Here is a 57671-nt window from a genome sequence, read left to right on the forward strand (position 1 = left end):
AGGTCGTCCCACATGAACCAGAAACGGTCCTGACCCGGCGTACCGAAGAGGTACAGGATCAGGTCCTGGTCCAGGGTGATACGACCGAAGTCCATGGCGACGGTCGTCGTCGTCTTGCCCCCGGTGTGCGTGAGGTCGTCGATGCCCGCGGACGCGGACGTCATCACGGCCTCCGTACGCAACGGGTTGATCTCCGAGACGGCACCGACGAACGTGGTCTTGCCCACGCCGAAGCCCCCGGCCACCACGATCTTCGCCGAGGTGGTGGCCCGGGCAGCACCGCCACTAGAGCTTGCGAAGTCCACTGAGCACCCTTTCGAGCAGTGTCACATCCGGCGCGCCGCCGGCCTCTCCATTGCCCGGCTGGTGGATGGCCACCATGCCGGCTTCCGCCAGGTCCGCGACGAGAATCCGGGCCACACCGAGCGGCATCGACAGCAGCGCCGAGACCTCGGCCACCGACTTGACCTCACGGCAGAGGTGGCAGATCCGCTGGTGCTCGGGGAGCAGTGTCCCCAGATGCGCGGGATCGGCCGTGGTGGAGACCAGGGCCTCTATGGCGAGCTGGTAGCGAGGCCGGGTCCGGCCACCGGTCATGGCGTACGGGCGGACCAGTGGCTGGTCGCCTTCACCGTCGTACGACGCGTGGTGCAGTGCGCCGTACGGATCGGGTGAGGCGGGTGGCGGGGTCATGAATCCTCCGGGCGTGACAGCAGTACGTCGGCTTGCCGTCTGAAGGGGCCGGTGGGGGGCTCTAAGCGGCCGGACGGGCGAGGGATGAGGGCATTACCTGGGGCAATCGAGTCTGTCATCGATCCAGGGCCGCCTAGTGGAGCAGGCTGCCCTGGAGCTCGGCGCGGAGGTCGGGGGTGAGGACACTGCCCGCACGGTCGACCAGCAGGGCCATCTCGTACCCGACCAGACCGATGTCGGCGTCCGGATGGGCGAGAACGGCCAGTGAGGAGCCGTCCGAGATGGACATCAGGAAGAGGAACCCGCGTTCCATCTCCACCACGGTCTGGCTGACGGCGCCGCCCTCGAAGATCCGGGAGGCACCCGCGGTCAGCGAGGTCAGCCCGGAGGCGACGGCCGCCAACTGGTCGGCGCGGTCACGGGGGAATCCTTCGGACATGGCCAGCAGGAGTCCGTCGGCGGAGACCACCACCGTGTGCGACACCCCGGGGGTGTTGTCCACGAAGTTGGTGATCAACCAGTTCAGATTCTGTGCGGCCTGACTCATCGGGCTCAACTAACGCTCCTGCTGGTGAGTGGGGCCGAGTGGGAAACTGCCGGTCGACTGGCCGTTGTTGGCCTGTCGCCCTTGCTGGATGCCCCGGCGGAGATTGGTCAACCGCCCGCGTACATCATCGGGGGCACGTGACACCTGCGGACCGGACTGATGGTTCTGCTGCTGAGCGGTGCCCGGCACCAGGTTGGCGCGAGGCACTCGGCGCGGCAGTCCGGAAGTGGTGACTCCGCCTGCCGCGGGCTTCTTGACCCGCTCCGCCTGCCGTCCGAGTTCGTCGTTCGGCGAGGGGCGCCAGGAATTCGTGGTGCTGCCCGGGGCGTCCCCGGTGCGGCGCGGCGCCGCGGGAGCGGAGGGCTCCTGGGCCGGCTGCTGCTGGTTGACGGGCGTGGGTGCCTGCGGCTCGGCGGGCGGCTGCTGGCCGCCCGGCTGCGGGCCGTGGAACCAGTTCGTCTCCAGGGTGTCGTACAGCGGCGTACGACCGTCCCCGGGGCCGGCCGCCGGAGGCAGTGCCTCGGGCTGCGGCTGCGAGGGCAGGACCGGACGGTACTGCGCGTCGCCGCCGGGCACGGCGGGCGGACGCGGGGCGCCGAACTCCTCGTCGTCCCGGCCGCGCCGGCGCGGCGCCGGCAGACCCTGGTCCTGGGACCGGGCGGGCTGCTGCTGACCGAAGTCGGGGCGGGCGAACTGCCCGGTGCTCGCCGGGTCCTGGCCCGACCGGTCCTGCGAGCCGTACGGCTGCGGGGCCGGCGCGGAGAAGTCCGGGCGGGCGAACTCGGCGGTGGAGCCGGGGCCCTGCCGGTCGTCCATCGGCATCCGCGGCGTGAGCGGCGGGTTCATCGGCCGCTGGAACTGACCGGTGGACTCGGGGTCCTCGTGACCGCGCGGGGCGTCCAGCGGAGTCTGCCGCGGCGCGGACGGCTCCTCGGTGCCCCAGCTGGTGGTCTGCGGACGCTGCGGCTGCGGATTGCCGCCGGGCAGCTCGGCCCGCGGGCCGCCGACCGGGGGCAGCTGACGGCCGGGCCCGTCCTGGCCGGCGGGCTGCTGGAAGCCGCCCTGGCCGACCGGGTTCTGCCGGGCCTGCTGCGGCTGCTGCTGGGAGGGCTGCTGCCACGGGGCGGGGCCGTTGCCCTGCGAGCCGTTCTGGTCCTGGCGGTCGGGGAACTGACGGTTCTGGTCCTGGCGGTTCTGGCCGAACAGGTCGGGGCGGCCCGAATCCGTACGGCCCGGTCCGTCGCCCTGGCCGCGGGCACCGAGACGGGCGCCGTTGCCGAAGGCACCGGCGAGGCCGCCGCCGTGACGCTGCGGCTCCGGACGGGAGGCGTCCTGCGGACCGGTGCCGGACAGCCCGGCGGACTGGAACCCGGCGTTCTGCTGACCCTGCTGGTTCTGCTGGCCCTGCTGGGCCGCCTGGTGGCGGGGGCCGCCGTCGCGGGAGGGCAGCGCGGCACGCGGCGCGGACCCCGCACCGACCTGGCCGCGCGAGGCGCCCGGACCCGAGGCGAGCCGGCCGGCCGGGCCCGAGGGCGGACCGCCGAGGCCGGGACGGGAGCCGTTGCCCGCGCCCGTGGCGCCGCCGGCGAGCAGACCGCCGGGGGCACCGGACTGCTGCCCGGGTGCCTGCTTGGGAACCGGCTGCTTGCCGCCGTGCGCGACATCGACGGGCAGCATGACCAGCGCGGTCGTGCCACCGGAGTCGGAGGGCCGCAGCTGGATCCGGATGCCGTGACGCAGCGACAGCCGGCCGACCACGAACAGACCCATGCGGCGGGAGACCGAGACGTCCACGGTGGGCGGCGAGGCGAGCCGCTCGTTGATCGCGGCGAGGTCCTCGGGGGAGAGGCCGATGCCGGTGTCGTGGATCTCGACCAGCACCCGCCCGTCGGGCAGCGCGTGACCGGTGACCCGGACCTTCGTCTGGGGCGAGGAGAACGACGTGGCGTTCTCCAGCAGCTCCGCGAGCAGGTGGACGAGGTCGTTGACCACGCGGCCGGCGACCTCGGTGGCGGGCACCGCCGCCAGTTCGATGCGCTCGTACTGCTCCACCTCGGAGGCGGCGGCCCGGAGCACGTCGACCAGCGGGACGGGGCGGGTCCACCGGCGGCCCGGCTCCTCGCCCGCGAGGACGAGGAGGTTCTCGCCGTTACGGCGCATACGGGTCGCGAGGTGATCGAGCTTGAAGAGCGAGGAGAGCTGGTCCGGGTCGGCCTCGCGCGACTCCAGTTCGGAGATGAGCGAGAGCTGACGCTGGATGAGGCCCTGGCTGCGGCGCGAGAGGTTGGTGAACATCGCGTTGACGTTGCCCCGCAGAAGGGCCTGCTCGGCGGCGAGACGGACGGCCTCGCGGTGCACGTCGTCGAAGGCCGCGGCCACCTTGCCGATCTCGTCCCGGGAGTGCACGCCGACCGACTCGACCGAGGTGTCCACGTCCTGCGGGTCGGCCTCGGAGAGCTGCTTGACGAGCTCGGGCAGACGGTCCTGGGCGACGCGCGTAGCGGTGTCCTGGAGGCGGCGCAGCGAGCGGATCATCGACCGGGCGACGACGAAGGCGCCGACCAGCGAGACACCGAGCACCAGCAGGATGAGCGCACCGCTGATGATCGCTTCGCGCTTCGACTCGTCGCGGAGCTCGCGGGCCTTGCCCTCCATGTCGCTGAGGAGGGTCTCCTCGATGGTCTTCATGGCCTGGATCTTGGTGGAGCTCTGGTCGTACCAGTCCAGGTAGGAGCGGCGCGCGGTGCCGGTCATGCCCGAGGGGCTGTCCAGCACCTTCTTCGCGTAGGTGTTGGCGGCCTTGATCTCCGGGTTGCCCTCGTCGAGCGTGGCGGTCAGCTCGTCGGCGTTGTTGCCGGTCGCCTGGTACACGGCCTTGAAGGAACGGAGGGCCGAGCCCTCCTTGCGCAGCGCGGCGCGGCCGAACTGCTTGTCGTTCTCGTCGAGGTGCGGCTGCTTGTCGTTGCCGCCGGGCAGGGCCGCCGCGATGATCGCCCGCTGGACCGAGGCGTACTCCTTGGCGGAGGAGAAGGCCGCCAGTGCCCGGGTCCGCTTGATCATCTCGGAGTTGCTGGTCGCCTGCGCCATGTCCTGCGAGAGGCTCAGCAGCGAGGTGATCAGCTGGCTGTACTGGTCGACGGTCTGGAGACTCGGGGTGCCCTTGCCGTACGCCGCCTTGCGGATGTCGCGGATCTCGGACAGCTGGCTCGCGATCTGGGTGACGCTGGCGACGATGCCCTCAAGGGCCTCGTCGCCGGAGGGGTCGCCGATCGAGGTCGTCGCGTCGAGGAAGGCCGTCTTCGCCCGGTCGGTCTTCTTGCGCGGCTCGGTGACCTTGAAGTCGTCGGCCTTCACCCCGTTGGCCAGCGGACCGGCCGAACGGTCGCGCTCCTCCTGGAGCGCCTGGGCCAGCGACGTCGCCTGCTTGGTCATCCGGGTCAGCAGCTGCATGTGGTCCAGCTGCTGGATGTCGTTCATGGACTCGTTGATCCGCAGACCACCCAGCGTGGTCGCGGCGACCACGGGAAGGGCGAGCAGGGAGACCAGGCGGGTGCTGATGCGCCAGTTGCGAAGAGCGACTCGGGAGCCGGTGCTGACGGGCCCCCGGGACTTGGCCGACGTGCTCGGATCCGTGTCGCCGCTCGCCGCGGCACCGGGGCGCTGGGCGCGGTCGCCACTGTCACCGGCCGCGGCAGGCCCGGGGTTCTGGGCGTGCTGGGCCGAGGAGCCGCGGTCGGTCCCGCCGTGCGGCTCCTGCTCCGCCGCAGCGCTGCCATCCCTCTTGAAACGTCCCTGCACTAGCGTCGCAACCTCTGGACCAGGCGTCCCCCCGCTGGGCGGTGGGACGGTGTCGGCGTCGTGGGGCGTTGTACCCGCCCCATGGTGGTCGTGAGTGACCGGCGTCCTTCCCCTTCCCGCCGCCACTCGGCGCTCCGTTGCGCCCCTGCGCGCCGGCTTGAAACCCGCGGCGGTGCGTGGAATTCCAGCACAGTGCCGGATCTCCAACAAGGGCCCAACGCCCGGCCGTGACAGGGGTGACGCGTTGTGATGACTGAGTAACAAGCCGTGGAGCGTGATCATGGATGAAACGGATGATTACGGGCGAATCAGTGAAGCGTAAAGGGTGTCCCAGTCGACATGATCAGGAGCGGAATGGCTGATTCAGTTACGTAATGTCCGTTTCTGTCGACATCATTGACCGACCGGAATGGGTGAATTGTCTGCCCGGTCGTGAGGAAACTCACATGATGATCGCCGTCTCTTCCGGGCTTCCGGAGGGAATTGGATGTTTAGCCTGACGCTTTACAGGGATGGCAAATCCGACAACCGGCGCCCCTCCGGGCGGCGCCCGAACCGACAGGGTCCGATCGGCAGATGAAGACGACGATGATGTTCCGCAACATTGCCAACCCCCGGCGCACCACGCTGGCGCACCTCGAGGACATCGACGGACCGCGGACGCCGGAGCAGCCGGAGCACGCCGTGGACCTGCCCACCCAGACGGCCAACCCCCGGCGCACCATCCTCATGGTCGCCCCGGTCACCGCCGCCGTCCCGGAGTAGCCCGGACGCCGTCCCCCTCGGAGCCCGTCGACCGGCCTCCGACCGAAGGCCGCCGGACAGGCTCTCGCTCGCGCCGCCCGGTGATCGGGGCAGGTCCCGACGGGCGACGCGTTAGCCTGGAGCGTCAGTCTTCAGCCAGCAAGTGAGGGGCGACAGCATCCCGTGCGCATCGCCAGGTTCTCCATCGACGGCAATGTCGCCTTCGGCGCCGTCGAGGGCGAGGGGCCCGATGGTCTCGTCCTCGACATCATCAAGGGCATCCCGTACGCCGAGTTCGAGCTCTCCGGTACCAAGGTCCCGCTGAGCAAGGTCCGCCTCCTGCCCCCCGTGCTCCCCAACAAGGTCGTGGCCATCGGCCGCAACTACGCGGAGCACGCCAAGGAGCTGGGCAACGAGGTACCGGACGTACCCGTCGCCTTCTTCAAGCCCACCACCTCGGTGATCGGCTCCGGCGACGCCATCGAGTACCCCTCCTTCTCCAACGAACTCCACCACGAGGCCGAACTGGCCGTGGTCATCGGCCGCATGTGCCGGGAAGTTCCGCGCGAGCGCGTGAAGGACGTCATCTTCGGCTACACCTGCGCCAATGACGTCACCGCCCGCGACGCCCAGAAGCGCGAGAAGCAGTGGGCCCGGGCCAAGGGCTTCGACACGTCCTGCCCGCTCGGCCCCTGGGTGGAGACCGACCTCGACCCCCACGACCTCACCATTCAGGCGACGGTCAACGGAGAGCAACGGCAACTCGGCCGTACGAGCGACATGATCCGCTCGATCGAGGATCTCGTCGTCCACATCACGGAAGCCATGACGCTGCTCCCGGGCGATGTGATCCTCACCGGCACTCCCGCAGGGGTCGGACCCCTCCATGTCGGCGACGAGGTCGCCGTCACCATCGAAGGCATCGGCACTCTCACCAACAAGGTGATCAAGCGTGGTTAACGCACCAGTCCGCGTACGTTTCTGTCCCTCCCCGACCGGCAACCCCCATGTGGGTCTGGTCCGCACCGCCCTGTTCAACTGGGCCTTCGCCCGGCACCATGGCGGCACCCTGGTCTTCCGCATCGAGGACACCGACGCGGCCCGCGACTCCGAGGACTCCTACAACCAGCTCCTGGATTCGATGCGCTGGCTCGGCTTCGACTGGGACGAGGGCCCCGAGGTCGGCGGCCCGCACGCCCCGTACCGCCAGTCGCAGCGCATGGACATCTACAAGGATGTCGCCGAGAAGCTCCTGGCGGGCGGGTACGCCTACCACTGCTACTGCACCACCGAGGAGCTCGACAGCCGCCGCGACGCCGCCCGCGCCGCCGGCAGGCCGTCCGGCTACGACGGCCACTGTCGCGAGCTCACGGCGGAGCAGATCGCCGCGTACGAGGCCGAGGGCCGGACCTCCATCGTCCGCTTCCGGATGCCCGACGAGGCGCTCACCTTCGACGACCTGGTCCGCGGCGAGCTGACCTTCCAGCCGGAGAACGTGCCGGACTACGGCATCGTCCGCGCCAACGGCGCCCCGCTCTACACGCTGGTCAACCCGGTCGACGACGCGCTGATGGAGATCACCCACGTCCTGCGCGGCGAGGACCTGCTCTCCTCCACCCCGCGCCAGCTCGCCCTGTACAAGGCGCTCATCGAGCTGGGCATCGCCAAGGAGACCCCGGCCTTCGGCCACCTGCCGTACGTCATGGGCGAGGGCAACAAGAAGCTCTCCAAGCGCGACCCGCAGGCCTCGCTCAACCTCTACCGCGAGCGCGGCTTCCTGCCCGAGGGACTGCTCAACTACCTCTCCCTGCTGGGCTGGTCCATCGCCGAGGACCGCGACATCTTCTCCATCGACGAGATGGTGGCCGCGTTCGACATCGCGGACGTCAACGCCAACCCGGCGCGCTTCGACCTGAAGAAGTGCGAGCACGTCAACGCCGAGCACATCCGCAAGATGGACGTGAAGGCGTTCACCGAGGCGTGCGGCCCCTGGCTCACGGCCCCGTTCGCCCCCTGGGCCCCGGAGTCCTTCGACGCGGAGCAGTTCGCCGAGATCGCCCCGCACGCCCAGACCCGTGTGACGGTCCTCTCGGACATCACGGCCAACGTCGACTTCCTCTTCCTGGACGAGCCGGCGACGGACGAGGCGTCCTGGAACAAGGCGATGAAGGAGGGCTCCGACGCCCTCCTCACCACGGCCCGCGCCAAGCTGGCCGAGGCCGAGTGGAACGCGGACGCCCTGAAGAACGCCGTTCTCGCCGCGGGCGAGGAGCACGGCCTGAAGCTCGGCAAGGCCCAGGCCCCGGTCCGCGTGGCGGTCACCGGCCGCACCATCGGCCTGCCGCTCTTCGAGTCCCTGGAGATCCTGGGCCGCGAGAAGACCCTGGCCCGCGTGGACGCCGCCCTGGCCCGGCTGGCCGCGTAACACACCGCACCGCACCCGAAGGGGGTGGCCACCGGTTCGTCCGGAGGCCGCCCCCTTCGCGCCGTTCACGGCCACCGTGCCGGACCCTACGCTGGGCCGTATGACGATCCGCGCGGTTCTCTGGGACATCGACGACACGATCTTCGACTACACCACCGCCGACCGCCTCGGCATGCACAAGCACCTCGAACACGAGGGCCTGCCCGACGGATACGAGGACGTCGAGCAGGCCCTCGTCGTATGGCGGGAGCTCACCGACGTGCACTGGGCGCGGTTCGCCGCCGGGGAGACCGACTTCCAGGGGCAGCGCCGGGAACGGGTCAGGGAGTTCCTCTCACGGCCGCTGGGCGACGCCGAGGCCGACGACTGGTTCGCCCGGCACATCACCCATTACGAGGCCGCCTGGGAGCTCTTCCCCGATGTGCTGCCGGTGCTGGACCTGCTGGCGGACGGGTTCCGGCACGCGGTGCTGTCGAACGCCAGTATCCAGAACCAGGACCAGAAGCTGCGCAGACTCGGAGTGCGGGACCGGTTCGAGGCCATGGTGTGCGCCGTGGAACTGGGCATCTCCAAGCCCGAGGCCGGCGCCTTCCACGCCGGCTGCGAGGCGCTGGCGCTGGAGCCGGGGGAGGTCGCGTACGTGGGGAACGAGCCGGACATAGACGCCGGCGGGGCGGCTGCCGCAGGGCTCATGGGGATCTGGCTGGACCGGGGCGGGCGCGGCGGACGGCCCGAGCTGATCCGCATCAGCGGGCTCGATCAGCTGCCCGGACTGCTGGCGGGCAATACCCGTTTTGGAGCGCCGGACACCTTCGGGTAATGTTCTTCCTGCGCCGCCCGAGCGGAACGAAAGATCCGAACGGGAAGCGTGAGCCGAACAAGACCCCCCACAGGGGTTGAGTTTTGGTGGGCTATGGTGTAATTGGCAACACTACGGTTTCTGGTACCGTCATTCTAGGTTCGAGTCCTGGTAGCCCAGCGCAAGACAAGCAAGTTGTAACAACAAGCCCCCGTTGTGTAGCGGCCTAGCACGCTGCCCTCTCACGGCAGTAGCGCCGGTTCGAATCCGGTCGGGGGTACAGATCCTTCCCGCGAGATCATCTGGGTCGCACCCACGCTCTCGATGCAGGATCGCTAGGGCCCCCGTTGTGTAGCGGCCTAGCACGCTGCCCTCTCACGGCAGTAGCGCCGGTTCGAATCCGGTCGGGGGTACTTGAAACACCATGGGCTATGGTGTAATTGGCAACACTACGGTTTCTGGTACCGTCATTCTAGGTTCGAGTCCTGGTAGCCCAGCGCAGAAATGCAACAGCAGTAATCAGCAGTATCAAGCCCCCGTTGTGTAGCGGCCTAGCACGCTGCCCTCTCACGGCAGTAGCGCCGGTTCGAATCCGGTCGGGGGTACAACAGCAGGACAGGCAGAGGCCCTTCACTTCGGTGGAGGGCCTCTGCCGTTGCCGGCAAGGCCCGTTCAGATTCCGTAGCGCCGGGCCGACTCCTCCTCCTGGGCCATCCGCCGCAGGGACATCAGCAGCGGCTCGTAGAGCACGGCCGACGCGACCGCGATCTCCACCTGCTCCGACTCCGTGGGGTGCGTCTCCATCATGTCCAGGTCCTGGACGGCGACTTGGTGCATCAGCCGGGCCTGTTCGGCCAGGTAATCGACGTCACAGGGGTAGCCGAGGCGGATGAGTGCCGCCACCGACGACACCAGTGAGCGATGCGCGGGGGAGAGGGAGCCGATCTCCTGCGACGTCGCCCAGCCGATCCGGTCCAGGAGTCGCTCGACGGCCTCGCGGGCGGCCGCCGTCTCCGGTGCCTCCTCGTCGGGGTCCGGGCCGTGCGGGAGCGCCCACAGCGCCGCGCCCAGTCGGATCGTCCGGCCCAGGGAGTCGTCGTCGATGTGGGAGAGGACCTCGCGTGCCGTCGCCACGGGAAGGCGGCCCACCTGGATCAGGGCCCGCACCAGCCGCAGCCGGCGCAGATGGCTCTCGTCGTACTCGGCCTGTGTGGCGGTGACCCGGTGGCCGGGGTGCAGCAGCCCCTCGCGCAGGTAGTACTTGATCGTCGCGGTCTTCACACCGCTCTGCTCGCTCAGTTCCGAGAGTCGCATGTCCGTGCCTTCCCTTGCGCCACCTCTTGGGCAGTGCCACTATCCAATCATTGGATAGTGGCACTCTCCAACGATGAAGGGGCAGACATGTTCGCGAAGCCGATACCGGGACGGATCACCGCCGCGGCCGAGGGGGAGGTGGTCGTGCTGCTGATCGGGATGCGCATCAACCACTTCCGGGGCGTGCACCACTGGCTGCCGGTCCTCGCCGCGATGCCGCGCATGCTGCGGGAGTTGGGCAGGGACAAGGAGCGCGGCCTGCTGGGTTACACGCTGCTGACCGGTTCGCCGCGGACGTACTACGTCGTCCAGTACTGGGAGTCGAAGGAGAAGCTCTACGCGTACGCGAGCGCTCCCGACATGTTCCACCGCAAGGCCTGGGCGATCATGAACCGGAAGGAGAAGAAGTCCCGGCAGCACGTGGGGCTGTGGCACGAGACATACATCGTGCCCGAGGGCGGATACGAATCGATCTACGCCGACATGCCGGCCTACGGCCTGGCCGGGGCGACCGGCGTACTGCCGATCGAGGGGCGGGGGCGCCGCGCGGCGGACCGGCTCGCGCACCGCTCGTCCGTGAAGTGAGGCGCTGGAAGGGGGCCGCCACGACGCTGGGGCGGCCGGGGAGGGGTGCCGGGTGCGTCAGCCGGTGCGGCGCAGGGCCTCGCTGAGCCTCGCCGCCGAGTCGATGACCGCCTGGGCGTGCATCCGGCCCGGATGCCTGGTCAGTCGCTCGATCGGTCCGGAGACCGAGACGGCGGCGACCACCCGGTTCGACGGGCCGCGCACCGGCGCCGAGACCGAGGCCACCCCCGGCTCGCGCTCGCCGATCGACTGGGCCCAGCCCCTGCGCCGTACGCCGGAGAGCGCCGTCGCCGTGAAGCGGGCGCCCTGGAGGCCGCGGTGCAGGCGCTCCGGCTCCTCCCAGGCCATCAGGATCTGGGCCGAGGAGCCGGCCTTCATGGTGAGCGTGGAGCCGACCGGCACGGTGTCCCGCAGGCCGGACAGCCGCTCCGCCGCCGCCACGCAGATCCGCATGTCGCCCTGCCTGCGGTAGAGCTGCGCGCTCTCGCCGGTGATGTCACGGAGGTGGGTGAGCACCGGTCCCGCCGTGGCCAGCAGGCGGTCCTCGCCCGCCGCGGCCGCGAGCTCCGCCAGCCGGGGGCCGAGAATGAAACGGCCCTGCATGTCCCTCGCCACCATGCGGTGGTGTTCCAGTGCCACGGCCAGTCGATGGGCCGTGGGTCGTGCGAGCCCGGTCGCCGCGACCAGCCCGGCGAGGGTGGCCGGACCGGACTCCAGGGCGCTCAATACCAGAGCCGCCTTGTCGAGAACGCCGACGCCGCTAGAGTTGTCCATACGACGATACTCCCGTCTCACTCTGTGAAACGCAAGTTCAATATTCGGCGGAAGTTGCGAACCTGTACGGGCGGCCACACAACGGCCCGTAGCCACCGCCCCGCACGGGGGTCCGGACGGCGGCGCACCGAATCTCTAGTTGGGCCGGCGAAGACGCCGGCCGGAGGGAAAGCGATGGGTAGGACACTCGCGGAGAAGGTCTGGGACGACCATGTCGTCCGGCGCGCCGAAGGTGAGCCCGACCTCCTCTTCATCGATCTGCACCTGCTGCACGAGGTGACCAGCCCCCAGGCCTTCGACGGCCTCCGGCAGGCCGGACGCCGGGTGCGGCGCCTCGATCTCACCATCGCCACCGAGGATCACAACACCCCGACCCTCGACATCGACAAGCCGATCGCCGACCCGGTCTCCCGCGCCCAGTTGGAGACCCTGCGCAAGAACTGCGCGGAGTTCGGCGTACGACTGCACCCCCTGGGCGACGTCGAGCAGGGCGTCGTGCACGTGGTCGGCCCGCAGCTGGGGCTGACTCAGCCGGGCACCACGGTCGTCTGCGGCGACTCCCACACCTCCACGCACGGCGCCTTCGGCGCGCTGGCGTTCGGCATCGGCACCAGCCAGGTCGAGCACGTCCTGGCCACCCAGACGCTGCCGATGGCCCGCCCGAAGACCATGGCCATCACCATCGACGGCGAACTGCCCGACGGCGTCACGGCCAAGGACCTGATCCTCGCGATCATCGCCCGGATCGGCACCGGCGGCGGCCAGGGCTACGTCCTGGAATACCGCGGCCCGGCCATCGAGAAGCTCTCGATGGAAGCCCGGATGACCATCTGCAACATGTCGATCGAGGCCGGCGCCCGGGCGGGCATGATCGCCCCGGACGAGACCACCTTCGAGTACCTGAAGGGCCGCGACCACGCCCCGCAGGGCGAGGACTGGGACGCCGCCGTCGCGTACTGGAAGACGCTGCGCACCGACGACGACGCGGTCTTCGACGCCGAGGTCGTCATCGACGCGGCCGAACTGGCCCCGTTCGTCACCTGGGGCACCAACCCCGGCCAGGGCGCGCCCCTGTCGGCCAACGTCCCCGACCCTGCTTCGTACGAGGACGCCTCGGAGCGCAACGCCGCCGAAAAGGCCCTGGAATACATGGGGTTGACCGCCGGGCAGCCGCTGCGCGAGATCAACGTGGACACCGTCTTCGTAGGCTCCTGCACCAACGGCCGGATCGAGGACCTGCGCAACGCGGCCGCGATCCTGGACGGCCGCAAAGTCGCGAGAGGCGTACGGATGCTGGTCGTCCCGGGCTCCGTCCGGGTCGCCCTGGAGGCCGTCGCGGAGGGCCTGGACAAGGTCTTCACCGCCGCGGGCGCCGAATGGCGGCACGCCGGCTGCTCGATGTGCCTCGGCATGAACCCCGACCAGCTGGCCCCCGGCGAGCGCTCCGCCTCCACCTCGAACCGCAACTTCGAGGGCCGGCAGGGCAAGGGCGGCCGTACTCACCTGGTCTCCCCGCAGGTCGCCGCCGCCACCGCCGTGCTGGGCCACCTGGCCTCGCCCGCCGACCTGTCCGACGCCCGTACGCCCGCCGGAGTCTGAGAATCATGGAAGCTTTCACCGCACACACCGGCCGGGCCGTCCCGCTGCGCCGCAGCAACGTGGACACCGACCAGATCATCCCCGCCCACTGGCTGAAGAAGGTCACTCGGGACGGCTTCGAGGACGGGCTCTTCGAGGCCTGGCGCAAGGACGAGAGCTTCGTCCTCAACCGCCCGGAGCGCGAGGGCGCCACGGTCCTGGTGGCCGGCCCCGACTTCGGCACCGGCTCGTCCCGCGAACACGCCGTGTGGGCGCTGCAGAACTACGGCTTCAAGGCTGTCATCTCCTCCCGGTTCGCCGACATCTTCCGCGGCAACTCGCTGAAGAACGGACTGTTGACCGTCGTGCTCGACCAGAAGGTGGTCGACGCGCTCTGGGAGCTGACCGAGGCCGACCCCACCGCCGAGATCACCGTCGACCTGGAGGCGCGCCAGGTCCGCGCCGAGGGCATCACGGCCGACTTCGAGCTCGATGAGAACGCCCGTTGGCGACTGCTCAACGGGCTGGACGACATCAGCCTCACCCTTCAGAACGAAGCGGACATCACGACTTATGAGGCGGCCAGGCCGGCCTTCAAGCCGCGTACAATTAACGCCTGAGCAGCGCGTTTCCAGGACTGCGCCCCTTGCCATCTGGTAGGGGGCGCAGTCGCTTGTTGAGACCCTGTCGGGCGACAACTCGCCCCAGATGGCACAATCGGTGCATGGAACGCGACAGCCAACTCAAGCTTTACGGCCAAGTCGCCGACCGATTGAAGGAAGCGCACACAAGAGTGCGCGCACTGCAAGTCCCGGAGGGCGTAAGGATGGCGCTGTCCCGGAAGCTGTTGGTCATCACGGCCGCGGCTAAGCACGATCTCCCGGATGCGGCAAGGCGTCTGGACCGGTTGATGAGGGACCTCGATGAGGGCCGATTCCCCGAAGGTGGCTGACTCTGCGGAACTGTGCAGCGGTCGACTTCGTTGCGGCACTAGGGTGATTAGCCCGTTTCGTGTTTGATTTGCGGTATATATCTGCCTAACGTGCGAAAACGCTTGAACACTTTCGTTCTGGCAATGTCTCCGAAGGGGAAGACGTGAACAAGGCGCAGCTCGTAGAAGCGATTGCCGACAAGGTCGGAGGCCGCCAGCAGGCCGCCGACGCCGTCGACGCGGTACTCGACGCGATCGTCCGTGCGGTTGTCGCGGGGGACCGGGTCTCGGTCACCGGCTTCGGCTCGTTCGAGAAGGTCGACCGCCCGGCCCGGTACGCCCGCAACCCGCAGACGGGTGAGCGCGTACGGGTCAAGAAGACCTCGGTTCCCCGTTTCCGTGCGGGACAGGGCTTCAAGGACCTGGTGAGCGGCTCGAAGAAGCTCCCCAAGGGCGGCGAAGTGTCCGTGAAGAAGGCGCCCAAGGGCAGCCTCTCGGGCGGTCCTTCCACCCGTACGACGACCAAGGCCGCAGCCAAGAAGGCCGCCGCCAAGAAGGCCACGGCGAAGAAGACCACCGCCAAGAAGACCACGGCGGCGAAGACCACCGCGGCCAAGAAGACCACCGCGAAGAAGACCACCGCGGCGGCCAAGAAGACCACGCCGGCCGCGAAGAAGGCCACCACCGCTGCGGCGAAGAAGGCGACGGCCACCAAGAAGGCCACCGCCAGCAAGACCGCGCCCGCGAAGAAGGCCACGGCGAAGAAGGCGCCCGCCAAGAAGACCACGGCGCGCAAGACCACGGCGAAGAAGGCCACCGCACGGAAGAAGTGAGACCGAGCAGCACAGGGCTACTCACACGCGCCGGGCCGGGCTCCCCTCGGGGAGCCCGGCCCGCGGGCTGTCACGGGCGCTCCGCGCGCGGTGCCTCGGTAGGTTCGCGGCGCCTCAGAAGGTCTGGAGGGTCACCAGGGTGATCCGCAGCCGCGCACCCTCGCCGCTGCCCTCGATCCGCACCCGCTGCCCCGGGCGCAGCAGCCGCAGACCGCCCGCGTCGAAGGCCCGGGCGTCGAATTCCACCGGGGTGCCGTCGTCGAGCAGCACACTGCCGGTGCGGGTCTCGGGGTCGTAGGTGTACGAGGTCGCCTGCATGGACGGCAGCCTATCGGTCGGGACGGCTCTCAGGAGGCCGTCGCGGGCTCGGTGCCCGGGGACCCGGCGGCCCAGTGCCCCGCCGTGTGTGCGCCGACGCCCAGGGCGAGCGCCACCCGCAGATCGTCGCCGGTGTCCACGTCCTGGCGGACCGAATCGATGCCGGGCAGATCGATTTCCACCGCACCGGACTCCAGGTGCCGGGCCCGGGAGGGCCCGCCGAAAGCCGGGCGCAATTCCACCCCCGGCGCGGCCGACAGAAATGTTGTACCGATTCCTGCCGCATCGGTCACAAATGCGCGGAGGAATTCGGCGGAATAATCGAGCACCCGGGCCAATTCTCCGGGGCGCAGTGCGGGCAGATCCGCGTTGAGCGCGGCGACCGCCGCCCGGGGCCGCCCGGCCCGCACCGCCCGCTCACCGTGTGCCAGCGCGGCGTTGAGCCCGCGGCCCGGTGCGTCGGGGACGATCCGCGCCCCGGTCGCCGTGAGGGCCGCCCCGGCCTCCGGATCGTCCGTGACTACCACCACATCCAGCACCGCCGGGCAGGACAGGGCGGCGGCGACGGTGTCCCGGGCGAAGGCGAGGGCGAGCAGGGGGCGCAGCCCGTCCCCGGTCGCGGGTGTCAGCCTGCTCTTGGCCCGCGCCAGCGGCTTCAACGGGACGACCAGGGACCAAAGACCGGTCGGGTCGGTGTTCGTGGCGATCTCCCCCTCGGTACGCGTCGCCGCCTATTCTCGCCTGTCCGGTGCGAGAACCCGGAGGGTCGGTCCCGAAAGCGGGGCGTACGGTGTTCTCGACAGAGCAGGGGCCTGGGGCGAGACTTGACCGTCGGTAGCCAGGCAGAGTTCAGGTCCTTAGAGGAAGGTGTCCGAGTGTCCCGCCGCAGAATCGGCTTCTGGTACCGCCTGGCGGCGGTCATCACAAAACCGCCGTTGGTGGTTCTGTTCAAGCGTGACTGGCGGGGAATGGAACACATTCCGGCCGACGGTGGATTCATCACCGCGGTCAATCACAACTCCTATCTGGACCCGCTTTCCTACGGTCACTTCCAGTACAACACCGGACGGGTGCCGCGGCTTCTCGCCAAGGCGGGCCTGTTCAAGACCCCCTTTGTCGGAATGATGCTGCGCGGTACCGGACAGATCCCGGTCTACCGCGAGACGACCAATGCGCTGGACGCCTTCCGGGCCGCCGTCGACGCCATCGAGAGCGGCGAATGCGTCGCCTTCTACCCGGAGGGCACCCTCACCCGCGACCCCGACATGTGGCCGATGGCCGGCAAGACCGGTGCCGCCCGCGTCGCGTTGATGACCAGGGCCCCGGTCATCCCCGTCGCCCAGTGGGGCGCCAACTTCGCGATGCCGCCGTACGCCAAGGAGAACAAGTTCCGGCTGTTCCCCCGAAAGACCCTTCAGGTGCAGGCCGGACCGCCCGTGGACCTCTCCGGGTTCTACGACCGGGAGCCGACGCCCGACGTCCTGCGCGAGGCGACCGAGGTCATCATGGCCGCGGTGACCGCGCAGCTGGAGATCGTGCGGGGCGAGCAGGCTCCCGCACAGCCCTACGACCATCGCAAGGCCCGTGCGGAGCAGCGGCGCAAGGCAGAAGGAAAGGGACCCAAGTGACGCACCCCGCAAAGGCGGCCGTCTTCGGTACCGGCTCATGGGGTACGGCCTTCGGCATGGTCCTCGCCGACGCCGGCTGCGAGGTCACCCTCTGGGGCCGCCGCGCCGAAGTCGCCGAGGCCGTCAACACGACCCGTACCAACCCGGGCTACCTGCCGGGCATCGAACTCCCCGAATCGGTCCGGGCCACCACCGACGCCGTCGAGGCGCTGGACGGCGCCGACTTCGCCGTCCTCGTGGTGCCTTCGCAGACCCTGCGCGCCAACCTCGCCGACTGGACCCCGCACCTCGGTTCCGACACCGTTCTCGTCTCGATGATGAAGGGCGTCGAACTCGGCACCGCGAAGCGGATGAGCGAGGTCATCGAGGACGTCACCAAGGTCTCCGCGGACCGGGTCGCCGTCATCACCGGCCCCAACCTGGCCAAGGAGATCGCCGAACGCCGCCCGGCGGCGGCCGTCGTCGCCTGCCAGGACGAGTCCGTGGCCCAGCGCCTCCAGACCGCCTGCCACACCTCGTACTTCCGCCCGTACACCAACACCGACGTGGTCGGCTGCGAGCTCGGCGGCGCGGTGAAGAACGTCATCGGCCTGGCGGTCGGCATCGCCGACGGCATGGGCCTCGGCGACAACGCCAAGGGTTCGCTCATCACCCGCGGCCTGGCCGAGACGACCCGGCTCGGCCTGGCCATGGGCGCCGACCCGCTGACCTTCTCCGGACTCGCGGGCCTGGGCGACCTGGTGGCGACCTGCTCCTCGCCGCTCTCGCGCAACCACACCTTCGGTACCAACCTCGGCCGCGGCATGTCGCTCCAGGAGACCATCGCCGTCACCAGCCAGACCGCCGAGGGCGTCAAGTCCTGTGAATCGGTGCTCGATCTGGCGCGCCGGCACGGCGTCGACATGCCCATCACCGAGACGGTCGTCGGCATCGTCCACGAGGGCAAGCCGCCGATGGTCGCGCTGGCCGAGCTGATGTCGCGCAGCGCGAAGCCCGAGCGGCGCTGAGACCGGCCGGGGCGGCCGGAGCGGTGAACCTTCCCGGTCACCGCTCCGGCCGCCCGGCCGCGCTGACGCGAGTGGTACCAGCAGGTACGCTCAACGCGATATGAGCAGCGAGAACCTCCCCCAGAGCCCGGAGCAGCAGCTCCGCAAGCCGCGTGTGGCCGTCGTGTTCGGCGGCCGCAGCTCCGAACACGGCATCTCGGTCGTCACGGCCGGCGCCGTCCTGAACGCCATCGACCGGACCAAGTACGACGTCCTGCCGATCGGCATCACGACGGACGGCCGCTGGGCGCTCACCGCCGACGAACCCGAACGCATGGCCATCACGGACCGGAAGATGCCGGAGGTGGCCCAGCTGGCCGAGTCCACCGAGGGCGCCGTGGTGCTCTCCGTCGACCCCGGCAGCCGCGAAGTTGTGTACAGCGAGCCCGGCTCGGTCCCCAAGGCGCTCGGCGAGGTCGACGTCGTCTTCCCCGTGCTGCACGGCCCGTACGGAGAGGACGGCACCCTCCAGGGGCTCCTGGAGCTCTCCGGTGTGCCCTACGTCGGCGCCGGTGTGCTCGCCTCGGCGGTCGGCCAGGACAAGGAGTACATGAAGCGGGTCTTCATCTCCTTCGGACTGCCGGTCGGCCCGTACCTCGTGGTCCGTCCCCGCGAGTGGGACAACGACCCCTCCGGCGCCCGCAAGCGCATCGTGGACTTCGCCGGTGAGCACGGCTGGCCGCTCTTCATCAAGCCCGCACGGGCCGGCTCGTCCTTCGGCATCACCAAGGTCGACGACCTGTCCGGGCTCGACGAGGCGATCGAGGAGGCCCGCCGCCACGACCCCAAGTTCCTGGTCGAGTCGCTGCTGCGGGGCCGCGAGATCGAGTGCGGGGTGCTGGAGTTCGAGGACGGTCCGCGCGCCAGCGTGCCCGCCGAGATCCCGCCGGTGACCTCGCACGACTTCTACGACTTCGAGGCCAAGTACATCGATTCGGCCGCCGGGATCCTGCCCGCCCCGCTCACCGAGGAGCAGACGGCCGAGGTGCAGCGGCTCGCGGTCGACGCCTTCGAGGCCACGTCCTGCGAGGGGCTGGTCCGTGCCGACTTCTTCCTCACCGAGGACGGCAGCTTCGTGATCAACGAGATCAACACCCTGCCGGGCTTCACCCCGATCTCCATGTACCCGCGGATGTGGCAGGAGAGCGGCGTCAGCTACCAGGAGCTGGTGGACCGGCTGATCCAGGCGGCGTTGCGGCGCCCGACCGGACTGCGCTGAGACCGGTCCCGCGCCGCAGGGCGGGTGCTCCCGGCCGGGAGCACCCGCCCTACAGCCCGGGAACCGTCTTGCTGATGGCGGCGCCGAACGCGGCCAGCGGGCTCGCGTCATGGGCGTACGCCTCCGACATCGCCACCTCGACGTACGCCTTGCGGTAGGTCGTCGTGAATCGCGGACCGGCGCCGTCGGGCTGCTCCAGCAGCCAGTTGACGCCGTTCGCCTCGGTGCCCTTCGCCATCGGGTCGTCCATCTTCGCGGGCCGCGGGACACCGCAGCGCAGTACGATCTCCCCGTCCCCCCACTCGGCGGTCAGTTCGGACTTCGGCCCGGCATCACCGCGGTCGAGTCCGGCAACGGTCCTCGGCAGCTCCTTGTGCAGCGCACGGCAGTAGGCCGCGGCTTCCGGGGACGGCGTGGGAACCGTGATCGACACCGCGGCGTCCGTTGAGGAACAGCCCGTCGCGGCCAGCAGCAGCGCGGCGACGGACGTACCGAGGGACACGGGGTGGCAGAGCCGGCGCAATGAAGTCACCGGCCCAGCGTAGACGGGGACTACAGATGGACGACCGGGCAGGTCAGGGTTCGGGTGATGCCCTCCACTTGCTGGACCTTGGCGACCACCATGCGGCCGAGTTCATCGACCGTGTCGGCCTGTGCGCGCACGATCACGTCGTAGGGGCCGGTGACGTCCTCTGCCTGGATCACTCCCGGAACTCTGGCGATGGTCTCGGCGACGGTCGACGCCTTGCCCACCTCGGTCTGAATAAGGATGTACGCCTGTACCACGGAACCTCCAGGGCGGCCACGAGGATCATGTGGGGGGAGAAAGGGACGCCACGGTATCGCGTTGCCGCGTGCCGCGGGGAGACCTGGGGGCCGTTGACGCCCGCAGCGTGGCGTACACAAGACACAAGTTGACGTATCTCTTGACAGTACCGACAGCAGTGACGGCCCGCGACCGCAAGCGCAGCGGTCCGGAAGGGGGACGGGCATGGCGTTGACCAGCGGTGCAGACCGCTCCCCGGGGCGGCGGCCGGTCCACGGCGCGGACCCTCGGCCGCCGAAGCAGCCCGGACGACCGTCCGGCGCGATAGATGAGAGGTGAGACTCGGTGAAGGGAACCGTGGGCGAGTTGGGGGAGTTCGGGCTCATCAGGGAGCTCACTTCCCGGCTCACCACCACTCCGGCGGTACGGCTCGGCCCCGGCGACGACGCCGCGGTGGTGACCGCTCCCGACCGCAGGGTCGTGGCCAGTACGGACATCCTGTTGGAGGGCCGGCACTTCCGCCGGGACTGGTCGACGGCGTACGACGTCGGCCGCAAGGCCGCCGCCCAGAACCTCGCCGACATCGCCGCCATGGGCGCGGTGCCCACCGCGCTGCTGCTCGGCCTGGTCGTCCCCGCCGAACTCCCGGTCACCTGGGCCGGCGAACTGATGGACGGCATCCGTGACGAGTGCCAGGTCGCGGGCGCGGCCGTGGTCGGCGGAGACGTGGTGCGCGGCGAGACGATCACCGTCTCGATCACCGCGCTGGGCGATCTGCGCAACCACGAGCCGGTCACCCGCTCCGGTGCTCAGCCCGGCGACGTCGTCGCCGTCACCGGCTGGCTCGGCTGGTCCGCCGCCGGATACGCGGTGCTCTCCCGGGGCTTCCGCTCGCCGCGCGCCTTCGTCGAGGCCCACCGGCGCCCCGAACCGCCGTACCACGCCGGCCCCGCGGCCGCCGGGCTCGGCGCCACCGCCATGACGGACGTGAGTGACGGGCTCGTCGCCGACCTCGGGCACATCGCCGAGGCCAGCAAGGTCCGGATCGATCTGCGCTCCGGGCTCATCGACATCCCCTCGCAGATGTCCGACATCGGCCAGGCCGTCGGCGTCGACCCGCTCCAGTGGGTGCTGACCGGCGGCGAGGACCACGCGATCGTCGCCACCTTCCCGCCGGACGTGAAGCTGCCCGCCCGCTGGAAGGTGATCGGCGAGGTCCTCAACCCCTCCGCGCTGCCGCAGGTGACGGTCGACGGGGCGCCGTGGACCAGCAAGAGCGGCTGGGACCACTTCGGGGACATCGAGGACGCCCAGTAGATTTCGGTGTATGCCCAAATCTGCTGATGTACCCGCCCGTGTGCTCACCGTCGCCGGATCGGATTCCGGCGGCGGTGCGGGCATCCAGGCCGATCTGAAGACGATGCTGGCGCACGGTGTGCACGGGATGAGCGTGCTGACCGCCGTCACCGCCCAGAACTCGCTGGGGGTGCAGGGCGCCTGGGAGCTGCCGGTCGAGGCGGTGCGCGCCCAGTACCGCAGCGTGGTGGACGACATCGGGGTGCAGGCGGTCAAGACCGGAATGCTGTCGTCGGCCGTCCTGGTGGAGACCGTGGCCGAACTCCTCGCGTCGACCGACGCCCCGGCCGTCGTCGACCCGGTCGGCGTCTCCAAGCACGGCGATCCGCTGCTGGCCGCCGAGGCGCTCGATTCCGTACGGACGAAACTCCTGCCCGTCGCCGCGGTCGCCACCCCCAACCTGGACGAGGTGGCACAGCTCACCGGCGTCCGCGTCGAGGACGAGGCCGGGATGCGGCGGGCGGCCGCCGCGGTGCTGGAGTTCGGGCCGCGCTGGGCCGTCATCAAGGGCGGTCATCTGCCGGGCGACCCCGTCGACCTGCTGACGGACGGCACCGAGGAGCACTGGCTGCCTGCCCCCAGGCACGACAACCGCCACACCCACGGCACCGGCTGCACCCTCGCCTCGGCCATCGCCTGCCAACTGGCCCTGGGACAGGAGGTGCCCGCGGCGGTACGGCACGCGAAGGCGTACGTCACCGGGGCGATCATGGCGGGCTTCCCACTGGGCGCCGGGATCGGCCCGGTCGACCACGGCTGGCGGACCCGCAACGGATGAGGGGTCCGGGCACAGCAAAAAGCCGGTCCACCGAGGTGGACCGGCTTTTTGGGCAACCGGAAGGCTGCGCTACGACGGGAACGTCAGCGCGCGACCTTGCCGGCCTTGATGCACGAGGTGCAGACGTTGAGCCGCTTCGGCGTCCGACCGACCACGGCACGCACGCGCTGGATGTTGGGATTCCAGCGACGGGACGTACGGCGGTGCGAGTGCGAAATGTTGTTGCCGAAGCCCGGCCCCTTGCCGCAGACGTCGCAGTTGGCAGCCACGGGTCACTCCAAAGACTTCAGATGCACTTACAGTGAAATCCGGCGCGCCGGAATCATTTGACTGAAGTGGCGGTGCCGGAGGGATGGCCCGACTCTCATCGGGCAACCGAAGCAGCATACAACGGCTGCGTCGGTAGAACGAAACTACCATGGGTTTCACCGACCTCCTCCCGCCCCCTGTTCCCGCCGGACCCGGTGCGCGGGGGACTACTCTGCGATGCAGCCGGCCGCCCACGGCCGAATCCGAGGAGGAACGACAGGTGCCGCAGACCGCCGACGACATGGACGCCGTCGCGGTGCGTACCTGGTGCTCACTGGCCCTGGAGGCGCTGGGCCGGGAGCGCGCGGCGATCGACGCGATCAACGTGTTCCCCGTCGCCGACGGGGACACCGGGACGAACCTCTATCTCACCGTGGAGTCCGCGACCCAGGCCGTCGAAGCGGTCTTCGCCGCCCACGAGACCGGCGGGACGGTGCCCGCGACGGGCGACGCGGTACGCGCCATGGCGCACGGCGCCCTGATCGGCGCCCGCGGGAACTCCGGCACGATCCTGGCCCAACTGCTGCGCGGAATGGCCGGAGTGCTGGCCGCCGGCCATGACGCGGACCGGCTGCGCGAGGCGCTCGCCGTCGCCGCCGCCGCGGCCCGGCAGGCCGTGGCCCACCCCGTCGAGGGCACCGTGCTCACCGTGGCCACCGCCGCCGCCGAGGCCGCCGCCCGCGCCGAGGGCGGCGCCGGGACCGAGACCGTCGCACGGGCGGCGTACGACGGGGCGCGCACGGCTCTGGACGCGACCCCGGGACAGCTCGCGGTGCTGGGCAGGGCAGGCGTGGTGGACGCCGGCGGACAGGGGCTGGTGACCGTGCTCGGGGCGCTCGTCGAAGCGGTCTGCGGACGGGCGCCCGAACACCGCCAGGGGGCGGTGCCCGTCCTTCCGGTGCCGGACGACTGTGCGGAGGCCGACGCGGAGGACGGACCCGCCTTCGAGGTCATCTACCTGCTGGAGGCCACGGACGACGCGGTGGACCGGCTGCGGACCCGGCTCGACCGGCTCGGCGACTCGCTCGTGGTGGTGGGCGGCGACGGGCTGTGGAACGTCCATGTGCACGTGGACGACGCGGGCGCGGCCGTCGAGGCCGGGGTCGAGGCGGGGCGGCCGTACCGGATCCGGATCACCCACTTCGGCGCGGACCGGGTGCACCCGCACACCGAGCCCGTGCAGCGCGCGGTCGTCGTGGTGGTCCCCGGCGACGGGCTCCGCGACCTGTGCAAGGAGGCCGGGGCGACGACGGTCCTGGCCCGGCCCGGGGAACCGCCCGCCAGCGGCGAACTGGCCGACGCGATCCACCGGGCGCACGCCCGCGAGGTGGTCCTGCTGCCCAACGACGCGGAGCTGCGCCACACCGCCGCGGCCGCCGCCGAACAGGCCCGCGCCCAGGGCGTCCGGGTCGCCCTGATCCCGACCAGGGCCGCCGTCCAGGGCATCGCGGCCCTCGCCGTCCACGAACCCGACCGCAGCTTCGACGAGGACGTGGTGGCGATGACCGCCGCCGCCGGCGCCACCCGCTACGCGGAACTCGCCGTCGCCGAACGGCAGTCCTGGACCATGGCGGGCATCTGCCAGGCCGGCGACGTCCTGGGCCTGATCGACGGCGACGTCGCGGTGATCGGCAAGGACGTACCGCGGACCGCCCGCGACGTGCTGGACCGGATGCTGGCGGCGGGCGGCGAACTGGTCACCCTGGTCCTGGGCGAGGACGTCCCCGACAGCCTCGCGGACGCGCTGGAGGAGCACGTGCGCGAGGGCCATCTGGCGGTGGACACCGTGGTGTACCGGGGCGGCCACCAGCGCGCTCCGCTGCTCATCGGGGTGGAGTAGCGGAGCACGCCGCACCTCGGGGACCGGCCGGGCCGGCCCTCCCGCCCACGTCCCCCGGACACACCCGGTGGCCGGTCCGCCGCGCCGGCAGCACGCCCGGACGGTGCCCGCCGGACATCTGTCAGTGGTGTGGTGTGCAATGGATCGCGTGTCTGCGTTCGATGAACCCCTCAAGAAGCTGCTCGGCGGAGCCACCGCGAAGGTGATGGCCGAACACCTCGACCTGCACACGGTCGGTGATCTGCTGCACCACTACCCGCGGCGGTACGAGGAACGCGGCCGGCTCACGGCGCTGGCCGACCTCCCGCTGGACGAGCACGTGACGGTGGTCGCCCAGGTCGCCGACGCCCGCGTCCTGATGTTCAACAACGGCCGCGGCAAGCGCCTGGAAGTGACCCTCACCGACGGCCACGGCCGGCTCCAGCTGGTCTTCTTCGGCCACGGCGTGCACAAGCCGCACAAGGAGTTGCTGCCCGGTCGCCGGGCGATGTTCGCGGGCAAGGTCTCCGTCTTCAACCGGAAGATGCAGCTCGCCCACCCCACGTACCAGCTGCTCGACGCCGAGTCCATCGACGGGGCCGAGGCCACGGAGGCGGTGGACGCCTTCGCCGGGCGGCTGCTGCCGATCTACCCGGCCTGCAAACAGCTCGACTCCTGGCGGATCGCCAAGGCCGTCGACACGGTGCTGCCCAGCGCGCGGGAGGCCGTCGACCCGCTGCCGCCGGCCCTGCGCGAGGGCCGTGGACTCGCCCCGCTCCCCGAGGCGCTGCTGAAGGTCCACCGGCCGCAGACCAAGGCGGACATCGCGGAGGCCCGGGACCGGCTGAAGTGGGACGAGGCCTTCGTCCTCCAGGTCGCGCTGGCCCGCCGCAGGTACGCCGACACCCAGCTCCCGGCCGTGGCCCGCAGACCCACGCCCGGCGGACTGCTCGACGCCTTCGACGCCAAACTGCCCTTCACCCTCACCGAGGGGCAGCAGAAGGTCTCCCGGGAGATCTTCGACGACCTCGCGACCGAGCACCCGATGCACCGGCTGCTGCAGGGCGAAGTCGGCTCCGGCAAGACCATGGTCGCGCTGCGCGCCATGCTCGGGGTCGTCGACGCGGGCGGGCAGGCCGCCATGCTCGCGCCCACCGAGGTGCTCGCCCAGCAGCACCACCGCTCGATCACGGAAATGATGGGGGAGCTGGCCGAGGGCGGAATGCTCGGCGGCTCCGAGCAGGGCACGAAGGTGGTGCTGCTCACCGGTTCGATGGGCGTCGCGGCCCGCCGGCAGGCGCTCCTCGACCTCGTCACCGGCGAGGCCGGCATCGTGATCGGCACCCATGCCCTGATCGAGGACAAGGTGCAGTTCCACGACCTGGGCCTGGTCGTCGTCGACGAACAGCACCGCTTCGGCGTCGAGCAGCGCGACGCCCTCCGCTCGAAGGGCAAGCAGCCGCCCCACCTGCTGGTCATGACGGCCACCCCCATTCCCCGTACGGTCGCCATGACCGTCTTCGGCGACCTGGAGACCTCCGTACTGGACCAGCTCCCGGCCGGCCGCTCGCCCATCGCCAGCCACGTCGTGCCCGCCAAGGACAAGCCGCACTTCCTCGCCCGCGCCTGGGAGCGGGTCCGGGAAGAAGTGGAGAACGGACACCAGGCGTACGTGGTCTGCCCCCGCATCGGCGACGACGCCGAGGACGAGGCGGCGGGGAAGAAGACGAAGAAGAAGGCACCCGAGGACGACGGCGACAAGCGCCCGCCGCTCGCCGTGCTGGAGATCGCCGAGCAGCTCGCCAAGGGCCCCCTGGCCGGCCTGCGCATCGAGGTGCTGCACGGCAGGATGAACCCGGACGACAAGGACGACGTGATGCGCCGCTTCGCCGCGGGCGATGTCGACGTGCTGGTCGCCACCACCGTCATCGAGGTCGGCGTCAACGTCCCCAACGCCACCGCCATGGTGATCATGGACGCCGACCGCTTCGGCGTCTCCCAGCTCCACCAGCTGCGCGGCCGGGTCGGCCGGGGCTCCGCCCCCGGACTCTGCCTGCTGGTCAGCGAGGCCCACGAGGCGAGTCCCGCCCGCGCCCGCCTCTCCGCCGTCGCCGCCACCCTGGACGGCTTCGAGCTCTCCCGGATCGACCTGGAACAGCGCCGCGAGGGCGATGTCCTCGGCCAGGCCCAGTCCGGGGTCCGCTCCTCGCTCCGGATGCTCACCGTCATCGACGACGAGGAGGTCATCGCCGCCGCGCGCGAGGAGGCCGTCGCGGTCGTCGCCGCCGACCCGGAGCTCGGACAACTGCCGGAGCTGCGGATCGCGCTGGACGCGCTGCTCGACAAGGAGCGCGAGCAGTACCTCGACAAGGGCTGACCGGGAAGGGCGGTGGACACCGGGTGCGGGGGCCCGATCGGTCACCACGCCATATCGTGGGTGGCACGTCGCCGCGGCACCCCGCGGGCCGCCCACGAACCGAGGACCAGACACCCATGACCCGCGTGATCGCCGGCTCGGCCGGCGGACGCCGCCTGGCCGTTCCGCCCGGCACCGGCACCCGCCCCACCTCCGACCGTGCGCGCGAGGGCCTCTTCTCCACCTGGGAAGCGCTCCTCGGCAGCCTGGAGGGCATCCGTATCGCCGATCTGTACGCGGGCTCCGGGGCCGTCGGCCTGGAGGCGCTCTCCCGGGGCGCGGTGCACGCCCTGCTCGTCGAGGCCGACCCCAAGGCGGTCCGCACCGTCCGGGACAACGTCCGCACCCTCGGCCTGCCCGGCGCCGAGGTCCGTACCGGCAAAGCCGAACAGATCGTGACGGGACCAGCACCGGAGGCCCCCTACGACGTGGTGTTCCTGGACCCGCCGTACGCCGTCACCGACGACGATCTTGGCGAGATACTGCTCACACTCCGTGCTCAGGGGTGGCTCACGGCCGATGCTCTCGTCACCGTGGAACGCAGCACCAGAGGCGGAGAATTCGGCTGGCCGAAGGGATTCGAACCGTTGCGGGCCCGTCGCTACGGCGAAGGGACGCTTTGGTACGGTCGCGCCGCCTCTACGTGCGAAGACGCACGATGACCGGACCGGAGAGCGAGGGAATGAAGTTGCGCCGCGCCGTCTGTCCGGGGTCATTCGACCCCATCACCAATGGACACCTCGACATCATTGGCCGCGCCTCGAAGCTGTACGACGTCGTACACGTCGCGGTGATGATCAACCAGTCCAAGAAGGGTCTGTTCACGGTCGACGAGCGGATCGATCTGATCCGCCAGGTCACCACGGACTTCGGCAACGTCCAGGTGGAGTCCTTCCACGGCCTCCTGGTCGACTTCTGCAAGCAGCGCGACATTCCGGCGATCGTGAAGGGCCTGCGGGCCGTCAGCGACTTCGACTACGAGCTCCAGATGGCCCAGATGAACAACGGCCTCTCCGGCGTCGAGACGCTCTTCGTGCCGACCAATCCCACCTACAGCTTCCTGTCGTCCTCCCTGGTCAAGGAGGTCGCGACCTGGGGCGGAGACGTCTCCCACCTGCTCCCCCCGCTGGTCCACGAGGCCCTCACCGCGCGCCTCGCCCAGCAGTGAGCGGCTAACGGTCCGTCACCAGGTGTCGGACGGGCGCCGACTGGCCGTACAGTCGTCCCGTCCGTCTCCAATCGGCTGTAGAGAGTGGCGAGCACACGGTGGACGTGCAGAAGAAGCTCGACGAGATCGTCGAAACGGTCGGGAACGCCCGGTCGATGCCCATGTCGGCTTCGTGCGTGGTCAACCGCGCCGAACTGCTCGCGATGCTCGAAGAGGTGCGCGAGGCCCTGCCCGGCTCGCTCGCCGACGCCCGGGAGCTCATCGGCGGCCAGGAGCAGCTGGCCGAGCAGGCCCGCCAGGAGGCCGAGCGGATCATCGGCGCCGCCCGCGCCGAACGCACCTCGCTGATCTCCGACACCGAGATCGCCAGGCAGTCCCGCAGCGAGGCCGACCGCATCCTCGACGAGGCCCGCCGAGAGGCCGCCGAGGTCCGCGGCGACGCCGACGAGTACGTCGACAGCAAGCTCGCCAACTTCGAGGTCGTCCTCACCAAGACCATCGGCTCCGTCGACCGCGGCCGCGAGAAGCTCCTCGGCCGCGGCCGGCCCTTCGACGAGCAGGGTTACGAGGACCCGGACTTCGCCGAGGCCCCCGAGCGCAGCACCGACCCGGCCACCCTCCAGCGCCGCGCGGACGAGTACGTGGACACCAAGCTCGGCGCCTTCGAGGCGGTGCTCGCCAAGACCCTGGAGGCGGTCGGCCGCGGCCGGCAGAAGCTGCACGGCCGGGTCGCCACCGACGAGCTCGGCGCGCATGTGGCCGCCCAGGACGCGGCGGGCAACCAGGCGCACATGAGCGACGAGGACCACTGGGCCGGCCTCGCCGAGATCGCCACCCCGGAGCCGCAGCCGGTGCACCAGCAGACCCAGCCGCACTTCCCCGCCCAGGCCCAGCCGGGCTACGCGGAGACCTACGCGTACCAGGAGCAGCCGCAGCAGGACGTCTACGGGTACCAGCAGCAGCCGGACCCGTACGCCGCGGCCTATCAGCAGCAGGGCTACGACCAGGCCCAGTCCCAGTCCCAGGCCCAGGTCCAGTCCCAGGTCCCGGTCCAGGGGTACGACAACTGGCAGCAGCAGCCCGTGCAGCCCCAGCAGGCGCTCCAGCCGCAGGGTGAGAGCGCCCTCGACGAGACCAGCCTGTTCGACACCAGCCTGATCGACCTGGACCAGCTGCGCCGGTACGAACAGGAACGCTGACCGGACGGGGCCGGCGGCGCCGGAGCCCCGGGCCGGAGGGCCCCGACGGCCCGGATTGGGAGCTGGGCGGCGCGTCCAGTATCCTGGCTCTTCGGTCGCGCGTATGTCCGCGATCCCGGCTGCCCGTTTCGACTCCGAATCCGGGCGGCCCTCCCCACGATGTGCGTTGCACATGATTTCGAAAGCAGGAAAAGCCCTGAACGGCCACCTCGACCACCGAAACCCCCTCGTGTTCGACACGCACGAGCTGGGCCGGCGTCCCGGTGCCCTCCAGCGGCTCTCCCGCTCGGTGGACGCACCCGGTCCGCCGTCGGTCCTCGGCATCGAAGGGGTCATCGGTGTGCCGGAAGGCGCACCCGTGGAGCTGGACCTCCGTCTTGAGTCGGTCATGGAAGGGGTGCTTGTCACAGGCACCGCCCGTGCGTCGGCCGAGGGGGAGTGCGTAAGGTGTCTGGAGCCGCTGCGCCAAGAAGTCGCGGCGGACTTCCAGGAGATGTTCTCGTACCCTGACGCCGATGACCGGAGCCGCAGCAGCAAGGCGGAGCCGGCCGACGACGCCGAGGACGACGAGGACAGGCTCTTCATCGAGGACGGCCTGTTCGACCTCGAACCAGTGCTGCGTGATGCGGTGGTGCTCGCACTGCCGATGCAGCCGGTGTGCCGGGAGTCCTGTGCCGGTCTGTGTTCCGAATGCGGAATCAGGCTGGACGAGAACCCCGGTCACCACCATGATGCCGTCGACATTCGTTGGGCGGCATTGCAGGGACTCGCCGACACCGTTCAGGACGGCGAGAAGGACAACATGGGCGGCGCCGAAGCGGGCGTCGACGAGAAGCAGGAGAAGTAGCCGTGGCTGTTCCGAAGCGGAAGATGTCGCGCAGCAACACGCGCCACCGCCGGTCGCAGTGGAAGGCTGCGGTCCCCACCCTGGTTTCGTGCGAGCGTTGCCAGGAGCCGAAGCTGCAGCACATCGCGTGCCCCAGCTGCGGCACGTACAACAAGCGCCAGGTCCTCGAGGTCTGAGCGGCTGGTGAGAGGCCCGATGTCTGAGTTGTCCAACGCCAAGAAGAAGGCAGACAACGTCAACACAGCCTCGTCCCACACGCTTCTGGAAGGGCGGCTCGGGTATCAACTCGAGACCGCCCTTCTGGTGCGTGCGCTGACCCACCGTTCGTACGCATACGAGAACGGCGGTCTGCCCACCAACGAGCGACTCGAATTCCTCGGGGATTCGGTGCTCGGCCTGGTGGTCACGGACACGCTGTACCGCACCCACCCCGACCTGCCCGAAGGCCAGCTGGCCAAGTTGCGGGCCGCGGTGGTCAACTCTCGTGCGCTTGCGGAAGTGGGCCGCGGCCTCGAACTCGGCTCCTTCATCCGGCTCGGCCGCGGTGAAGAGGGCACGGGTGGCAGGGACAAGGCGTCCATCCTCGCCGACACGCTCGAAGCGGTGATCGGCGCGGTCTATCTCGACCAGGGCCTCAGCGCGGCCTCGGAGCTGGTACACCGGCTCTTCGACCCGCTGATCGACAGGTCCTCCAACCTCGGTGCCGGCCTGGACTGGAAGACCAGTCTCCAGGAGCTCACCGCCGGCGAGAGCCTCGGAGTCCCCGAGTACATCGTCACGGAGACCGGCCCGGACCACGAGAAGACCTTTACTGCTGCTGCTCGCGTCGGTGGTGTCTCGTACGGCACCGGCACCGGCCGTAGCAAGAAGGAAGCGGAGCAGCAGGCGGCGGAGTCCGCCTGGCGCGAGATCAGCGCCGCCGCGGAGGAACGGGAGGCCGCGGCGAAGGCCGCTGCCGACGGCGGGGCGGCCGACGCCCCGGCCGGCCCGGCACCGTCCACGGACGCGGCTCCGGCCTGACCCCGAGAACCCCTCGGTGCCTCGTGCACCGGGGGGTTCTTCCTGTCCAGAACCGTACTGTTCAATCAGAGCATCCCTTCAGGAGCGACACCGTGCCCGAGCTGCCCGAGGTCGAAGTCGTACGACGTGGTCTCGAACGCTGGGTCGCCGGCCGCACCGTCGGCGACGTCGAGGTGCTGCACCCGCGTGCGGTCCGCCGCCATCTCGCCGGTGGCGTGGACTTCGCGGCCCGGCTCGGCGGCACCCGCTTCGGAACGGCGATGCGCCGCGGCAAGTACCTCTGGGTGCCGCTGGACGACGAGTCCAGCTCGCTCCTCGGCCATCTGGGGATGAGCGGCCAGCTGCTCGTACAGCCGCAGGACGCACCGGACGAGAAACACCTGCGCATCCGGATCCGTTTCGACGACGCCCTCGGCACCGAGCTCCGCTTCGTCGACCAGCGGACCTTCGGCGGGCTCTCGCTCCACGACAACACCCCCGACGGGCTGCCCGACACCATCGCGCACATCGCCCGCGACCCGCTGGACCCGGCGTTCGACGACGCCGCCTTCCACACGGCCCTGCGACTGCGCCGCACGACCGTCAAGCGGGCCCTGCTCGACCAGTCGCTGATCAGCGGCGTCGGCAACATCTACGCGGACGAGGCGCTCTGGCGCAGCAGGCTGCACTACGACCGGCCGACCGCGACCCTCACCCGTCCCAAGTCCGCCGAGCTGCTCGGCCACGTCCGCGACGGGATGACCGCGGCGCTCGACCAGGGCGGCACCAGCTTCGACAGCCTCTACGTCAATGTGAACGGCGAGTCCGGATACTTCGACCGCTCACTCGACGCCTACGGACGCGAGGACGAGCCCTGCCACCGCTGCGGCACCCCGATGCGCCGCCGCCCCTGGATGAACCGCTCCAGCTACTTCTGCCCACGCTGCCAGCGGCCGCCGCGCACGACCGCCTAGCGGCCGGGGTGTGCCTCGTCGTAGTGGGTACGGGCCGCGAGCACCTCGGGCATCCGGCCCTCGACGAGCTCGATCAGCGCGAGCAGCCGCTCGGCAACCTGTCGGCCCAGCGGCGTCAGCCCGTAGTCGACGCGCGGCGGATTGGTCGGCCGGGCCTCGCGGTGCACCAGACCGTCCCGCTCCAGGGCGTGGAGCGTCTGGGAGAGCATCTTCTCGCTGACCCCGTCGACCCGGCGGCGGAGTTCGTTGAACCGGAAGCCGCCCTCGTACAGCGCTCCCAGCGTCAGGCTGCCCCAGCGCCCGGTGGCGTGCTCCAGCGTGGAGCGTGAGGGGCACTGTCTGGAGAACACGTCGAAGGCGAGCGCGTCCAGACGGGTGTTCTCGTCCATACCGGCAGCTTACGCCCGCACAGCGCTCACCGCCGGAGTGCGCTTTCCGCCGGTGAGCGCTGTGCGGGCCGACGGTCAGAAGCCGAAGTCCTGGGTCCACCAGGGGCCGCCGGAGCCGTAGTGCACACCGACGCCGAGCGTCTTGTAGTCGCAGTTGAGGATGTTCGCCCGGTGGCCGTCGCTGTTCATCCAGGACTCCATCACGGCCTGTGCGTTCGCCTGGCCGCGGGCTATGTTCTCGGCGGCGAGGCCCTGTACGCCGGCCTTGGAGGCGCGGTCCCACGGGCTGCGGCCGTCGGGGTCGGTGTGGTCGAAGAAGCCGCGGGCGGCCATGTCCTCGCTGAAGTCCTGGGCGAGCGAGGCGAGCGAGGAGCTGGCGGTCAGCGGACTGCAGCCGACCTTCGCGCGTTCCTGGTTGGCCAGGGCGAGCACCGCGGACTGGACGGAGGAGTCGGCCGGGGCCGAGGCGCTGCGGGTCACGGGCGCGGAGGTCTTCGGTGCGGCGGACGACTTCCCGGCGGCGGGGGTGGTGCTCTTCCCGGTGCCGGTCGAAGGGGCCTTCGACGACACGGACCGGGACGGTTCCGTCCGCTCGGCCGGTGCGGACGCCTTCGAGGAGGAAGCGGAGGACGGGGATCCGGTGGGGGACTGGGACTTGGTCGGGCCCCCGGTCCGGCCGATGCCGCGGCTGGCCGGGTCGGACGCGGTGCCGCGGTCGACCGGGGCGGCGGAGGAGCCGCCCTGGCCCAGCAGATCCGGGGAGCCCTCGGTGCGCACCCGGTCGGAGCCGCCACCGCCCAGGGTGTAGGTGTCACCGCCGGGCAGCACGCCGGAGGCCACCACCGCGGCTCCCACGGCCAGGGCCGCGGAGACACCGACCAGTCCGGTACGGACCGGTGCCGCGGACCGCTTCCTGCGGTGCCCGCCCCGGCTGCGTTCCGCACCCCCCGCCTGCTCCTCGGCGGTGGCAGTGGTGGCGGGGCGTCGATGGCGTCCCATCTGCTGAGCCCTTCCGACGATCTGGACGCCACTTCCGGCGTCAACACGTTTCACCCGTTCGAGTGAGTTCATTGCGTCGGGACTGTACGCCATGGCCTCACGGCGGGAAGTGCCCGGAGAGCAATTGGGCGGTTAGCGTTCGGGCATGAACGAAGATGTACGACTCACCGCATGGGTACGCGGCCGAGTGCAGCAGGTCGGATTCCGCTGGTTCACCAGGGCGAGCGCCTTGGAGATCGGTGGTCTCACCGGCTTCGCCCTGAATCTCGACGACGGCCGGGTGCAGGTCGTGGCGGAGGGGCGGCGCGAGAACTGCCACCGGCTGCTGGACTGGCTGCGCTCGGACGACACACCCGGACGCGTGGACGGAGTCACTGAGATATGGGACACCCCGCGCGGCGGTTATGAGGGCTTCGCGATCCGCTGATCCGGGTCCGTTCCGGGGGTGCGGAGCCAGCCGTGTTCGGACCGTGTTCGAAGTGCGGCGAGGTGTTACCGGACGGGGTGCTCATCTGCGTACACATGAAATGACCTGCGGAATGTCCGGGTGGTTGCCAAGATTCGGTTACCGTGCCAGGCTGCGGCAGTAAGGATGATCTCCACGCCCCGCAGGGCCCCGCAGGAGAGTCGCGCCGCATGATCGCCGAGCCGCGCGCCCCAGGGCTGCCCGCCTCTACAGGGTGTGATCGTGTTGACCGTCAAACTTTTTGGTGAGACGCTGAAATCCCCGCGCACCTTAGCTGTTTGGCAGAGCTGTTTGGCAGCAGAACAGCAGTGACTACAGAGCACTGCCGAGCACCGCGGGTGCGATTCCCTCACGACCCACACCGCATCGGTCGGTCACTCAGTGTGGAGGACCATCCATCATGGCAAAGGCGCTTCTCGGTTACGTCGGCGGTTCCGACCCGCGACTCCTCGCCGAGATGCGACGGCTCCAGCAGCGCGTCCAGGACCTGGAATCCGAGCTCGTACGGATCCAGGACGAGAACGACGCGCTGAACGCCGCCGCCCAGCACCAAGAGTCGCTGCTCGACAGCATCGACATCGACGTACCTCAGGCGGAGCCGGCGCTGACCTGACCGATGGCCCCCAGGGGCCGGTCGGGCCGCACGCGCCAGCCGTCCGAGATCATCACCCGGATCGTCGCCGGATCATTGAAGATCACTGCTCTTGATCTGTCACCTTCGTGACATGTCCTTGATCCGTCATGCGCAGCTGCACCAGCAACACGCGGATATCACCGCTCAGACGTAACACCGCACAAGATTTACCAAGGGGCGCTTCGGCGTCCCTTCTTTCTTTTCCCGTTCGGATCCCCCGGATCTTCCGGATCCCTTTTCCACTCGGAAGCTGTGCGGGACCCGCCCCCGGCGTACACCCCTTCCCTTACCGTCTGATGTGCCCTGCACCTTCATCAGCGAAACCGAGAGTGAAAGGTAGAGTCCGGCGGCGTGCACCTCAAGGCCCTGACCCTGCGTGGTTTCAAATCGTTCGCCTCCGCCACGACGCTGCGGTTCGAACCCGGCATCACATGCGTCGTCGGCCCCAATGGGTCCGGCAAGTCCAATGTGGTGGACGCGCTCTCCTGGGTCATGGGGGAACAGGGCGCCAAATCCCTGCGCGGCGGCAAGATGGAGGACGTGATCTTCGCCGGCACCACCGGGCGGCCGCCGCTCGGCAGGGCCGAAGTGTCGCTGACCATCGACAATTCCGACGGCGCACTGCCCATCGAGTACGCCGAAGTGACGATCACTCGGATCATGTTCCGCAATGGCGGCAGCGAGTATCAGATCAATGGCGACACCTGCCGGCTCCTGGACATCCAGGAACTCCTCTCGGACTCCGGAATCGGCCGGGAGATGCACGTCATCGTCGGTCAGGGCCAGCTGGACTCCGTGCTCCACGCCGATCCGATGGGCCGTCGCGCCTTCATCGAGGAAGCCGCGGGTGTGCTCAAGCACCGCAAGCGCAAGGAGAAGGCACTGCGGAAGCTGGACGCTATGGGCGCCAATCTCGCCCGCGTCCAGGACCTCACCGACGAACTGCGGCGGCAGCTGAAGCCGCTCGGCCGGCAGGCCGCCGTGGCACGCCGGGCCGCCGTCATCCAGGCCGATCTGCGCGATGCCAGGCTGCGGCTGCTCGCCGACGACATGGTGCGGCTGCGCACGGCGCTGAGCAGCGAGATCGCCGACGAGGCGGCGCTCAAGCAGCGCCGGGAGGCCGCGGAGGCGGAACTCAGGGCGGCCCTGGCCCGCGAGACGGAGCTGGAGGACGAGGTACGGCGGCTGACGCCGCGGCTCCAGCGGGCCCAGCAGACCTGGTACGAGCTGTCCCAGCTGGCCGAGCGGGTGCGCGGCACGATCTCGCTGGCCGGTGCCCGGGTGAAGAGCGCCTCCGCCCCGGTGGAAGAGGAGCGGCGCGGGCGCGATCCCGAGGACATGGAGCGGGAGGCGGCCCGGATCCGCGAGCAGGAGGCGGAGCTGACGGCCGCGCTGGAGGCCGCGGAACACGCGCTGGACGACACCGCGGCCCACCGTGCCGAGCTGGAACGGGAGTTGGCCGCCGAGGAGCGCAGGCTCAAGGACGCCGCCCGCGCCATCGCGGACCGTCGTGAGGGACTCGCCCGGCTGAACGGCCAGGTCAACGCGGCCCGCGGCCGTGCCAGTTCGGCCCAGGCCGAGATCGACCGGCTGGCCGCCTCCCGGGACGAGGCGCAGGAGCGGGCGGTCGCCGCCCAGGAGGAGTACGAGCAGCTCAAGGCCGAGGTCGAGGGCCTGGACGCCGGTGATCAGGATCTCGGTGAGCAGCACGACGCCGCCCGGCGGGCACTCGCCGAGGCGGAGGCGGCGCACTCCGCGGCCCGGGAGGCGGCCACCGCCGAGGAACGGAAGCGGGCGGCGGTGGCGGCCCGCCACGAGGCGCTGGCCCTCGGTCTGCGCCGCAAGGACGGCACGGGCACGCTGCTCGGGGCGCAGGACCGGCTGTCGGGGCTGCTCGCTCCGGCCGCGGAGCTCCTGACGGTGACGCCGGGGCACGAGGTGGCGGTGGCGGCGGCACTGGGCGCGGCGGCGGACGCGGTCGCGGTGACGGACCCGGCCACGGCGGCGGAAGCGATCCGGCTGCTGCGCAAGCAGGACGCGGGGCGGGCAGCGCTGCTGCTGGGCGGAGTGCGCGCCGGGGTCCCTGATCAGGGGGGTGCCCCTGGTGCTGGTGTGGTTGGCGGGGGTGGTGGTGCACCCGGTGTTGGTGGTGCTGGTGGGGCTGGTGGGGCCGGTGACTTCGGTGGTGCCGGTGCTGCGGCTGACCTCGGTAGCCCCGGCGACGCCGATGCTGCTGTCGTACATGTGCCTGGGCAGGTGCAGGGGTCCGGTGGGGTGGACGGGGCGACCGTGGGCGCTCAGGTCGGGACCGTCGCCGTGGGCGGGGCGCCCGCCGTGGCCGACCTCGTCCGAGGGCCCGTCGAACTGATGGGCGCCGTGCGCAGGCTGGTGCGGGACATGGTGGTGGTCGGCACCCTGGAGGACGCCGAGGACCTCGTCGCCGTACACCCGGAACTGACGGCCGTGACGGCCGAGGGGGACATCCTCTCGGCGCACTTCGCGCACGGTGGTTCCGCCGGGGCGCCGAGCCTCCTCGAAGTGCAGGCCTCGGTCGACGAGGCGGCGGCCCAGCTGGAGGAACTGGCCGTGCGGTGCGCCGAACTGACCGAGGCGCAGCGGATCGCGGGGGAACGGCGCCGGGCCGGTGCCGCGCTGGTCGAGGAGCTGGGGGAGCGGCGCCGGGCCGCCGAGCGGGAGAAGTCCGGGGTGTCCCAGCAGCTGGGGCGGCTGGCCGGTCAGGCCCGTGGTGCGGCGGGCGAGGCCGAGCGGATGACGGCGTCGGCCGCCCGTGCTCAGGAGGCGCTGGAGCGGGCGACGGAGGAGGCCGAGGAGCTGGCCGAACGGCTGCTCGTCGCCGAGGAGATGCCGGTCGAGGAGGAGCCGGACACCTCGGTACGGGACCGGCTCGCCGCCGACGGTGCCAACGCCCGCCAGACCGAGATGGAGGCCCGTCTCCAGGCGCGTACCCACGAGGAGCGGGTAAAGGCGCTGGCCGGCCGCGCCGACTCCCTCGACCGGGGTGCCCGCGCCGAGCGGGAGGCCCGTGCCCGCGCCGAGCGGCGCCGGGCCCGGCTGCGGCACGAGGCAGCCGTCGCCTCCGCCGTCGAGTCCGGCGCCCGTCAGCTGCTCGCGCACGTCGAGGTGTCCGTCGTACGGGCCGAGCAGGAGCGGCTCGTGGCCGAGGCGGCCAAGGCGGAGCGGGAGCGGGAGCTGGCGGCCGAGCGCGGCCGGGGCCGCGACCTCAAGAGCGAGCTGGACAAGCTCACCGACTCCGTCCACCGGGGTGAGGTGCTCGGCGCCGAGAAGCGGCTGCGGATGGAGCAGCTGGAGGCGAAGGCGCTGGAGGAGCTGGGCGTCGAGCCGGCCGGGCTGGCCGCCGAGTACGGCCCTGATCAGCTCGTACCGCCGTCACCCGCCGCCGAGGGGGAGGAGCTGCCGCAGGATCCGGAGCATCCGCGCAACCGGCCGAAGCCGTTCGACAGGGCCGAGCAGGAGAAGCGTCTGAAGTCGGCCGAACGGGCGTACCAGCAACTCGGGAAGGTGAATCCGCTCGCCCTGGAGGAGTTCTCGGCGCTGGAGGACCGGCACAAGTTCCTCTCCGAGCAGCTCGAAGACCTGAAGAAGACCCGGGCCGATCTGATACAGGTCATCAAGGAGGTCGACGAGCGGGTCGAGCAGGTGTTCACGGAGGCGTACCGGGACACGGCCCGCGAGTTCGAGGGCGTCTTCTCACGGCTCTTCCCGGGCGGCGAGGGCCGGCTCGTCCTGACCGACCCGGACAACATGCTCGCCACCGGTGTGGATGTCGAGGCGAGGCCGCCCGGCAAGAAGGTCAAGCGGCTCTCGCTGCTGTCCGGCGGCGAACGCTCGCTCACGGCGGTGGCGTTCCTGGTCTCCATCTTCAAGGCCCGGCCGAGCCCGTTCTATGTGATGGACGAGGTCGAGGCGGCGCTCGACGACACCAATCTCCAGCGGCTGATCCGGATCATGGAGGAGCTCCAGGAGAGCTCGCAGCTCATCGTGATCACCCACCAGAAGCGGACGATGGAGGTCGCCGACGCACTGTACGGCGTCTCGATGCAGGGCGACGGCGTCTCCAAGGTCATCAGCCAGCGGCTGCGCTGAGCCCTGCTCACCGAGTGCTCCCCGGGCCGGTCCACTCAAGTGGTGGCAGCCGGGAAGTTGTGTGCCACTTGGAAGGGTTCGCCCCCACACCTGACGGCGCGGCCAGGCATCAGGAGTTCATGTGACCAGCACCTCGCAGGGACCGGCGTCCGGAGCCCGAGCGGCCCACCCGGACCACCTCGGCCATGTCATTTTCATCACCGCGGCCGCCGCGATGGGCGGCTTCCTGTTCGGTTACGACAGCTCCGTCATCAACGGCGCCGTCGAGGCGATCCGCAGCCGCTACGACATCGGCTCGGGAACGCTCGCCCAGGTCATCGCCATCGCCCTGATCGGCTGTGCGATCGGCGCGGCCACCGCGGGGCGCATCGCCGACCGCATCGGCCGGATCCGCTGCATGCAGATCGCGTCCGTGCTCTTCACCATCAGCGCCGTCGGCTCCGCGCTGCCGTTCGCCCTCTGGGACCTGGCGATGTGGCGCATCATCGGCGGCTTCGCCATCGGCATGGCCTCGGTGATCGGCCCGGCGTACATCGCGGAGGTCTCGCCACCCGCCTACCGCGGCCGGCTCGGTTCCTTCCAGCAGGCGGCGATCGTCGTCGGCATCGCCATCTCCCAGCTGGTCAACTACGGCATTCTGCAGCTGGCCGACGGCGACCAGCGGGGCAAGATCGGCGGGCTGGAGGCCTGGCAGTGGATGCTCGGCGTCATGGTCGTCCCGGCCGTCCTGTACGGGCTGCTGTCCCTCGCGATCCCCGAGTCGCCGCGGTTCCTGATCTCGGTCGGCAAGAAGGACCGGGCCCGGAAGATCCTGGAGGAGGTCGAGGGCAAGAACGTCGACCTCGACGCCAGGGTGACCGAGATCGAGACCGCCATGCACCGCGAGCACAAGTCCAGGTTCACCGACCTGCTCGGCAGCCGCTTCGGCTTCCTGCCGATCGTCTGGGTCGGCATCGGCCTCTCCGTCTTCCAGCAACTCGTCGGCATCAACGTGGCGTTCTACTACTCGGCGACGCTCTGGCAGTCCGTCGGCATCGACCCGACCGCCTCGTTCTTCTGGTCGTTCACCACCTCCATCATCAACATCATCGGTACCGTCATCGCGATGGTCCTGGTGGACCGGGTGGGCCGCAAACCGCTCGCGCTGGCGGGCTCCACCGGCATGGCCATCGCTCTCGCCTTCGAGGCCTGGGCCTTCTCCGCCGACCTGGTCGACGGCAAACTGCCCAGCACCCAGGGCGTCGTGGCGCTCGTCGCGGCCCATGTGTTCGTGCTCTTCTTCGCCCTGTCGTGGGGTGTCGTCGTCTGGGTCTTCCTCGGCGAGATGTTCCCCAACAGGATCCGCGCCGCGGCGCTCGGCGTCGCCGCGTCCGCGCAGTGGATCGCCAACTGGGCGATCACCGCGAGCTTCCCGAGCCTGTCCGACTGGAATCTGTCGGGCACGTACATCATCTACGCCTGCTTCGCGACGCTCTCGATCCCCTTCGTGCTCAAGTTCGTGAAGGAGACCAAGGGCAAGGCGCTGGAGGAGATGGGCTGACCCCCGGGTCCCCGGCGTCGGGGGTCAGCGTGCGATCGCGTCGCAGAACAGCCGCAGACTGCGCCACCCCTCCTCGACCGGCATCCCGCCGCACAGCGGATGCAGGACCAGGCTGTCCAGCTCCGCGGCCGACGCGGCGCACTCGTCGGGCGTAACGACCCGGTAGACCCCCTCGGCCCGCAGCTCCGCCACCGTCGTCGCCGCCGAACGCACGGCGGAGCGGATGTCCTTGGACTGCCAGGAGGCGTACGTACGTGCCTCGTGCAGGAAGTACTCGCCGTACTCGGCCCAGGTCCGGTCCGGGTCCTCGGACACATGCAGCAGCGGTGTCTCGGCGGCGGGCATCATGCAGAAGCCGTCCGTCCCGAACTCGGCGCGCCGCTCCTGGTAGTACGCCTCGATCTCCGGCAGATGCGCACTCGGGAAGAACGGCAGCCCGAGCCGGGCCGCCCGCCGCGCCGCCGCCCGCGAACTGCCGCCCACCAGCAGCAGCGGGTGCGGCCGGGTGTACGGGCGCGGCGTGACCCTGACCGTACGGCCCCGGTACGGGAACGGCTCGCCGGTCCAGGCCAGCAGCAGCGTCTCCAGCAGCTCGTCCTGGAGCCTGCCGCGCCTGCCCCATTCGACCCCCGCCTGCTCGTACTCCTCGGGCCGGTAGCCGATCCCCGCCACCGTGACCAGCCGGCCGCCGCTCAGCAGGTCCAGGACCGCGATGTCCTCGGCCAGCCGCAGCGGGTCGTGCAGCGGGCCGATGATCGCCGAGACGGTGACCGCGATCCGGCGGGTGGCACCGAAGACCGAGCCGGCGAAGACGAAGGGCGAAGGCAGCCAGGAGTTGGCGGCGCCGTGGTGCTCCTCGGTCTGCACGGTGTCGACGGCGTGCTCGTCGGCGTACGCGGCCATCTCCAGCGCGGCACGGTAGCGGGCCGAGAGCGATTCGGGGGTGGCATCGGGATCGACCAGATTGAACCGGACCACTGTGAAGGCCATGAGTCTTGTCCCCATCGTCGGCGGGCGCGGCGAGGCGGGACAGTAACTGACGTAGCGTCAGAAGTGTAGGGGTGTGCCACCGTCCCGCCCGACGCGCTCACCCCCGGCCCGTCCGGCGGAGCGCGGCAGGATCGCGTACAGGGCGGCGGAGACGGTGATCGTGGCCGCCCAGCCCAGCCCCTGGCGCCCGATCCAGGTGGTGGCGAGCGGCCCCTCGAACCATCGCACGCCGGTGAAGAGCAGCCCCGTCACCAGCCCCGTCGCCCACGCGGCCACGGCCGGTACGGCGAAGCCCGCGGTGTACCAGTAGGCGCTGGTCGGCGTGGTGTCCAGGAGCGCCGCCGGATCGTACGTACGGCCCCGCAGCAGATCCACGCAGAAGACCCCGATCCAGGCGGAGAACGTCACGGCCAGCAGCGTCAGGAAGGAGACGAAGGAATCCAGGAAGCCCGCGGCCGTGAGCATCAGCGCCGCGCCGAGGAACAGGCTGATGGCGGCGTTCACGCCGACCGCCCAGGTGCGGGGAATCATGAATCCCAGCGTCTGCGCGGTGAATCCGGCCGAATACAGCGACATCGCGTTGATCAGCGCCATGCCGGCCACGGCGAGCAGCAGATACGGCACCGAGAGCCAGCCGGGCAGCAGCGGGCCGATGAACGCGATCGGGTCGCGGGTGACGGCCAGACCCGGCTCGGCGACCGCCATCACGGCCCCCATCAGCACCATCGGTACGTACACGATCCCGGCGCCGCCCACGGTCGCCCCGATCATCGCCCGGCCGGACGCCGTGCGCGGCAGGTAGCGGGCGAAGTCGGGGCCGGACGGGGCCCAGCTGAGACCGCCCGCCGCCAGGGTGCCGACCCCGGCGATCATCATCGTCATCGGTCCGGCGGGCCTGCCCAGCACGTCCCGCCAGTCGGTCGCACCGATCAGATGGACCAGCACGAGCACACTGACACCGCCGAAGAGGTACGCCGACCAGGTGCAGCACACCCGCAGTGCACCCAGGCCCAGCCCCGACACCAGGCAACTGCATCCCACGAAGGCGATCAGGGTCGCCAGGGTCAGCCGGTGGCTGCCCGTGACGCCGAAGAGCAGATTCAGCACGGCGAGCACGGCGTAGGTGCCGGTGACCGCGTTCACGGTCTCCCAGCCCCAGCGGGCGACCCAGGTCAGCGCACCGGGCAGCAGATTGCCGCGCTGGCCGAAGACGGCCCGGGAGAGCGCCATGCCGGGGGCCCCGCCCCGTCTGCCCGCGATCGAGACCAGGCCGACCAGCCCGAAGCCGATCACCGAGGCGGTGAGTGCGACCGCGAGCACCTGCCAGAGATTGAGCCCGTTGAAGACGATGAGCCCGGCGCCGACGGTTGGCAGGAGCACGGTCAGGTTCGCGCCGACCCAGGTGGGGAAGAGGGTCCGGACCCGGCCGGTGCGCTCGTTGTCGGGGACGGGCTCAAGGCCGCGGGTCTCCACAGGCAGAATCGTACCTTTACCGCCAAAAGGTGCATAACGGCCGAGCGGAAACTCGGCGGATCCTTCGGGGCGGTCCCCGTGGGCGGACGTGACTGATACTGGGTGGGTTATGGAATTCGTCATCCTTGCTGTAGTCATCGCCCTGGTCGCGGTCGGCGTGATCAGCGGGCTCGTGGTCAGCAGCCGTAAGAAGAAGCAGCTGCCCCCGGCACCGTCGAGCACGCCGACCATCACTCCTCCCGCCGAGCCCCATGTCGGCGAGGAAGCCGAGACGCCGCGCGAGGAACCGCGCCGCACCATCGAGGAGGTCGGCCCCCCAGAGGCCCCCGCCGAGGAGGCCCCCGAGGCCGTCGAGCCGGAGGCGCCCGCCGCCCCCGCCCTCGAAGTGCCCGAGCCCACCGCCGGCCGTCTGGTACGGCTGCGCGCCCGGCTCGCCCGCTCGCAGAACGCCCTCGGCAAGGGGCTGCTCACGCTCCTGTCCCGCGACAACCTCGACGAGGACACCTGGGAGGAGATCGAGGACACCCTCCTCACCGCCGACGTCGGCGTCGCACCCACCCAGGAACTGGTGGAGCGGCTCCGCGAGCGTGTCCGGGTGCTCGGCACCCGCACCCCCGAGGGGCTGCGCGCGCTGCTGCGCGAGGAGCTCCTCAACCTGCTCGGCACCGACTTCGACCGCGTGGTCAAGACGGAGAGCGGCCTCGACACCCCCGGCGTCGTGATGGTCGTCGGCGTCAACGGAACGGGCAAGACCACCACCACCGGCAAGCTGGCCCGGGTGCTCGTCGCCGACGGCCGCAGCGTCGTGCTCGGCGCGGCCGACACCTTCCGGGCGGCCGCCGCCGACCAGCTCCAGACCTGGGGCGAGCGCGTCGGCGCCCGCACCGTGCGCGGGCCCGAGGGCGGCGACCCCGCCTCGATCGCCTTCGACGCGGTGAAGGAGGGCATCGCCGAGGGCGCCGATGTGGTCCTCATCGACACCGCCGGGCGGCTGCACACGAAGACCGGGCTGATGGACGAGCTCGGCAAGGTCAAGCGCGTCGTCGAGAAACACGGCCCGCTCGACGAGGTGCTGCTCGTCCTCGACGCCACGACCGGGCAGAACGGTCTGGTGCAGGCCCGGGTGTTCGCCGAGGTCGTGGAGATCACCGGCATCGTGCTCACCAAGCTGGACGGCACCGCCAAGGGCGGCATCGTCATCGCCGTCCAGCGCGAGCTGGGTGTCCCGGTGAAGCTCGTCGGTCTCGGCGAGGGACCGGACGACCTGGCCCCGTTCGAGCCGGAGGCGTTCGTGGACGCCCTGATCGGGGACTGACCCCCGTACGCCGTACACGAGGAGCCCGGCCGCGCGGCACAGCAGCGGCCGGGCTCCTCCGCGTCAGGGCGTGTCCGGCGGATCGGGGCCGGACGCCCCGCATGCCCGGCGGTCGGGGCCGGACGCGCCCTCGTATGCCCGGCGGGCTCAGCCGCAGAGCGGTGCGCGATGGCAGCTGTACGCCAGCGTGCCCAGCAGCAGCCGGGCCTGCGGCGGCGCGGCCGCCGTGTCCAGCTCCGGCGGGCGCAGCCACCGGACCGGGCCCCGGCCGCCCTCGTCGGACGGCGGGGCGGTGATGTGGCAGCCGGGCCCCAGCGCCCGCAGGTCCAGCCCCGCGTCGTCCCAGCCCATCCGGTACAGCAGCTGCGGGAGCTCGGCGGCGGCGCCCGGGGCCACGAAGAACTGCGCCCGCCCGCCCGGGGTCACCGCGACCGGGCCGAGGGGCAGTCCCATCCGCTCCATCCGCACCAGGGCCCGGCGCCCGGCCGCCTCGGCGACATCGAGCACGTCGAAGGTGCGCCCCACCGGCAGCAGCATCGAGGCGCCCGGCGTCCGGGCCCAGGCGTCGGCGGCCGCGTCGAGCATGGCGCCGGCGGGGACCTCGGGGGCGAGGTCCAGCGGATGGGCGCCGGGGGAGGGGCAGCCCGGCTGCCCGCAGGAGCAGCGGCCGGCCGCTGCCCGCGCACCCGGCACGACGGCCCAGCCCCACAGCCCCGTGCACTCGGCCACCGCCGTGTACTCGGCCGCACGGCCGCGGCGCCGTGAGCCGGTGCGCATCTCGCGGATGCCGCCGATCGTGAAGCCCATGCCCCCTCCAACGGGTCCGACTCGCCGGTGGTTACGACGCGGACTGGAGTCGTGACGCTCCGTCGTCGTCGGTGATCCGGAGTACGCCGGTGGTGTGCGGGGTTGTGCGCCATTCTTCGCGCGCCCCGTTGCGCATCACTGCGCTCCTTATGGATCGCCGTGTGTCAAGTGAATCGCGCCCAACGGGGGTGGCGTTCATTCGAAGGGGTGGCGAATGGTGGCGTTTCTGTAAGCGCCCTCGCCCGGGTGGTGATCGTAGGATTACCGTCGGTACACGAACCATGGAAGTATGTGCGCCCGTGGGTATGCCGGAGGCAACCCGATTTCATGTTCGATGGTGCGCGACCTCCGCATGGGCGGCATCGACTCAGGGCATTCTGGTAATGGTTCGCGCGACAGGTATTCGGCGGATGGGGGCGTTCCAGTGAGTGGCAGCGGCGCAGGCGATTCGAATGCCGGTAAGCGCCCCAACGGGCAGTTGAGCTCCTGGTTCGTGCGAAGCGGATGGTCGAAGGGCGAGCTGGCTCGTCAGGTCAACCGCCGGGCGCGGCAGATGGGTGCCCACCACATCAGCACCGACACCTCCCGGGTGCGGCGCTGGCTCGACGGCGAGCAGCCCCGCGAGCCGATTCCGCGCATCCTCTCCGAGCTCTTCTCGGAGCGCTTCGGCTCCGTCGTGGCCATCGAGGACCTCGGACTGCGCTCCGCGCACCAGTCGCCGTCCGTGTCCGGCGTCGACCTGCCCTGGGCGGGCCCGCAGACCGTCGCCCTGCTCAGCGAGTTCTCCCGCAGCGACCTGATGCTCGCCCGCCGGGGATTCCTCGGCTCCTCACTCGCCCTGGCCGCCGGCCCCGCGCTCATCGAGCCCATGCAGCGCTGGCTGGTCCCCGTCGCCGGCGCGGGCCCCGCCGAGCCGGACCCGGCGGCGGCCCGCCGCCCCTCCAGGCTCTCCGGCCCCGAGCTCGACCTGCTGGAGTCCACCACCGCGATGTTCCGCCAGTGGGACGCGCAGTGCGGCGGCGGACTGCGCCGCAAGGCCGTCGTCGGACAGCTCCACGAGGTCACCGACCTGCTCCAGGAACCGCAGCCGGAGGCCACCGCCAAGCGGCTCTTCCGGTGCGCCGCCGAGCTGGCCGAGCTGGCCGGCTGGATGAGCTACGACGTCGGCCTCCAGCCCACCGCCCAGAAGTACTTCGTTCTCGCGCTGCACGCCTCCAAGGAGGCCGGTGACAAACCGCTGGGCTCGTACGTCCTGTCCAGCATGAGCCGCCAGATGATCCACCTCGGACGGCCCGACGACGCACTCGAACTGATCCACCTCGCGCAGTACGGCAGCCGGGACTGCGCCACCCCGCGCACCCAGGCCATGCTGTATGCGATGGAGGCCCGCGCGTACGCCAACATGGGCCAGCCCAGCAAGTGCAAACGCGCCGTCCGGATGGCCGAGGACACCTTCCTCGAGGTGGGCATCGACGGCGAGCCCGAGCCCGACTGGATCCGCTTCTTCTCGGAGGCCGAGCTCAACGGCGAGAACTCCCACTCCTACCGCGACCTCGCCTATGTGGCGGGCCGCAGCCCCACGTACGCCTCGCTCGCCGAGCCCCTGATGGAGAAGGCCGTCCAGCTCTTCGGCGACGACGACGAGCACCAGCGCTCCTACGCGCTCAACCTGATCGGTCTCGCCACCGTCCACCTCCTCAAGCGCGAGCCCGAACAGTCCACGGTGCTGGCCGAGAAGGCCCTGCGCGTCGCCAGGAAGATCCGCTCCGAGCGCGTCAACACCCGGCTCCGAAAGACCGTCGACACCGCCGCCAGGGACTTCGGGGACATCCCCGATGTCGCCGAGCTCACCGATCTCCTCACCGAACAGCTGCCGGAGACCGCCGAAGCGGTCTGAGCGCAGCACCCCGGCCCCGGCCACGGCGACCACCCCGCACAGACCGACTTCGGCTCCCCCGTTTGCCAGGTCAGCGGGTGGTCGGCGTGGCCGGTTCGCGTTGCCGTGCCCGTGCGGGAGAGTCGTAACCGCACCGTATGCGGCCCCGGCCGCGGGACGGGCCCGACGCCGGACCCGCCACCGCCGGTTCATGGCGACGTAACACACCGGACCTCTTCGTCACCACGGTGAAACACCGTGCGGCATCGGCGGAAACCACACCGGGCGAATCTCTTGCCCATAACCGGCCCGCACCTTTTCCCCAGTGGTCCCGCACGTGGTGCCGCTCCCATCGCCCGCACGTGGCCGCACCGACGACGAGGAGACGCCGATGCCCCCAGGCATCACGACGCTTGCCGCAGACACCCCGACACTGTCTGCCGCCAACACCGGGTTCATGCTGATCTGCTCCGCCCTGGTGATGCTGATGACCCCGGCCCTGGCCTTCTTCTACGGAGGCATGGTCCGCGTCAAGAGCACCCTCAACATGCTGATGATGAGCTTCATCAGCCTCGGGATCGTCACCATCCTGTGGGTGCTCTTCGGCTTCAGCCTCGCCTTCGGCACCGACATCGGCTCCGTCGTCGGCTGGAGCTCGGACTACCTCGGGCTCAGCGGGATCGGCGTCACCCAGCTCTGGGATGGCTACACGATCCCGGTCTACGTCTTCGCCGTCTTCCAGCTGATGTTCGCCGTGCTCACCCCGGCCCTGATCAGCGGCGCCCTCGCCGACCGGGTCAAATTCACCTCGTGGGCCCTGTTCATCACGCTCTGGGTCACCGTCGTGTACTTCCCCGTCGCCCACTGGGTCTGGGGCGCCGGCGGCTGGCTGTTCGAGATGGGCGTCATCGACTTCGCGGGCGGCACGGCCGTCCACATCAACGCGGGTGCGGCGGCGCTCGGCGTGATCCTCGTCATCGGCAAGCGCGTCGGCTTCAAGAAGGACCCGATGCGGCCGCACAGCCTGCCGCTCGTCATGCTCGGCGCCGGTCTGCTCTGGTTCGGCTGGTTCGGCTTCAACGCCGGCTCGTGGCTCGGCAACGACGACGGTGTCGGCGCGGTGATGTTCGTCAACACCCAGGTCGCCACCGCCGCCGCGATGCTCGCCTGGCTCGGCTACGAGAAGCTCCGCCACGGTTCTTTCACCACCCTCGGCGCCGCCTCCGGCGCGGTCGCCGGACTCGTCGCCATCACCCCGTCGGGTGGCGCGGTCAGCCCGCTCGGTGCCATCGCGGTCGGCGCGATCGCCGGTGTGCTCTGCGCCATGGCCGTCGGTCTGAAGTACCGCTTCGGCTACGACGACTCCCTGGACGTGGTCGGCGTCCACCTCGTCGGCGGCATCGCCGGATCCCTCCTCGTCGGCCTCTTCGCCACCGGCGGAGTCCAGTCCGAGGCCAAGGGCCTCTTCTACGGCGGCGGCCTCGAACAGCTCGGCAAGCAGGCCGTCGGCGTCCTCGCCGTCCTCGCGTACTCTCTCGTCGTCTCCGCGATCCTGGCCTTCCTGCTGGACCGGACGATCGGGATGCGGGTCCCCGAGGACGACGAGATCTCCGGCATCGACCAGGTCGAACACGCCGAGACGGCGTACGACTTCAGCGGAGCGGGCGGCGGCGCGGCCCCGCGCACCACGAGCTCCGCACCGGGCAGCACGGCAGCAGCGAAGACGAAGAAGGTGGACGCATGAAGCTCATCACCGCGGTCGTGAAGCCACACCGGCTGGACGAGATCAAGGAGGCCCTCCAGGCCTTCGGCGTCCAGGGCCTCACGGTCACCGAGGCCAGCGGATACGGACGCCAGCGCGGCCACACCGAGGTCTACCGGGGCGCCGAGTACACCGTCGACCTCGTACCCAAGATCCGGATCGAGGTCCTGGTCGAGGACGAGGACTCCGAACAGCTCATCGACCTCGTCGTGAAGGCCGCCCGTACCGGCAAGATCGGTGACGGCAAGGTCTGGAGCGTGCCGGTCGAGACCGCGGTCCGGGTACGCACGGGCGAACGCGGCCCGGACGCACTCTGACCGACGGCCGAAGCGCCGACGGGCCGACGGTCCCGATGAGCCGGCGGCCCCGCAGGCCGATGGTCCTGAAGGCCGATGGTCCTGAAGCGCCGAAGGCCCCGAAGCGCCGAAGGCCCCGAAGCGCCGATGGCTCCGCGGGCCGATGGCTCCGAGGAGCCGACGGTCCCGGAACACCGACGGCCCCGGAACACCGACGGTCCCGAAACGAAAGGCACCGGGTGACGAGCACCGAGACCACCACCGAATCCGCAGACTCGGAACCCGGCGGCTACGCGGCGGCCCGGCTGCGCCTTCTCCAGGAGGAGGCGCGGTCCGGGCCGCCGCGCCGTGCGGCCCTCGCCTCGCTCACCGACGACTGGCTCACCGGGCTGTTCACCACCGCGGCCGCGGAGACCGGCGTCCACGGCGCCGCCCTCGTCGCCGTCGGCGGCTACGGGCGCGGTGAGCTCTCCCCACGCAGCGATCTCGACCTGCTGCTCCTGCACGACGGGAACACCGGCCCCGCGTCCGTCGCCGCCCTCGCGGACCGGGTCTGGTATCCCGTCTGGGACCTCGGCCTCGCCCTCGACCACTCGGTGCGCACCCCCGCCGAGGCGCGCAGGACCGCGGCCGAGGACCTCAAGGTCCAGCTCGGGCTGCTCGACGCCCGGCCCGTCGCCGGGGACCTCGGGCTCGTCGCCGCGATGCGCACCGCGATCCTCGCCGACTGGCGCAACCAGGCCCCCAAGCGCCTGCCCGCACTCCACGAACTCTGCCGCGAACGCGCCGAACGCCAGGGCGAGCTGCAATTCCTCCTCGAACCCGACCTCAAGGAGGCCCGCGGCGGACTGCGGGACGCCACCGCGCTGCGCGCCGTCGCCGCGTCCTGGGTCGCCGACGCCCCCCGCGAAGGGCTCGCCGACGCCCGCCGCGTCCTGTCCGACGCCCGGGACGCCCTCCACCTCACCACCGGCCGCGCCACCGACCGCCTCGCCCTCCAGGAACAGGACCAGGTCGCGGACGCCCTCGGACTCCTCGACGCGGACGCCCTGCTCCGCCAGGTCTACGAGGCCGCCCGCACCATCTCGTACGCCACCGACGTCACCTGGCGCGAGGTCGACCGGGTCCTGCGCGCCCGGTCCGTGCGCCCCCGGCTGCGCGCGATCCTCGGCGGCGGCAGGGCGGCCGCCCCGGAACGCACCCCGCTCGCCGAGGGCGTCGTCGAGGCCGACGGCGAAGTGGTCCTCGCCCGCACCGCCCGCCCCGAACGCGACCCCGTCCTGGTGTTGCGCGCCGCCGCCGCGGCCGCCCAGTCCGAGCTCCCGCTCTCCCGCCACGTCGTACGCCGGCTCGCCACCGCCGCGCAGCCGCTGCCGGTGCCCTGGCCCGCCGAGGCCCGCGAGGAACTCGTCACCCTCCTCGGCGCCGGCGAGGCCACCGTCCCCGTCTGGGAGGCGCTCGAAGCCGAAGGGCTCGTCACCCGGCTGCTCCCGGACTGGGAACGCGTCCGCTGCCGCCCCCAGCGCAACCCCGTCCACACCTGGACCGTCGACCGTCACCTCGTCGAAGCGGCCGTCCGCGCCAGTGCCCTCACCCGCCGCGTCGGCCGCCCCGACCTGCTCCTGGTCGCCGCGCTGCTGCACGACATCGGCAAGGGCTGGCCCGGCGACCACTCCGCGGCCGGCGAGGTCATCGCCCGGGACACGGCCGCCCGGATCGGCTTCGACCAGCACGACGTGGGCGTCGTCGCCACCCTCGTACGCCACCACCTGCTGCTCGTCGAGACCGCCACCCGGCGCGACCTCGACGACCCGGCGACCGTCCGCTCCGTCGCCACCGCCGTCGGCTCCGCCACCACCCTGGAACTCCTGCACGCGCTCACCGAGGCCGACGCGCTCGCCACCGGGCCCGCCGCCTGGTCCTCCTGGCGCGCCTCCCTGGTCGCCGACCTGGTGGGACGCGTCGCCGCCGTACTCGCCGGCCGGACCCCCGAGGAACCGGAACCGGCCGCACCCGGCGCCGAGCAGGAACGCCTCGCGATCGAGGCCCTGCGCACCGGCGGCCCCGTCCTCGCCCTGCGCGCCCAGGCCGGGGCCCCGGACGAGGACGGCGAACCGGAACCCGTCGGCGTCGAGCTCCACATCGCCCTGCCCGACCGGCCCGGCGTGCTGCCCGCGGCGGCGGGCGTCCTCGCCCTGCACCGCCTCACCGTGCGCGCCGCCGACCTGCGCGCCGTGGAACTGCCCACCCAACTGGGCGACCCCGCGGACGTGCTGCTGCTCAGCTGGCGGGTCGCGGCTGAGTACGGCTCCCTGCCGCAGGCCGCCCGGCTCCGCGCCGACCTTGTACGCGCCCTGGATGGTTCCCTGGACATCCGGGCCCGGCTCGCCGAGCGCGAGGCCGCCTATCCGCGCCGCCGCGGGGTGAAGGCCCCGCCGCCCCGGGTGACCGTCGCGGCGGCCGGCTCCCGGCTGGCGACGGTGATCGAGGTGCGGGCCCAGGACGCCCCGGGGCTGCTGCACCGGATCGGCCGGGCGCTGGAGCAGAGCGGGGTACGGGTGCGCAGCGCCCATGTGTCGACTCTGGGGGCGAACGCGGTGGACGCCTTCTACGTCACGGACACCGACGGGAAGCCACTGTCCGGAGAGCGGGCGCTCGCGGTGGCGGACGCGGTGGAGACCGCACTCCGGGCGTGACGCGGGAACCACGCGCGGTGGCCCGTGCCCGGGATTTGCCGGGCAGGGGTCATCGTTTCTGCCGAGCCGGATACCCTGGGGTACCGAATCCTGTTTGCCCCCGACCCTGAGGACCGACGAGCGCCGTGTTCGATACTCTCTCCGACCGCCTTGCCGCGACTTTCAAGAACCTCAGGGGCAAGGGCCGCTTGTCCGAGGCGGACATCGACGCCACGGCTCGCGAGATCCGTATCGCCCTGCTGGAAGCGGACGTCGCGCTGCCCGTCGTGCGCGCCTTCATCGCCAACGTCAAGGAGCGGGCGCGCGGTGTCGAGGTCTCCCAGGCGCTGAATCCGGCCCAGCAGGTCGTCAAGATCGTCAACGAGGAGCTCGTCTCCATCCTCGGTGGCGAGACGCGCCGGCTGCGGTTCGCCAAGACCGCGCCCACCGTGATCATGCTCGCCGGTCTCCAGGGTGCCGGTAAGACCACCCTCGCCGGAAAGCTCGGCCTCTGGCTCAAGGGCCAGGGCCACTCCCCGCTGCTCGTCGCCTGCGACCTCCAGCGTCCCAACGCCGTCAACCAGCTCAGCGTCGTCGCCGACCGCGCCGGTGTCGCGGTGTACGCGCCCGAGCCGGGCAACGGCGTCGGTGACCCGGTCCAGGTCGCCAAGGACTCGATCGAGTACGCGCGGTCCAAGCAGTACGACGTCGTCGTCGTCGACACCGCGGGCCGCCTCGGTATCGACCAGGAGCTGATGCAGCAGGCCGCGGACATCCGCGACGCCGTCAGCCCCGACGAGATCCTCTTCGTCGTCGACGCGATGATCGGCCAGGACGCGGTCAACACCGCCGAGGCCTTCCGCGACGGCGTCGGCTTCGACGGCGTGGTGCTCTCCAAGCTCGACGGTGACGCCCGCGGTGGTGCGGCCCTGTCGATCGCCCATGTCACGGGCAAGCAGATCATGTTCGCGTCGAACGGCGAGAAGCTCGACGAGTTCGACGCCTTCCACCCCGACCGGATGGCCTCCCGCATCCTCGACATGGGTGACCTGCTCACCCTGATCGAGCAGGCGGAGAAGACCTTCAGCCAGGAAGAGGCCGCCAAAATGGCCTCCAAGCTGGCGTCCAGCAAGGGCAAGGACTTCACGCTCGACGACTTCCTGGCCCAGATGGAGCAGGTCAGGAAGATGGGATCCATCTCCAAGCTGCTCGGCATGCTGCCCGGCATGGGGCAGATCAAGGACCAGATCAACAACATCGACGAGCGCGACGTGGACCGCACCGCCGCGATCATCAAGTCGATGACCCCGAAGGAGCGCGCCGAGCCGACGATCATCAACGGCTCGCGCCGGGCCCGTATCGCCAAGGGTTCCGGTGTCGAGGTCAGCGCGGTGAAGAACCTGGTGGAGCGGTTCTTCGAGGCGCGCAAGATGATGTCGAAGATGGCCCAGGGCGGTGGCATGCCGGGGATGCCCGGGATGCCGGGCATGGGCGGTGGCCCCGGCCGGCAGAAGAAGCAGGTCAAGCAGGCCAAGGGCAAGCGCAAGAGCGGCAACCCGATGAAGCGCAAGGCCGAGGAGCAGGCCGCTGCCGCCCGTCGCGAGCAGGCGGCGCAGGGCGGGGCGTTCGGACTGCCGGCCCAGGACGACAAGAACTTCGAGCTGCCGGACGAGTTCAAGAAGTTCATGGGCTGAGCCCGGACCGAATGAACCCGGGCCGGGTCGGCCCGGGTTCGCCACGGCTGCCGTACGCCGTCCCTCCAAGGGCCCATCGGGCAGGCCCTGGGAGGGCTTTGTCCGTGTTCCTCCCTTACTGTCGCCTCAACGGCAGTCGGCAGAGGAGCGCGCGTGACCAACCCCGTACCGCCCCGCGACCGGACCGATCAGCCGTGGCGCTCCGAGGGTGCCCCGCCGCCCCAGCCGCCCGGCCGGAAGATGCCCGGAGGCTGGGGCGGACTGCTGCTGACCGCGCTCGCCGTCTATCTGATCGCCAATCTGGTGCTCTCCTTCTTCAACGGGGAGGAGCAGCGGACGATCGCGTACACGGAGTTCAGCAAGCAGGTCACCTCGGGCAATGTCTCCAAGATCTACTCCAAGGGCGACGCCATCCAGGGGCAGCTCAAGAAGGAGGCGAAGGTCCCGGGGAGCGACGACAAGTACACCAAGTTCGAAACCCAGCGCCCGGCCTTCGCGGACGACAACCTCTGGGCCGAACTGGTCAAGGACGACGTCACGGTCACCGCCGAACCGGTCGTCCAGCAGCGCAGCTTCCTCGCCAACCTGCTGATCTCGCTCGCACCCATGCTGCTGCTCGTACTGCTCTGGGTGTTCATCGCCCGGCGGATGTCCAGGGGCATGGGCGGCGGGATGGGCGGCTTCGGCCGCAAGGCCCCGCCCAAGCCCGTCGAGCTGGAGGGCGGCAAGCGCACCACCTTCGAGGACGTGGCCGGGATCGACGAGGTCGAGGGTGAGCTCAACGACGTCGTGGACTTCCTGAAGAACCCGCAGGCGTACCGGAGGATGGGCGCCCGGATGCCCGGCGGGGTACTGCTCGCGGGGCCGCCCGGCACCGGCAAGACCCTGCTGGCCCGGGCCGTCGCAGGTGAGGCCGGGGTGCCGTTCTTCTCGGCGTCGGCCTCCGAGTTCATCGAGATGATCGTCGGCGTCGGCGCGAGCCGGGTCCGGGAGCTGTTCGCGGAGGCGCGCAAGGTCGCCCCCGCCATCGTCTTCATCGACGAGATCGACACCATCGGCCGGGCCCGCGGCGGCGGCTCCGGCATGGGCGGCCACGACGAGCGCGAGCAGACGCTCAACCAGATCCTCACCGAGATGGACGGCTTCTCCGGTTCGGAGGGCGTCGTCGTGCTCGCCGCCACCAACCGCGCCGACGTGCTCGACCCCGCCCTCACCCGGCCCGGCCGCTTCGACCGGATCGTCCAGGTCAGCCCGCCGGACCGGACCGGCCGGGAGGCGATCCTGGAGATCCACACCCGGCAGATCCCGCTCGCCGGCGATGTGAACCTGGCCCAGGTGGCCGGCACGACGCCCGGCATGACCGGCGCGGACCTCGCCAACCTGGCCAACGAGGCCGCGCTCCTGGCGGTCAAGCGCCGGCAGTCCGAGGTCACCCAGCCCGACTTCTCGGACGCCCTGGAGAAGGTCCAGCTCGGCGCCGAACGCTCACTGGTCATGTCCGACGAGGAACGCCGCAGGACCGCGTACCACGAGAGCGGCCACGCCCTGCTCGGCATGGTCCAGCCGGGCGCCGACCCGGTGCGCAAGGTCACCATCGTGCCGCGCGGCCGAGCCCTGGGCGTCACGCTCTCGACGCCGGACGCCGACAAGTACGCGTACACCGAGGAGTATCTGCGCGGCCGCATCGTCGGGGCGCTCGGCGGCATGGCGGCCGAACAGGTGGTCTTCGGGATGATCACCACCGGCGCGGAGAGCGATCTGGAACAGGTCACCAACCTGGCCCGCGGCATGGTCGGCCGCTGGGGCATGAGCCACAAGGTGGGCAGACTGACGGCGATCCCGAGCGACGCCCAGCAGGCGTACGGACTGTCGGCGGCCCCCGCCACGCTCGACGCGGTGGACGGCGAGATGCGGCGGATCGTCGACGAGTGCTACGAGGTGGCGTGCCGGCTGCTGCGCGAGAACCGGGACCGGCTGGACTCGCTCTCCGCCGCGCTCCTCGCGAACGAGACGCTGGACGAGGCCGAGGCCTACCGGGCGGCCGGCATCACCCGGCTGGGGAAGTAGCCGCCGTTCAGGTGGTGCACACGAGGTAGCGGAAGACGTTCGGCATCCAGACCGTGCCGTCCCGGCGGCGGTGCGGGTGGAGGGCCCGCGCGACCTCCTTCTCCACCTGGGTACGGTCCGTCGCCCGTACCGCCGCGTCGAAGAGCCGGGTGGAGAGCAGCCCCCGCACCGCGCTGTCCAGGTCCGCGTACCCGAAGGGGCACGCCACCCGGCCCGAGCCGTCGGGATTCAGCCCGGCCCGGAAGGCCAGCTCCTCCAGGTCGTCCCGGCCCGACGGCCGCCAGCCGCCGTCGCGGGGGGCCCGGTCCCGGTCGGAGAGCCGCCCCGCCACCCGCAGCACCGGCGCCGTCGCACAGCGCTCCGGCGGACCCCAGCCGGTGAGCACCACGGTGCTGCCCCGCGCGGCCAGCGGCACACCGGACCGCAGCGCGGCCACCAGCCCCTCGCCGTCGTCGGACGAGCAGCCGATCGGGGTGAACACGGTGATCAGGTTGTACGGCATCCCGTCGGACGGCCGGGCCCCGGACGGATCACCCTCCAGAAGCCGCGGATGTCCGGCCGGGGGACCGGCGGCGCTGCCCGGATCGGGCAGCAGCCGGGTCCGGGCGAGCGCCAGACGTTCGAGGTCGGTGTCCACGCCGGTGACGCGCGCGCCCCGGGCGGCCGCGATCAGCAGCGCGAGACCGGAGCCGCAGCCCAGGGAGAGCAGCCGGGTACCGGATCCCACTTCGAGCCGCTCGTACACCGCTTCGTACAGCGGTGCCAGCATCCGCTCCTGGATCTCGGCCCAGTCCCGGGCACGGTCGCCGGAGTCCACCCGGGTGGACGTTTCCGCGTGGCTGTGGTGCCGGACGAGCGTGGGTGTCATGGAAAGCGCCCCAATCCGCCGAGAGGTCGGCCGTGTCCGATCGGTAGTGCCCGAGTGAATGCCCCCGCCGTGTGCGCCCCCGCTTCCCCCGTATGTCAGAGAACTGCGCATCCGCGTCCGCGTCCAGGGGTGCGAGGGCAATGCTTGCGCGGAGCGGTGACGCGTCCGAGGGGAAGGCCCGCGGCCCCCGGGCCCGTCGCCCCGTGCGGTGGGCGGTGTCGCCTTACGATGCGCGCCATGGCAAAGGCACCCGTTCTCACGCCCCAGGCCGAGGACTTTCCCCGCTGGTACCAGGATCTGATCAACAAGGCCGAACTCGCGGACAACGGCCCGGTGCGCGGCACCATGGTCATCCGGCCGTACGGATACAGCCTGTGGGAGCGGATGCAGCAGGAGTTGGATGCCCGCATCAAAAAGGCGGGCGCCCGCAACGCCTACTTCCCGCTCTTCATCCCCCAGTCTTACCTGACACGCGAGGCCGAGCACGTCGAGGGCTTCGCGCCCGAGCTCGCGACGGTCACCCGCGGCGGCGGGAAGGAGCTCGAAGAGCCCGTGGTGGTGCGGCCCACCTCCGAGACGATCATCAACGAGTACTTCTCGAAGTGGGTGCAGAGCTACCGCGATCTGCCGCTCCTGATCAACCAGTGGGCGAACGTGGTGCGCTGGGAGATGCGCCCGCGGATCTTCCTCCGTACGACGGAATTCCTCTGGCAGGAGGGCCACACCGCCCATGCCACCGACGAGGAGGCCCGGGACTTCGCCGCGTACATCCACCGCGAGGTCTACGCGGACTTCATGACCGACGTGCTGGGCATCGACGTGGTCCTCGGCCGCAAGACCCCGGCCGAGCGGTTCGCGGGGGCCGTCAACACGCTCACCCTTGAAGCGATGATGCGGGACGGCAAGGCCCTCCAGATGGGTACGAGCCACGAACTCGGCACCAATTTCGCCAAGGCGTTCCACACCCGCTATCTGTCCCGGGACGGGCGGCAGGAGCTCGTCCGGCAGACCTCGTGGGGCGCCTCGACCCGGATGGTCGGCGGCCTGATCATGGCCCACGGCGACGACCACGGGCTCCGCGTCCCGCCGCGGCTCGCCCCCGTCCAGGCGGTCGTCGTCGCGGTCAAGGACGACGGGGCCGTCCTGGACACGGTCCGGTCCGTCGCGGAGCGGCTGCGCGCGGCCGGGATCAGGACCGGGACCGACGACCGCACCGACACCCCGTTCGGCCGCCGCGCGGTCGACTGGGAGCTGAAGGGGGTGCCGGTGCGGATCGAGATCGGCCCGCGCGATCTGGCGAGCGGCACCGCGACGCTGGTCCGGCGCATCCCCGGCGGGAAGGAACCGGTCCCCGTCGAGGCCCTGCCCGCGCTGCTCCCGGCGGTCCTGGAGGAGGACCAGGCGGCGCTGCTGCGGGAGTCCCGGAGCCGCCGCGAGTCGGCCACCAGCGACGTCACGACGGTGGCGGAGGCCGTGGAGGCGGCGGCCGCGGGCGGCTGGGCGCGCATCGCCTGGTCGGCACTCGGCCCGGCGGGCGAGGCCCGGCTCGCGGAGCACGGGGTGTCCGTACGGTGTCTGGTCGCCGGGGACGGGTCGGTGCCCGGGGCGGATGACGAGCCCGGTAATGTCGCCCTGGTGGCACGCGCCTACTGACGCCCCCACCCGCCGCCCCGGCCGCCCGGGGCCCCGGCGTACGGTGGCCGCCTACGCGTCCGGGCGTACGCGTCGCTACGTACCACCTTGGTGCGAGCTGTGAGGCTTCTCCGCAGATCTGCGCACCCGCCCTCGTCGGGACGCATGCAAGGGCAACTGACTGGTACGTGCAAATTATT

General features: G+C 70.9%; 52 protein-coding genes and 5 tRNA genes. 40 read left to right on the forward strand and 17 right to left on the reverse strand.

From position 1 onward, the window contains the following. The 4 genes from ABZ622_RS26630 to ABZ622_RS26645 form a co-directional block, all read right to left on the reverse strand. On the reverse strand, positions 1–305 hold a 305-nt coding region (locus tag ABZ622_RS26630), incomplete at its 3' end, for an ATP/GTP-binding protein (RefSeq protein ID WP_350985934.1). Further along, entirely contained in the window at positions 286–693 is a 408-nt protein-coding gene (locus ABZ622_RS26635) for a DUF742 domain-containing protein (RefSeq protein WP_003966010.1), read from the reverse strand. The genes ABZ622_RS26635 and ABZ622_RS26630, both read right to left, overlap by 20 nt. Positions 694–826: 133 nt before the next feature. Further along, complete coding sequence (locus ABZ622_RS26640; protein ID WP_259934900.1) at positions 827–1240, reverse strand: roadblock/LC7 domain-containing protein; 414 nt, start codon at positions 1238–1240, stop codon at positions 827–829. A 9-nt stretch (positions 1241–1249) separates the two neighbouring features. Then, positions 1250–5038 carry a nitrate- and nitrite sensing domain-containing protein gene (locus ABZ622_RS26645; RefSeq protein ID WP_360547272.1) on the reverse strand — a complete coding sequence of 1263 codons (3789 nt, stop codon included), beginning with the start codon at positions 5036–5038 and terminating at the stop codon, positions 1250–1252. A gap of 576 nt (positions 5039–5614) precedes the next feature. Here ABZ622_RS26645 and ABZ622_RS26650 point away from each other — a divergent pair. From ABZ622_RS26650 to ABZ622_RS26690, 9 genes are all read left to right on the forward strand, one after another. Continuing rightward, positions 5615–5803, forward strand: coding sequence for a hypothetical protein (locus ABZ622_RS26650; RefSeq protein ID WP_360547274.1), 189 nt, complete (start codon positions 5615–5617; stop codon positions 5801–5803). A gap of 162 nt (positions 5804–5965) precedes the next feature. Continuing rightward, positions 5966–6742: a fumarylacetoacetate hydrolase family protein gene (locus tag ABZ622_RS26655; protein WP_124716171.1), complete on the forward strand. Its 777-nt coding sequence runs from the start codon at positions 5966–5968 to the stop codon at positions 6740–6742. Then, positions 6735–8207: a glutamate--tRNA ligase gene (gltX, locus tag ABZ622_RS26660; RefSeq protein ID WP_360547277.1), complete on the forward strand. Its 1473-nt coding sequence runs from the start codon at positions 6735–6737 to the stop codon at positions 8205–8207. The genes ABZ622_RS26655 and gltX overlap by 8 nt, the downstream gene beginning before the upstream one ends. Positions 8208–8307: 100 nt before the next feature. Continuing rightward, entirely contained in the window at positions 8308–9027 is a 720-nt protein-coding gene (locus tag ABZ622_RS26665; RefSeq protein ID WP_360547279.1) for an HAD family hydrolase, read from the forward strand. Positions 9028–9114: 87 nt separating this feature from the next. Beyond that, a tRNA-Gln gene (locus tag ABZ622_RS26670) sits at positions 9115–9186 on the forward strand. Between the two features lie 27 nt (positions 9187–9213). Further along, positions 9214–9286: transfer RNA gene (locus ABZ622_RS26675), tRNA-Glu, on the forward strand. 60 nt (positions 9287–9346) lie between these two features. Continuing rightward, positions 9347–9419: transfer RNA gene (locus tag ABZ622_RS26680), tRNA-Glu, on the forward strand. Between the two features lie 12 nt (positions 9420–9431). After that, positions 9432–9503, forward strand: a tRNA-Gln gene (locus tag ABZ622_RS26685). 35 nt (positions 9504–9538) lie between these two features. Continuing rightward, positions 9539–9611: transfer RNA gene (locus ABZ622_RS26690), tRNA-Glu, on the forward strand. A gap of 67 nt (positions 9612–9678) precedes the next feature. On the opposite strand, the gene ABZ622_RS26695 is transcribed toward ABZ622_RS26690, so the two are convergent. Continuing rightward, positions 9679–10320, reverse strand: coding sequence for a MerR family transcriptional regulator (locus tag ABZ622_RS26695; RefSeq protein ID WP_360547281.1), 642 nt, complete (start codon positions 10318–10320; stop codon positions 9679–9681). Positions 10321–10407: 87 nt separating this feature from the next. On the opposite strand from ABZ622_RS26695, the gene ABZ622_RS26700 reads away from it, so the two are divergent. Continuing rightward, complete coding sequence (locus tag ABZ622_RS26700) at positions 10408–10905, forward strand: DUF4188 domain-containing protein (RefSeq protein ID WP_360547283.1); 498 nt, start codon at positions 10408–10410, stop codon at positions 10903–10905. A 57-nt stretch (positions 10906–10962) separates the two neighbouring features. Here ABZ622_RS26700 and ndgR read toward each other — a convergent pair whose 3' ends face one another. Further along, positions 10963–11679, reverse strand: a complete 717-nt coding sequence (ndgR, locus tag ABZ622_RS26705; protein WP_014048551.1) for an IclR family transcriptional regulator NdgR — start codon at positions 11677–11679, stop codon at positions 10963–10965. Between the two features lie 174 nt (positions 11680–11853). On the opposite strand from ndgR, the gene leuC reads away from it, so the two are divergent. From leuC to ABZ622_RS26725, 4 genes are all read left to right on the forward strand, one after another. Next, positions 11854–13278, forward strand: coding sequence for a 3-isopropylmalate dehydratase large subunit (gene leuC / locus ABZ622_RS26710; RefSeq protein ID WP_360547285.1), 1425 nt, complete (start codon positions 11854–11856; stop codon positions 13276–13278). A gap of 5 nt (positions 13279–13283) precedes the next feature. Further along, a complete protein-coding gene (gene leuD, locus ABZ622_RS26715) occupies positions 13284–13877 on the forward strand; it encodes a 3-isopropylmalate dehydratase small subunit (RefSeq protein WP_360547287.1) in 594 nt (197 codons plus the stop codon). A 104-nt stretch (positions 13878–13981) separates the two neighbouring features. Continuing rightward, positions 13982–14209 (forward strand): hypothetical protein, encoded by a 228-nt coding sequence (locus ABZ622_RS26720; protein ID WP_360547289.1) that lies wholly within the window; start codon positions 13982–13984, stop codon positions 14207–14209. Positions 14210–14352: 143 nt separating this feature from the next. Then, complete coding sequence (locus tag ABZ622_RS26725) at positions 14353–15021, forward strand: HU family DNA-binding protein (protein WP_360547291.1); 669 nt, start codon at positions 14353–14355, stop codon at positions 15019–15021. A gap of 114 nt (positions 15022–15135) precedes the next feature. On the opposite strand, the gene ABZ622_RS26730 is transcribed toward ABZ622_RS26725, so the two are convergent. Further along, positions 15136–15339: a hypothetical protein gene (locus tag ABZ622_RS26730; RefSeq protein WP_266911658.1), complete on the reverse strand. Its 204-nt coding sequence runs from the start codon at positions 15337–15339 to the stop codon at positions 15136–15138. A gap of 29 nt (positions 15340–15368) precedes the next feature. Next, a complete protein-coding gene (gene cofC / locus ABZ622_RS26735; RefSeq protein WP_360547429.1) occupies positions 15369–16046 on the reverse strand; it encodes a 2-phospho-L-lactate guanylyltransferase in 678 nt (225 codons plus the stop codon). 168 nt (positions 16047–16214) lie between these two features. Here cofC and ABZ622_RS26740 point away from each other — a divergent pair, with 168 nt between their 5' ends. The 3 genes from ABZ622_RS26740 (at position 16215) to ABZ622_RS26750 (ending at position 19232) form a co-directional block, all read left to right on the forward strand. After that, a complete protein-coding gene (locus ABZ622_RS26740; protein WP_360547293.1) occupies positions 16215–16967 on the forward strand; it encodes a lysophospholipid acyltransferase family protein in 753 nt (250 codons plus the stop codon). Beyond that, positions 16964–17974 carry an NAD(P)H-dependent glycerol-3-phosphate dehydrogenase gene (locus tag ABZ622_RS26745; RefSeq protein ID WP_360547295.1) on the forward strand — a complete coding sequence of 337 codons (1011 nt, stop codon included), beginning with the start codon at positions 16964–16966 and terminating at the stop codon, positions 17972–17974. Before ABZ622_RS26740 ends, ABZ622_RS26745 begins: the two co-directional genes overlap by 4 nt. Positions 17975–18074: 100 nt before the next feature. Continuing rightward, positions 18075–19232, forward strand: a complete 1158-nt coding sequence (locus ABZ622_RS26750) for a D-alanine--D-alanine ligase family protein (RefSeq protein ID WP_360547297.1) — start codon at positions 18075–18077, stop codon at positions 19230–19232. A 49-nt stretch (positions 19233–19281) separates the two neighbouring features. Here the strand turns inward: ABZ622_RS26750 and ABZ622_RS26755 are convergent, their stop codons facing one another. Further along, positions 19282–19764 (reverse strand): DUF3515 domain-containing protein, encoded by a 483-nt coding sequence (locus tag ABZ622_RS26755; protein ID WP_360547299.1) that lies wholly within the window; start codon positions 19762–19764, stop codon positions 19282–19284. Between the two features lie 20 nt (positions 19765–19784). Then, entirely contained in the window at positions 19785–20018 is a 234-nt protein-coding gene (locus ABZ622_RS26760) for an Lrp/AsnC ligand binding domain-containing protein (RefSeq protein ID WP_072487263.1), read from the reverse strand. A 325-nt stretch (positions 20019–20343) separates the two neighbouring features. Here ABZ622_RS26760 and ABZ622_RS26765 point away from each other — a divergent pair, with 325 nt between their 5' ends. Together ABZ622_RS26765 and thiD are read left to right on the forward strand one after the other, a co-directional pair. Then, on the forward strand, positions 20344–21315 hold the full coding sequence (locus ABZ622_RS26765; RefSeq protein WP_259934913.1) for a thiamine-phosphate kinase: 972 nt from the start codon (positions 20344–20346) through the stop codon (positions 21313–21315). A 10-nt stretch (positions 21316–21325) separates the two neighbouring features. After that, complete coding sequence (thiD, locus tag ABZ622_RS26770; RefSeq protein ID WP_360547302.1) at positions 21326–22132, forward strand: bifunctional hydroxymethylpyrimidine kinase/phosphomethylpyrimidine kinase; 807 nt, start codon at positions 21326–21328, stop codon at positions 22130–22132. An 83-nt stretch (positions 22133–22215) separates the two neighbouring features. On the opposite strand, the gene rpmB is transcribed toward thiD, so the two are convergent. Continuing rightward, complete coding sequence (gene rpmB, locus ABZ622_RS26775; RefSeq protein WP_030928661.1) at positions 22216–22401, reverse strand: 50S ribosomal protein L28; 186 nt, start codon at positions 22399–22401, stop codon at positions 22216–22218. Between the two features lie 260 nt (positions 22402–22661). Between rpmB and ABZ622_RS26780 the strand changes: the two genes are divergently transcribed. The 9 genes from ABZ622_RS26780 to mutM all read left to right on the forward strand — a co-directional run bounded on the left by ABZ622_RS26780 (position 22662) and on the right by mutM (position 31863). Continuing rightward, entirely contained in the window at positions 22662–24281 is a 1620-nt protein-coding gene (locus ABZ622_RS26780; protein WP_360547304.1) for a DAK2 domain-containing protein, read from the forward strand. A 139-nt stretch (positions 24282–24420) separates the two neighbouring features. Next, positions 24421–26637 carry an ATP-dependent DNA helicase RecG gene (gene recG, locus ABZ622_RS26785; protein WP_360547306.1) on the forward strand — a complete coding sequence of 739 codons (2217 nt, stop codon included), beginning with the start codon at positions 24421–24423 and terminating at the stop codon, positions 26635–26637. 116 nt (positions 26638–26753) lie between these two features. Next, positions 26754–27338: a 16S rRNA (guanine(966)-N(2))-methyltransferase RsmD gene (gene rsmD / locus ABZ622_RS26790; protein WP_360547308.1), complete on the forward strand. Its 585-nt coding sequence runs from the start codon at positions 26754–26756 to the stop codon at positions 27336–27338. A 26-nt stretch (positions 27339–27364) separates the two neighbouring features. Continuing rightward, positions 27365–27844, forward strand: a complete 480-nt coding sequence (coaD, locus tag ABZ622_RS26795; protein ID WP_360547431.1) for a pantetheine-phosphate adenylyltransferase — start codon at positions 27365–27367, stop codon at positions 27842–27844. A gap of 98 nt (positions 27845–27942) precedes the next feature. Beyond that, on the forward strand, positions 27943–29043 hold the full coding sequence (locus ABZ622_RS26800) for a cell division initiation protein (protein ID WP_360547310.1): 1101 nt from the start codon (positions 27943–27945) through the stop codon (positions 29041–29043). Positions 29044–29215: 172 nt separating this feature from the next. Then, positions 29216–29890 carry a DUF177 domain-containing protein gene (locus tag ABZ622_RS26805; RefSeq protein WP_360547312.1) on the forward strand — a complete coding sequence of 225 codons (675 nt, stop codon included), beginning with the start codon at positions 29216–29218 and terminating at the stop codon, positions 29888–29890. Between the two features lie 2 nt (positions 29891–29892). Beyond that, positions 29893–30066 (forward strand): 50S ribosomal protein L32, encoded by a 174-nt coding sequence (rpmF, locus tag ABZ622_RS26810; protein ID WP_003965982.1) that lies wholly within the window; start codon positions 29893–29895, stop codon positions 30064–30066. A gap of 19 nt (positions 30067–30085) precedes the next feature. After that, entirely contained in the window at positions 30086–30910 is an 825-nt protein-coding gene (gene rnc, locus ABZ622_RS26815) for a ribonuclease III (RefSeq protein ID WP_266911637.1), read from the forward strand. Positions 30911–31002: 92 nt separating this feature from the next. Continuing rightward, on the forward strand, positions 31003–31863 hold the full coding sequence (gene mutM, locus ABZ622_RS26820; protein WP_360547314.1) for a bifunctional DNA-formamidopyrimidine glycosylase/DNA-(apurinic or apyrimidinic site) lyase: 861 nt from the start codon (positions 31003–31005) through the stop codon (positions 31861–31863). Here mutM and ABZ622_RS26825 read toward each other — a convergent pair. Both ABZ622_RS26825 and ABZ622_RS26830 read right to left on the reverse strand, forming a co-directional pair. Beyond that, complete coding sequence (locus ABZ622_RS26825; protein WP_360547316.1) at positions 31860–32252, reverse strand: helix-turn-helix domain-containing protein; 393 nt, start codon at positions 32250–32252, stop codon at positions 31860–31862. The genes mutM and ABZ622_RS26825 overlap by 4 nt on opposite strands. A gap of 75 nt (positions 32253–32327) precedes the next feature. Then, a complete protein-coding gene (locus tag ABZ622_RS26830) occupies positions 32328–33251 on the reverse strand; it encodes a CAP domain-containing protein (protein ID WP_360547318.1) in 924 nt (307 codons plus the stop codon). 145 nt (positions 33252–33396) lie between these two features. Between ABZ622_RS26830 and ABZ622_RS26835 the strand changes: the two genes are divergently transcribed. From ABZ622_RS26835 to ABZ622_RS26850, 4 genes are all read left to right on the forward strand, one after another. Continuing rightward, positions 33397–33678, forward strand: a complete 282-nt coding sequence (locus tag ABZ622_RS26835; RefSeq protein WP_360547320.1) for an acylphosphatase — start codon at positions 33397–33399, stop codon at positions 33676–33678. Between the two features lie 439 nt (positions 33679–34117). Then, positions 34118–34330, forward strand: coding sequence for a hypothetical protein (locus ABZ622_RS26840; RefSeq protein ID WP_018551753.1), 213 nt, complete (start codon positions 34118–34120; stop codon positions 34328–34330). Positions 34331–34702: 372 nt separating this feature from the next. Next, positions 34703–38476 (forward strand): AAA family ATPase, encoded by a 3774-nt coding sequence (locus tag ABZ622_RS26845; RefSeq protein WP_360547322.1) that lies wholly within the window; start codon positions 34703–34705, stop codon positions 38474–38476. A 121-nt stretch (positions 38477–38597) separates the two neighbouring features. Next, the gene (locus tag ABZ622_RS26850) at positions 38598–40016 is read left to right on the forward strand and encodes a sugar porter family MFS transporter (RefSeq protein ID WP_360547324.1); all 1419 of its coding nucleotides are present in this window, start codon (positions 38598–38600) and stop codon (positions 40014–40016) included. Between the two features lie 24 nt (positions 40017–40040). Here ABZ622_RS26850 and ABZ622_RS26855 read toward each other — a convergent pair whose 3' ends face one another. Together ABZ622_RS26855 and ABZ622_RS26860 are read right to left on the reverse strand one after the other, a co-directional pair. Next, positions 40041–41006, reverse strand: a complete 966-nt coding sequence (locus ABZ622_RS26855; RefSeq protein WP_360547326.1) for an LLM class flavin-dependent oxidoreductase — start codon at positions 41004–41006, stop codon at positions 40041–40043. A gap of 57 nt (positions 41007–41063) precedes the next feature. Further along, positions 41064–42479: a cytosine permease gene (locus ABZ622_RS26860; protein ID WP_360547328.1), complete on the reverse strand. Its 1416-nt coding sequence runs from the start codon at positions 42477–42479 to the stop codon at positions 41064–41066. A gap of 109 nt (positions 42480–42588) precedes the next feature. On the opposite strand from ABZ622_RS26860, the gene ftsY reads away from it, so the two are divergent. Further along, complete coding sequence (gene ftsY, locus ABZ622_RS26865) at positions 42589–43794, forward strand: signal recognition particle-docking protein FtsY (RefSeq protein ID WP_360547330.1); 1206 nt, start codon at positions 42589–42591, stop codon at positions 43792–43794. A gap of 147 nt (positions 43795–43941) precedes the next feature. Here the strand turns inward: ftsY and ABZ622_RS26870 are convergent, their stop codons facing one another. Next, positions 43942–44601: a bifunctional DNA primase/polymerase gene (locus tag ABZ622_RS26870; RefSeq protein WP_360547332.1), complete on the reverse strand. Its 660-nt coding sequence runs from the start codon at positions 44599–44601 to the stop codon at positions 43942–43944. 424 nt (positions 44602–45025) lie between these two features. Here ABZ622_RS26870 and ABZ622_RS26875 point away from each other — a divergent pair, with 424 nt between their 5' ends. The 6 genes from ABZ622_RS26875 to ftsH all read left to right on the forward strand — a co-directional run bounded on the left by ABZ622_RS26875 (position 45026) and on the right by ftsH (position 54971). Continuing rightward, on the forward strand, positions 45026–46498 hold the full coding sequence (locus tag ABZ622_RS26875; RefSeq protein WP_360547334.1) for a hypothetical protein: 1473 nt from the start codon (positions 45026–45028) through the stop codon (positions 46496–46498). 370 nt (positions 46499–46868) lie between these two features. Then, complete coding sequence (locus ABZ622_RS26880) at positions 46869–48221, forward strand: ammonium transporter (RefSeq protein ID WP_360547336.1); 1353 nt, start codon at positions 46869–46871, stop codon at positions 48219–48221. After that, positions 48218–48556: a P-II family nitrogen regulator gene (locus ABZ622_RS26885; protein ID WP_124716139.1), complete on the forward strand. Its 339-nt coding sequence runs from the start codon at positions 48218–48220 to the stop codon at positions 48554–48556. Before ABZ622_RS26880 ends, ABZ622_RS26885 begins: the two co-directional genes overlap by 4 nt. Before the next feature lie 218 nt (positions 48557–48774). Next, complete coding sequence (locus ABZ622_RS26890; RefSeq protein ID WP_360547339.1) at positions 48775–51231, forward strand: [protein-PII] uridylyltransferase; 2457 nt, start codon at positions 48775–48777, stop codon at positions 51229–51231. A gap of 125 nt (positions 51232–51356) precedes the next feature. Continuing rightward, on the forward strand, positions 51357–52904 hold the full coding sequence (ffh, locus tag ABZ622_RS26895) for a signal recognition particle protein (RefSeq protein WP_360547341.1): 1548 nt from the start codon (positions 51357–51359) through the stop codon (positions 52902–52904). Positions 52905–53057: 153 nt separating this feature from the next. Beyond that, a complete protein-coding gene (ftsH, locus tag ABZ622_RS26900) occupies positions 53058–54971 on the forward strand; it encodes an ATP-dependent zinc metalloprotease FtsH (protein ID WP_360547343.1) in 1914 nt (637 codons plus the stop codon). A 7-nt stretch (positions 54972–54978) separates the two neighbouring features. Here the strand turns inward: ftsH and ABZ622_RS26905 are convergent, their stop codons facing one another. Next, a complete protein-coding gene (locus tag ABZ622_RS26905) occupies positions 54979–55839 on the reverse strand; it encodes a methyltransferase domain-containing protein (protein ID WP_360547345.1) in 861 nt (286 codons plus the stop codon). 237 nt (positions 55840–56076) lie between these two features. Here ABZ622_RS26905 and proS point away from each other — a divergent pair, with 237 nt between their 5' ends. After that, positions 56077–57492 carry a proline--tRNA ligase gene (proS, locus tag ABZ622_RS26910; protein WP_360547347.1) on the forward strand — a complete coding sequence of 472 codons (1416 nt, stop codon included), beginning with the start codon at positions 56077–56079 and terminating at the stop codon, positions 57490–57492. Positions 57493–57671: the final 179 nt, after the last annotated feature.

It is taken from the genome of Streptomyces sp. NPDC007164, from assembly GCF_040634135.1.
In the GTDB taxonomy this organism is placed as follows: Bacteria; Actinomycetota; Actinomycetes; order Streptomycetales; family Streptomycetaceae; genus Streptomyces; species Streptomyces sanglieri.

Bases quoted from the DNA above. Each gene is read 5' to 3' on its own strand.
- ABZ622_RS26635 (WP_003966010.1), bottom strand. From the start codon at position 693: ATGACCCCGCCACCCGCCTCACCCGATCCGTACGGCGCACTGCACCAC.
- ABZ622_RS26640 (WP_259934900.1), bottom strand. From the start codon at position 1,240: ATGAGTCAGGCCGCACAGAATCTGAACTGGTTGATCACCAACTTCGTG.
- ABZ622_RS26650 (WP_360547274.1), top strand. From the start codon at position 5,615: ATGAAGACGACGATGATGTTCCGCAACATTGCCAACCCCCGGCGCACC.
- ABZ622_RS26665 (WP_360547279.1), top strand. From the start codon at position 8,308: ATGACGATCCGCGCGGTTCTCTGGGACATCGACGACACGATCTTCGAC.
- ABZ622_RS26695 (WP_360547281.1), bottom strand. From the start codon at position 10,320: ATGCGACTCTCGGAACTGAGCGAGCAGAGCGGTGTGAAGACCGCGACG.
- ABZ622_RS26700 (WP_360547283.1), top strand. From the start codon at position 10,408: ATGTTCGCGAAGCCGATACCGGGACGGATCACCGCCGCGGCCGAGGGG.
- ndgR (WP_014048551.1), bottom strand. From the start codon at position 11,679: ATGGACAACTCTAGCGGCGTCGGCGTTCTCGACAAGGCGGCTCTGGTA.
- leuC (WP_360547285.1), top strand. From the start codon at position 11,854: ATGGGTAGGACACTCGCGGAGAAGGTCTGGGACGACCATGTCGTCCGG.
- leuD (WP_360547287.1), top strand. From the start codon at position 13,284: ATGGAAGCTTTCACCGCACACACCGGCCGGGCCGTCCCGCTGCGCCGC.
- ABZ622_RS26720 (WP_360547289.1), top strand. From the start codon at position 13,982: ATGGAACGCGACAGCCAACTCAAGCTTTACGGCCAAGTCGCCGACCGA.
- ABZ622_RS26730 (WP_266911658.1), bottom strand. From the start codon at position 15,339: ATGCAGGCGACCTCGTACACCTACGACCCCGAGACCCGCACCGGCAGT.
- ABZ622_RS26750 (WP_360547297.1), top strand. From the start codon at position 18,075: ATGAGCAGCGAGAACCTCCCCCAGAGCCCGGAGCAGCAGCTCCGCAAG.
- thiD (WP_360547302.1), top strand. From the start codon at position 21,326: ATGCCCAAATCTGCTGATGTACCCGCCCGTGTGCTCACCGTCGCCGGA.
- recG (WP_360547306.1), top strand. From the start codon at position 24,421: ATGGATCGCGTGTCTGCGTTCGATGAACCCCTCAAGAAGCTGCTCGGC.
- rsmD (WP_360547308.1), top strand. From the start codon at position 26,754: ATGACCCGCGTGATCGCCGGCTCGGCCGGCGGACGCCGCCTGGCCGTT.
- ABZ622_RS26805 (WP_360547312.1), top strand. From the start codon at position 29,216: ATGATTTCGAAAGCAGGAAAAGCCCTGAACGGCCACCTCGACCACCGA.
- rnc (WP_266911637.1), top strand. From the start codon at position 30,086: ATGTCTGAGTTGTCCAACGCCAAGAAGAAGGCAGACAACGTCAACACA.
- ABZ622_RS26825 (WP_360547316.1), bottom strand. From the start codon at position 32,252: ATGGACGAGAACACCCGTCTGGACGCGCTCGCCTTCGACGTGTTCTCC.
- ABZ622_RS26830 (WP_360547318.1), bottom strand. From the start codon at position 33,251: ATGGGACGCCATCGACGCCCCGCCACCACTGCCACCGCCGAGGAGCAG.
- ABZ622_RS26835 (WP_360547320.1), top strand. From the start codon at position 33,397: ATGAACGAAGATGTACGACTCACCGCATGGGTACGCGGCCGAGTGCAG.
- ABZ622_RS26840 (WP_018551753.1), top strand. From the start codon at position 34,118: ATGGCAAAGGCGCTTCTCGGTTACGTCGGCGGTTCCGACCCGCGACTC.
- ABZ622_RS26855 (WP_360547326.1), bottom strand. From the start codon at position 41,006: ATGGCCTTCACAGTGGTCCGGTTCAATCTGGTCGATCCCGATGCCACC.
- ftsY (WP_360547330.1), top strand. From the start codon at position 42,589: ATGGAATTCGTCATCCTTGCTGTAGTCATCGCCCTGGTCGCGGTCGGC.
- ABZ622_RS26870 (WP_360547332.1), bottom strand. From the start codon at position 44,601: ATGGGCTTCACGATCGGCGGCATCCGCGAGATGCGCACCGGCTCACGG.
- ABZ622_RS26880 (WP_360547336.1), top strand. From the start codon at position 46,869: ATGCCCCCAGGCATCACGACGCTTGCCGCAGACACCCCGACACTGTCT.
- ABZ622_RS26885 (WP_124716139.1), top strand. From the start codon at position 48,218: ATGAAGCTCATCACCGCGGTCGTGAAGCCACACCGGCTGGACGAGATC.
- ABZ622_RS26905 (WP_360547345.1), bottom strand. From the start codon at position 55,839: ATGACACCCACGCTCGTCCGGCACCACAGCCACGCGGAAACGTCCACC.
- proS (WP_360547347.1), top strand. From the start codon at position 56,077: ATGGCAAAGGCACCCGTTCTCACGCCCCAGGCCGAGGACTTTCCCCGC.